A 43,780-nucleotide genomic window follows, 5' to 3' on the forward strand; every position below is an offset into this window, starting at 1 on the left:
GACATCGGCACCGACGTGGAGGCCGCCCGCCGGGCCGGCGCCCACGGCATCCTCGTCCCCACCGGGCAGACCCGCCCCGAGGAGACCGCGGCCGCCGACCACGTCGCCCCCGACCTGCTGACCGCCGTCCGCGCGGTACTGGACGGGCCGCCGCAGGGCCAGGTCCTCGCCGACGAACGCCCCATCAAGGAGGCCTACACGACCGGCTCGGGTCAGGGGAGGGGCACGTGAAGGCACTCGTCACCCGCCTCGACAGCTTCGGCGACGTCCTGCTCGCCGGGCCCGCCGTCCGCGCGGTCGCCGCCCGCGCCGACACCGTCACCCTGCTGTGCGGACCGCGCGGCGCGCCCGCCGCCGGGCTGCTGCCGGGCGTCGACGAGATCCTCGTGTGGGACGCACCCTGGGTGGGCTTCACACCCCCGCCCGTCGGCCGTGGAGAGGTCGAGCAGCTCATCGACACCATCGACGCCGACACCGCCCTGATCCTCACCTCCTTCCACCAGTCGCCGCTGCCCGCCGCCCTGCTGCTGCGCCTCGCCGGCGTCGGCTTCATCGCCGCCGACAGCGAGGACTACCCCGGCTCCCTCCTCGACGTACGTCACCACCGCCCCCCGCACGCCCACGAGGTCGAGGCCGCGCTGGACCTGGCGGAGGCCGCCGGGTTCCCGCCGGCCGACGACGGCCGGCCGCGGGTGCTCCCGCCGCCCGCCACCGCCGGGCTCACCGGCCCGGGACCGTACGTCGTCCTGCACCCCGGTGCCAGCGTCCCAGCCCGCGCCTGGAGCCCCGAGCGCTGCGCCGAGGCGGTGCGCGAACTGGCCGCCGCCGGCCACCGCGTGGTGGTGACCGGCGGCGCGGGGGAGAGGGACCTCACCGCGTACGTCGCGGGCTCGCACGCCCTCGACCTCGGCGGCCGCACCGGGGCCGCGGAACTGAGCGGCGTCCTCGCGGGCGCCGCCGCCGTCGTCACCGGCAACACCGGCCCCGCCCACCTCGCCGCCGCCGTCGGCACCCCCGTCGTGTCCCTCTTCGCGCCGGTCGTCCCGGCCGAGCGCTGGCGGCCGTACGGCGTCCCGTACGTGCTGCTCGGCGACCAGGACGCGCCGTGCGCGGGCAGCAGGGCCAGGGAGTGTCCCGTGCCCGGCCATCCCTGCCTGGACACCGTCACCCCGCACGACGTGGTGACCGCCGCCGAGAAGCTGATGGGGGAGGCATGAGGATCCTCATCTGGCACGTGCACGGCTCGTGGACCACGGCCTTCGTGCAGGGCCCGCACACCTACGTCGTCCCCGTCACGCCCGACCGCGGCCCCGACGGCCTCGGCCGCGCCCGCACCTGGGTCTGGCCCGACTCCGTCGTCGAGGTGCCGCCGGAACGGCTGCGCGAGGAGGACATCGACGTCGTCGTCCTGCAGCGCCCCCACGAACTCGCCCTGGTCGACGAGTGGCTGGGCCGCCGCCCGCCGCTGGTCTACCTGGAACACAACGCCCCGCACGGCGACGTACCCGACACCCGGCACCCCGCGGCCGACATCCCCGGCGCCACCCTCGTCCACGTCACCCACTTCAACCGGCTGATGTGGGACGCCGGTTCCGCGCCGAGCACCGTCATCGAGCACGGCATCATCGACCCCGGGCCACTGTGGACCGGGGAGCTGGAACGCGCGGCGGTCGCCGTCAACGAGCCGCTGCGGCGCGGCCGTACCACCGGCACCGACCTGCTGCCCGCCTTCGCCGAGGCGGCCCCGCTGGACGTCTTCGGCATGGGCACCGAGGGCCTCGCGGACCGGCTCGGCCTCCCCGCCGACCGCTGCCACTCCCACGAACTCACCCAGTCCGGACTCCACACGGCGATGGCCCGCCGACGCGTCTACGTCCACCCCGTGCGCTGGACCTCTCTCGGCCTGTCCCTGCTGGAGGCGATGCACCTCGGCATGCCCGTGGTCGCGCTCGCCACCACCGAGGTCACCGAGGCCGTACCGCCCGGCGCCGGAGTGGTCTCCAACCGGATCGACGAACTCACCGACGCCGTAAGGAACTTCATGGCCGACCCGCTGCACGCGCGCATGGTCGGCGAAGGCGCACGGGCGGCGGTGCTCGCCCGCTACGGGCTGTCCCGCTTCCTGGACGACTGGGAACGGCTGCTGAAGGAGGTGGCCCGATGAGGATCGCCATGGTCTCCGAGCACGCGAGCCCGCTCGCCGCGCTCGGCGGTGTCGACGCCGGCGGTCAGAACGTGTACGTGGCCCGCCTGAGCGAGGAACTGGCCCGGCGCGGCCACGACGTGACCGTCTACACCCGCCGCGACGCGGTCGGCCTGCCGGACCGGGTGCCGCTGCCCGGCGGCGCCGTCGTCGAACACGTCCCGGCCGGGCCCGCACAGGCCGTCCCCAAGGACGAACTCCTCCCGTACATGCCCGCCTTCGGCGCCTGGCTGGAACACGCCTGGGCACGCGAACGGCCCGACGTGGTGCACGCCCACTTCTGGATGTCCGGCATGGCCTCCCGGATCGGCGCCCACCCGCACGGCGTGCCCGTCGTGCAGACCTTCCACGCCCTCGGCACCGTCAAGCGCCGCCACCAGGGCCGGCTCGACACCAGCCCGCCCGAACGCGTCGGCATCGAACGGCAGATCGGCCGCGGCTGCGCCCGGGTCCTCGCCACCTGCACCGACGAGGTGCAGGAGCTGGCCGAGCTGGGCGTGCCGCCGCGGCACGTGTCCGTGGTGCCCTGCGGGGTGGACGCCGGGCAGTTCCGGCCCGGCGTACCGCCCGAGGGCGTCCCGGCACGCCGGAAGCGGCACCGTCTCCTCGCCTGCGGCCGGCTCGTCCCGCGCAAGGGCTACGACCAGGCCATTCAGGCCCTCGCCGGCATCCCGGACGCCGAACTGCTCATCGCGGGCGGACCCGAGGCCGGACTGCTCGCCGACGATCCCGAGGCACGGCGGCTGCGACGGCTCGCCCGCCGTATCGGCGTGGGGGGCCCGGGCCGTCGCCGACGGCATCACGGGCCGGCTCGTCCCGCCGCGGGATCCCGAATCGGTCGCCGCCGCGGTGCGCGGACTCCTCACCGACGACGCACTGCGCCGCCGTCACGGCACGGCCGGACGGGAACGCGTCCTCACCCACTACACCTGGCGGCGCGTCGCCGACGGCGTGGAGCGAGTCCACCGCCAGGTCCTCGCCGGACACGCACAGCAGAAGGAGGTGGCGTGATGACCGTGCACCCGCCCGTCACCGGTCACTGCGACGAACTCCAGGACGCCCTGACCGCGTTCCGCGCCTCGGCGCACATCACGCAGCGGTGGGGCGAGCGCCTGGCCGCCGTGCTCACCGGCGGCGGCCGGCTGCTGGCCGCGGGCAACGGCGGCAGTGCCGCCCAGGCGCAGCACCTGACCGCCGAACTCGTCGGCCGGTACCGCGACGACCGGCCGCCGTTCTCCGCGCTCGCCCTGCACGCCGACACCTCCAGCACCACCGCCATCGCCAACGACTACGGCGTGGACGAGGTGTTCGCCCGCCAGGTCCGCGCCCACGGCCGCCCCGGCGACATCCTGATGCTGCTGTCCACCTCCGGCGCCAGCGCCAACCTGCTGTCCGCCGCGTACGCCGCCCGGGCGGCCGGCGTACGCGTGTGGGCCCTCACCGGCTGCGCCCCCAACCCGCTGATGGCGGGCAGCGACGAGTACCTGTGCGTCGAGGCGCCGACGGCGGCGACCGTGCAGGAACTGCACCTGGTGGCCGTGCACATGGTGTGCGCGGCGTTCGACGCGGCGGTGGAACGCGGCAGTCGGCGCGACGGCGAGCGCGGGAGGTGACATGAACGGCAAGGCACCGCTGGTCGTGGTCGGTGACGCCCTGCTGGACCGGGACCTGAACGGCCGGGCCGAACGGCTCGCACCCGACGCGCCCGTGCCCGTCGTCGACGACTGCGGGGAGCGGACCCGGCCCGGCGGCGCCGCCCTCGCCGCGTACCTCGCGGCCCGCGACGGCCGGGACGTCACGCTGGTCGCCGGGGTGGGCGACGACCCGGCGAGCCAGGCCCTGCGCCGCCTGCTGGAACCCTGGCTCACCCTCGTCCCGCTGCCCCTGACCGGCCCTCTCTCCGAGAAGACGCGGGTCCTCGCGCAGGACCGCCCGGTGGTCCGCCTGGACCGGGGCGCCGGACGCACCCGCGAGGCCACGGACGCCGCCCGCGAGGCCGTGCGCACCGCGCCCGCCGTACTGGTCTCCGACTACGGCCGCGGCACCGTCGACGCCCTGCGCGACGAACTCGCCGCCCGCCCGCCGCTGGTCTGGGACCCGCACCCGCGCGGCGGAACGCCGGTGCCGGGCACCCGGCTCGTGACCCCGGCCGAGAAGGAGGCCCACGGCCTCGCACCGCGGGACGGCACCCCGCGCCGTGACCTGCGCGCCGCCGCCCACAGCGCCGCCGCCCTGGTGGGGCACTGGCGGGTGGCCGCCGTCGCGGTGACCCTCGGCGCCCGCGGCGCCCTGCTGTCCTACGGCGAGCACCCACTCCTGGTCCCCGCTCCCGCCGCACACCACGGCGACAGCTGCGGGGCCGGGGACCGGTTCGCCGCCACGGCGGCCGGACTGCTCGCCGACGGGGTCCTGGTCGCCGAGGCCGTCGAGGGTGCCGTCGCGGCGGCGACCGGTTTCGTCGAGGCGGGCGGCGCCTCCGCCGTCCCGAACGCGGACGACGCACCGGCGCCGCCGCCCGACGACGACCCGAGCGCCCTGGCCGCCCGGGTCCGGGCCGCCCACGGCACCGTCGTCGCCGCCGGCGGCTGCTTCGACCTGCTGCACGCCGGCCATGTCGGCCTGCTCCAGGCCGCGCGGCGGCTCGGCGACTGCCTGGTCGTCTGCGTCAACTCGGACGCCTCGGTGCGGCGCCGCAAGGGCGAGGGCCGACCGGTCACCCCGCTCGCCGACCGCGTCCGGGTCCTTCGGGCCCTGGCCTGCGTCGACGCGGTCGCCGTCTTCGACGAGGACACCCCCGAACGCCTCCTGGCCGACCTGCGCCCCGACGTCTGGGTCAAGGGCGGCGACTACGCGGCGGCCGACCTCCCCGAAGCCGCCCTCCTCCAGCGGTGGGGCGGCCAGGCGGTCCTGCTGCCCTACCTCGACGGCCGATCCTCGACGGCCCTGATGGAACGGGCGGCGGAAGGAGCACGATGACACGCCCGACGAGGCGGCCCGCGCGGGCAGTCCCGGAGGGCACGGGGAAGGCTGCGGGCATGGAACCGGGCATGACCCCGGACGCGACACCGGGCATGGCTCCGGACGCGACACCGGGCATGGCTCCGGACGTGACCCCGGGCATGGCCCCGGACGTGACACCGGACGCGACACCGGGCGTGCCCCCGGGCATGGCCCCGGACATGGCCCCGGGCGTGACACCGGGCGCGCCTCCGGGCATGACCCCGGACATGGTCCCGGGCGTGACACCGGGCGTGACACCGGGCGTGACACAGGGCGCGCCTCCGGGCATGACCCCGGACATGGTCCCGGGCGTGACACCGGGCGTGACCCCGGACGCGCCTCCGGGCATGACCCCGGACATGGTCCCGGGCGTGACCCCGGACGCGCCCCCGGATGCGACACCGGGCGTGCCCCCGGCCACGACCCCCGAACCGACGTCACCCCGGCTGCTCGTCCTGCGCGCCCTCGGCCTCGGTGACCTTCTCGCCGCCGTGCCCGCCCTGCGCGCCCTGCGGCGGGCTCACCCCGGGCACGAGATCGTGCTGGCGGCGCCCGCCGAGCTCGAACCGGTCGCGGCGGCGACGGGGACCGTGGACCGGCTGCTGCCCGCCTCCGCGCCCGGGCGGGCGGTGCCGCCCTCACTCGACTGGAGCGGGCCGCCGCCGGACATCGCCGTCGACCTGCACGGCAACGGACCACCGAGCCACCGGCTGCTCACGGATCTGCGCCCGCTGAAGCTGCTCGCCTTCGCCCACCCGGACATGCCCGAGATCGCCGGCCCACCCTGGTACGCGGAGGAACACGAACGCGAACGCTGGTGCCGGCTGCTCCGGGCGTACGGCATCGAGGCAGACCCGGGTGACGTGCGCCTGCCCAGGCCGCGCACCGCCTCCCCGGCGCCCGGTGCGGTCGTGCTGCACCCCGGCGCCGGGTCGCCCGCCCGCTGCTGGCCCGTCGAGCGGTACGCGGCCGTCGCGACCGCACTGCGGGCCCGGGGCCTGCGGGTCGTCGTCACCGGCGGGGCGGACGAGGGTGATCTGGTGGCCCGGCTCGCCAAGCGGGCGGGGCTGCCCGACACCGATGTGTTCGGCGGCGGCCTGCCCTTCGGCCGGCTGGCCGCCCTCGTCGCCGACGCGCACTGCGTGATCAGCGGTGACACCGGCGTCGCCCACCTCGCGGTCGCCCACGCCACGCGCTCCGTCACCCTCTTCGGCCCGGTCGCACCGAGCCGCTGGGGCCCACCGGACAGCCCACGCCACCGCGCGCTCTGGTACGGCCCGGAGGGCGACCCGCACGGCCGCCACCCCGACCCGGCGCTGCTGCGCATCACCCCGCAGGACGTCCTGCGCGCCGTCGACGAACTCCCCGGCATCCGACACCCATGAGGGGGCACGCCACCAGATGACCATCCCGCGCCAGGTTCCGCCGAGCCCCGTCGGCATCGTCATCGCCACCCGCAACCGATCGGCCGCCCTCGCCGAGACCCTGCGCCACCTCCTCGCCCTTCCCGAACGCCCGGAGATCCTCGTCGCGGACAACGCCTCCACCGACGGCACCCGCGCCATGCTCGCCCACGACTTCCCCCAGGTCCGCGTCCTGGCCCTGCCGTTCAACCACGGTGCCCTGGCGCGCACTTACGGTGCCCGCGCCCTGGACACCCCGTACCTGGCGTTCAGCGACGACGACTCCTGGTGGTCACCCGGAGCCCTGAGCACGGCGGCCCGCCTCTTCGAGGATCACCCGCGGCTCGGCCTCATCGCCGCCCGCACCCTCGTGGGCCGCACCGCCGACCCCGACCCGCTCAACGACGTGCTCGCCGGCTCGCCCCTCGGCCGGGTCGGCGACCTCCCCGGCACCCAGGTCCTCGGCTTCCTCGCCTGCGCCTCCGTGGTCCGCCGCCACGCCTACCTCGACGCGGGCGGATTCCACCGGCTGCTGTTCTTCGGCGGGGAGGAGACCCTCCTCGCCTACGACCTGGCCGCCCGCGGCTGGGGCGTCACCCACTGCCCCGACGTCGTCGCCCACCACCACCCGGCGCCCACGCCCCGCACCGGCCGCCCGGCCGTCCAGCGCCGCAACGAGCTCCTCACCGCCTGGCTGCGCCGCCCGGTGCCCTACGTGCTCGCCCGCACCCGAGACCTCGCCGCCGAGGCCCGGCACGACGACCACGCACGGTGGGCCCTGCGCGGGACCCTGGCCCGCCTGCCCGCCGCCCTCCGGGACCGCAGGCCCCTGCCGCCGCACGTGGAGCGGGCCGCCCGCCTGCTGGAGGAAGCCGCATGAGCCACGGCAGCACGACCGACAGCCGTACGACCGTGGTCGTCATCACCCACAACCGGCGCGCGGAGCTGCTGCGCACCCTGGACCACCTCGCCGGACTGCCGGAGAACCCGCCGGTCGTCGTCACCGACAACGGCTCCACGGACGGCACCGCCGACGCCGTCGCCCGCCGCCACCCCTGGGTCCGGCTGCTGCGGCCCGGCCGCAACCTCGGCGCCGTCGGCCGCAACCTGGCGATCCGGCAGGTCGACACGCCCTACGTCGCCTTCTGCGACGACGACTCCTGGTGGGCGCCCGGATCGCTGACGGGCGCCGCCGACCTGCTCGACCGGCATCCGGCGCTGGGCTCGGTCACGGCCCGGATCGTCGTCGAACCGGACGGCACCGACGACCCCATCGTCGAGGAACTGCGCGACTCGCCGGTGCCGGGGCCGGCCTGGCTACCCGGACCGGCCCTCGGCTCGTTCCTGGCCGCCGCGACCGTGCTGCGCACCGGCGCCTTCCGGGCGGCGGGCGGTTTCCACCCGCGGCTGTGGCTGGGCGGCGAGGAGGAACTGCTCGCCGCGGACCTGGCGGCCGACGGCTGGTGGCTGACGTACGCCGACCACCTCGCGGTGCACCACCACCCGTCCGTGGTGCGGGACGCCACCCTGCGCCGCACCCACGGCATCCGCAACACCCTGTGGTTCACCTGGCTGCGCCGCCCGGCCCGTTCCGCCCTGCGCCGCACCGTCGACCTGGCCCGTACGGTCCCGCGGGACACCGCCTCCCTGCGCGCCTTCGCCGAGGCCGCCGCCGCACTGCCGTGGGTCCTGCGGGAACGCCGTGTCCTGCCCCACGAGGTCGAGTGCCGCCTGCGCACGCTGGAACCGGCCCAACGCGCCTCCAAGGCACGCCGCTACACGGGCTGAACCGCATCCCCCCGGGACTTGGGGGGCAGACCTCAACCTCCGCACCACCGGCACAGCAGCCGGAACACGGCGAACAGCGTCAGCGGCCACAGGGCCGCGAACGCCCAGATCACGCCGGGCGCCGAGGTGACGATCCCGGTCACCATCAGCCCGATCGACATCGCGAGCAGGACCGCCACGGTCCAGACACGGGGGCGGTAGGAGCCCAGGCGGGCGAGGACGCGGGCGGGGTCGGGGAGGCGGCTCAGCCGCAGGGTGCGCAGTCGGCGGTCGAGGCGGCGGTCGCGGCGCAGGGCGCGTTCCATCTCGTCGAGGATGCGCTGCTCGTGATCGGGGAGTCGGCCGATGGACACGCGGTTCTCCTTCCGGGCGGCCGGACCGTCTCTCCTCACGGGGGACGTGCGGCAGGACAGGAAGCGGGGACTGACAAGCGGGTGCCCCGTGAGGTCCCGGAGCTAACCGGGGCGCTGCTGTGTCGGCGCGTCGGCGAGCGGGCCTGCGCTCAGGGGGGCCGGGTGCGGGCGGTGTCGGTGCCTCGGCAAGGGGTCGGCGTCGCCGCAGTGCTGTCCGGGCACGGTCCGCGTCGGCGGGCCCGTCGGTCCGCGCTGTCCGGCAGGGGTCAACCGGGCACGGACCGTGCCAGGGTCTCGACCAGCCGGTCCGCGCTGTCCGGCACGGTGCCCTCACGGAACCCGTCGCGGATCTGCCGGGCGGTCACCCGGCCGCCGGTCAGGCACCAGTCCCACCAGCGGTCCAGCTGCCGCACGTCCAGCCGTTCCGCGGGCACCAGCGCCGGCCAGCCGCAGGCGCGGGCCTGTGCGGTCACCTTCGCGCCGCCCGAGACCGGGTCCACGGCCAGCACGGGGGTGCCGACCCGCAGCCCGATGACCAGTCCGTGCAGCCGGTCGGTGACGACCAGGTCCAACCGGGCCAGCACGGACTGGAGCTGCGCGGGTGTGGCGCTCAGATGCCAGTCGTGGGTGTCGAGCCGCGTCTCCAGTTCCAGCCGTCCGCAGTCCTTCCCGGCCAGCCAGCGGGTCACCTCCTCGGCGACCTGCCCGTGCCGCCGCTGCTGCCCGTACTCCTGCTGCCCGTGCGTGAGGATCACCCCGACGACCGGCCGGGCGGGCACCTCCGGGGCGCGGGCCGCCAGGTCCTCCACCGGCTCGCTGTCCGGGGCGTCCCTCGGCAGTACCCGGTGGAAGCCGGTCACGGCCGGGCTGTCGGGATCGATCACCGAGGTGCCGACGGCGATCCGGACACAGTGTGCGAACCGCCGGTGCAGCTCCTCGATCTGCGGCCCGTGCAGCGGGCCGCACACGAACACCAGGTGGGAGTAGTCCTCGGGCCACAGCCGGTCCAGATGCAGGGCCTCCGGGCGGAAGCCGGGACTCCATGCGACGTCGTAGGGGATGCCCGTGCCGAGCAGTACGTCCTCGACCCGGCGCAGGGCCAGCACGTCCCCGGCGGTCGCCTCCCCGTCCCGGAAGCTGAACCACCCGGCCAGCAGAACCCTGCGCGGTCGCATGCCGTCTTGTGAGTGCACATGCCCTGAGTGCCCGCCCACCCGGCGAGCAATCAGGGCATTACGGGCTTTTACCTCACGGTCACTGGGCGTAGAAGGTGGCGTCCGCCCGGTCGGTGGCCGTGCTCACCACCTGTACGTTCAGCAGGTACTCCCAGTGGCGGACGTATCGCCCCGGGTAGTTGTACGACTCGTACGACACGCCTGCCGCGTCGGCGAGACCGGCCCGCCGGTGGAAGCTGGCGTCGGCCGCGAACCGCGCGCTGCCGTCGTTCCTCTCCAGCCACACCTCGAAGTTCTTCTGCCGCAGGTAGTAGCCGGGGAAGTTGGCCGACTCCAGCGAGACCGTGCCGCTGCCGGTCAGGCCGGTCACGACCCGGAACTGTGAGTCCGCGAGCGGCGACACGTTCGCCTCGATGCGGGCACGGAAGCTCCAGTGCCGGACGAACCGGTCGGCGAAGTTGTACGACGACAAGCGCTGCGGCGTGACCCCGTCGGCCACCGGGATGCCGAAGTCGGGCGTGCCGTCGGCCTTCCAGTAGACCTTCTGCACGCGGGTGCGGCGGTTGGGGTCGCCCAGCGGGTCGCCGCTGATGTCCTTGTAGCTGCGGTCGTGGTACACGAGGATGTCGCTCTTGCCGTCCTCGGAGACGGTGAACGAGTTGTGCCCCGGTCCGTACTGGCTGGTCGCCGCGCTGCTGGCGAAGACGGGGGTGGGGTTCTTGCTCCAGGACGCCTGGCTGAGCAGGTTTGCGCTCGCGGAGGCGGTGAGCATGCCCAGACAGTAGTTGCTGTCGGTGGCGCTCGCGGAGTACGTCATGAACACCTTGCCGCCGCGCTGGATGACGGCCGGGCCCTCGTTGACCTTGTAGCCGACGGTCTCCCAGGTGTAGGTGGGCCGCGACAGCATCACCGGAGTGCCGGTGATCGTCCAGGGGTTGGCCATCCTCGCGAGGTAGATGTCGGTGTTGTTGTTCACGGACGGGTCGCGCTGCGCCCACGCCAGGTAGCGCACGCCGCCCACGACGAAGGTGGTGGCGTCCAGGGAGAAACTCTCCCACTGGGTCTTGATCTGTCCCTTCTCCGTCCAGGCGGCGGTGAGCGGGTTGGCGCCGGTGCCCTCCAGGACGTACATCCGGATCGCCCACACGTCGTTCGTGGCGCCGGCGGCGAAGTACACGTACCACTTGCCGTCGATGAAGTGGATCTCCGGGGCCCAGATGTGGGCTCCCATCACGCCGCTGGCGTGCTTGGTCCAGATGGTGGTCTCGGGGGCCGACTTCAGCCCCTGGATGGTGGTGGCCCGGCGCAGCACGATGCGGTCGTACTCGGGGACGGTCGCGGTGAAGTAGTAGTAGCCGTCGGTGTGTTTGAAGATGTGCGGGTCGGCCCGCTTCTCCGCGAGCGGGTTGGTGTACGTGACGGCGGGGGAGTCGGGCGGGGCGGCATGCGCGGGGGCGCCCGTGAGGCAGGTCGCGAGGGCGACGAGGACGGCCATCAGAAGCCGTACGGCTGTGCGTCTCAAGGAAGTTCTCCCAAAGAGGGATCAGGGGGTGGGGACGAGGCGCCACTGCTGGCAGTTGTCGCTGAGCCAGGACGGTGTCCAGCACCTTGCCGGTGGCCGCGTTGATCAGCCTGCTGGTGTCGTCGCCGAGGTCCTCGATCCTCCACTTCTGGTTGGCGCCGCCGCTGCAGTACGAGCCGCCTCTGTCGATCCTCTGTCCGTGATTTCGAACGAAGTTCGTGAATTCGGCCATGAACTCGGTCAGAAGATAAGGGGGGCTCTTACCGTCGTCAACGGTTCGGACGGGTGTGACGCAGGAGGCGGGCTGTCCGCGCCGTCAGCGGAAGAAGCGGGCCGTCCCGGTCAGGACGCGTACGTCGAGGTCGTCGACGGCGTCCGCCGTGAGCCGGGCGGTGAACTCGGCGCGCACCCGCTCGACGGCGGCCGGTGACAGCCCGTCGAGCATCCCGCGTGTACCGCTGCCGGTGGCCAGGACCCAGGCCGAGTCGGGCGACAGCGGGGCGTCGAACCGCCGCCGCACGACGCGTGGTTCGCTCCCGCCCAGGTCCTCGAGCCAGGCCGCGAGGGTGCCGGCCGTGTCGATCCGGGCCAGCTGCTCCATCTGCGGCGGACGGGGCAGGTCCCGCTCCGTCAGGACGGCGGCGCGGAACGCCGACTGCCAGCCGGCGAGCGCACCCTTCTCCCAGACCGTCACCACGAACCTGCCACCGGGGCGCACCTTCCGGGTCAGCGCGGCGGAGTCACGATCCATGTCCGGGAAGAAGAACACGCCGAGCGCGCACTGCACGACGTCGTAGCCGGCGCCGGTCACGGGCCATGAGGTGACGTCGTGGTGGTGGAAGCGGATGTTCTCCAACCCCTGCTCCCGCGCCCGGCGTTCACCGATCGCCAGCAGCCCGTCCGCGAGGTCCACGGCGTCCACCCGACCCCCGGGCCCGACGGCTCGCGCGGCCGGCAGCGCCGACGCGCCCGCCCCGCAGCAGGCGTCCAGCACCGACTCGCCGCCGGCCGGCACGGCCGCGTCCGCCGTGGCCTCGCCCACCGGGTCCCACAGCCTGCCCGACCAGCGGTGGAACTCCTCGGCTCCCGCGCTGAAGACCTCTCCGACGGTGTTCTGCCCAGTGGTCATACGCGGCCGTCCCCCCTCGTTTCCGGCCGAGTCTATGTCCGAGGCGCGCACCGGCGCACAGCGATTTCCGTCAGGCCGACGGCAGTTCGGGGACCCGGGGCGACGTGTGCCGCGGGAGGCGGGGCGGTGGTGGCCCGGGGGATCACGCGGGTCGGCGGCACGACGTGCCGCTCGCGGCCCGCACCGGGATGGTCGATGAGCGACGGGGCCGGAACGCCGGCCTCCCGGCCGGTGCGCGCGGGCGACTGGGCCACGGTCGTCAGGTCGAACCACTGGGCCACCGGCCGGCCCTCGAAGCCGACGACCGACACCTGCCCGGGCACCGCCCGGCCCGCACGGCGCTGCTCGGGCCAGGAGCCCGGACCGTGCTGCCCGTCCGGGGGCTCCACGGCTGCCTGGGCGCGCGATCGTGACGGCATGACCAACGCGAGCGACACCCCTTCCAACACCCGGTTCTACGCCCGGCTCGTCGTCTCCGACGGGCCCCGGGCGATCGACTTCTACCGGTCGGCGCTCGGCGCCGAGGAGATCGAGCGGTACACCGACCCCGAGGGGCGGATCGTGCACGCCATGCTGCGCCTCGGCGGCACGGTCGTCGCGGTCAAGGACGCCGACGACGGCGACCCGGCGCCGCCCGCCCTCGGCGGCAGCCCCGTGATCATGGCCCTGGACGTCTCCGACGCCGACGCCGTCGCCGAGGCCATGCTGCGGCACGGGGCGACCGTGGTGTACCCCGTCGCCGACCAGCACTACGGACAGCGCGGCGGTCGGCTCGCCGACCCGTTCGGCCACCTCTGGATGATCTCGCAGACGATCGAGGACCTCACGCCGGACGAGATCCAGGAGCGTACGAACGAGCTTCTCAGGTCATGACCGGATGACCGAAACATCAGAAACCCCACCAGGAGACGGGCCGGAAGGCCGTCGCCATACCCGCCAGTAGGTTCAACCGGCAACCCCTCGTTCGTGTGAGGCAGGACTCTCCAGCCGTGTGAAGACGACCGCCCGCGGATCCCGTATCGACAGTGCAAGATTCGGGCACCGATGGATGGACGGGCACTCGACGACGGCAGCCGGCGAGCGACAGACGAGGAGAGAGGCACACGATGGTCCCAGCGGAACCGGAACCCCAGCGGATCGGCGTACCCGCCGAGTCCACTGCGGGCGAGACCAGGGTGGCGGCCACGCCGGCCACCGTGGGGAGACTCGTCGCACTCGGATACGACGTGGTGGTCGAACCGGGGGCGGGAGCCTCGTCCCGCTTCTCCGACGCGGCCTACCAGGAAGCGGGCGCCCGGCTCGGCGACCCCTGGACGGCGGATGTCGTCCTGAAGGTCAACGGCCCCTCGACCGAGGAGATCGGACGGCTGCGGGACGGAGCGACACTGATCGCGCTCATCAGCCCCGCGCTCAACCCGGAGCTCGTCGACGAACTGGCCCGGCGGCCGATCACCGTGCTCGCCATGGACGCCGTCCCGCGCATCTCGCGCGCCCAGTCCCTGGACGTGCTCAGCTCGATGGCGAACATCGCCGGATACCGGGCCGTCGTCGAGGCCGCGCACGCCTTCGGCCGCTTCTTCACCGGCCAGGTGACCGCCGCCGGCAAGGTACCGCCCGCCAAGGTGCTGGTCGCCGGAGCCGGTGTCGCCGGGCTCGCGGCCATCGGCGCGGCCCGCAGCCTCGGCGCCGTGGTCCGCGCCACCGACCCCCGGCCCGAGGTCGCCGAGCAGGTGCGCTCACTCGGCGGGGAGTTCCTGACGGTGACCGCCGAGCAGGAGGTGAGCAGCGACGGCTACGCCAAGGCCACCTCGGACGACTACAACCGGCTCGCCGCGCAGATGTACGCCGAGCAGGCCGCCGACGTCGACATCATCATCACCACCGCGCTGATCCCCGGCCGGCCCGCGCCGCGGCTGATCACCGCCGAGGACGTCGCGCGCATGAAGCCCGGCAGCGTGATCGTCGACATGGCCGCCGCCCAGGGCGGCAACGTCGAGGGCACGGTCGCCGGCAAGGCGGTCGTCACCGACAACGACGTGACGATCATCGGCTACACCGACCTGCCCGGCCGGCTCCCCGCCCAGGCCTCGCAGCTCTACGGCACCAACCTCGTCAACCTGATGAAGCTGCTCACCCCGGGCAAGGACGGCCGGCTCGTCCTCGACTTCGACGACGTGGTGCAGCGGTCGATCACCGTGGTCCGTGACGGAGAGAAGACCTGGCCCCCGCCCCCGGTCCAGGTCTCCGCCGCGCCCGCCCCCGGCGGAGCCCCGGAACCCGCGGCCGCGCCCGCCTCCGAGACACCGGCGAAGCCCGCGCGGCCCGCGTGGTCGTCGTACGCCCTCGTCGGCGCCGGAGCGCTCGCGCTGTTCCTGGTGACCGCGTTCTCACCGAGCGAGCTCATCGGCCACTTCACGGTCTTCGTCCTGGCGATCGTCATCGGCTTCTACGTCATCGGCAATGTGCACCACGCGCTGCACACCCCGCTGATGTCGGTCACCAACGCCATCTCCGGGATCGTCGTGGTGGGCGCGCTGCTGCAGATCGGGCACGGGAACACCGCCGTCACCGTGCTGTCGTTCGCCGCGATCCTGCTGGCGAGCATCAACATCTTCGGCGGATTCGCCGTCACCCGCCGCATGCTCGGCATGTTCTCGAAGGGCTGATCAGGATGAGCACAGTCACGGCCGCACAGGCCGCCTACGTCGTCGCGGCGCTGCTGTTCATCCTCAGCCTCGCCGGGCTCTCGCAGCACCGGACCTCCCGCTCGGGAGTCGTCTGGGGCATCGCGGGCATGGTCGTCGCGCTGGCCGCCACCATCGGGCTCGCCTCCGAGAGCATCACCGTCACCGGTCTCGCGCTGATCGTCGTCGCCACGGCCGTCGGCGCGGGCATCGGGCTGTGGCGGGCCCGGGTCGTCGAGATGACCGGCATGCCCGAGCTGATCGCCATCATGCACAGCCTGGTCGGCCTCGCCGCCGCGTTCGTCGGCTGGAACGGCTACCTCGACGTCGACGCCGAGCTCAGCGGTTCGCTGCTGGGCATCCACCACGCCGAGGTGTTCATCGGGGTGTTCATCGGCGCCGTCACCTTCACGGGGTCCGTCGTCGCCTACCTGAAACTCTCGGCGCGCATCGACTCCCGCCCGCTCACGCTGCCCGGCAAGCACGTCCTCAACATCGGCGCCCTGGTCGCCTTCGCCGGGCTCACCGTCGCGTTCGTGGCCCGACCGAACATCGGCCTGCTCATCGCCGTCACCGTGATCGCGCTCGCCCTGGGCGCACACCTGGTCGCCTCCATCGGCGGCGGTGACATGCCGGTGGTCGTCTCCATGCTCAACAGCTACTCCGGCTGGGCGGCGGCGGCCTCGGGCTTCCTGCTCTCCAACAACCTGCTCATCGTCACCGGCGCGCTCGTCGGCTCCTCCGGTGCCTACCTGTCGTACATCATGTGCAAGGCGATGAACCGCTCCTTCATCTCGGTGATCGCCGGCGGATTCGGCACCCCGGCAGCGGCGGCCGACGAGGGCGAGCAGGGCGAGCACCGGGAGATCAGCGCCGAGGAGACCGCGGAGCTCCTCCGCGACGCCTCCTCGGTGATCATCACTCCGGGCTACGGCATGGCGGTCGCGCAGGCCCAGTACCCGGTCGCCGAACTGGCGCGCAAGCTGCGCGAGCGGGGCGTCGAGGTGCGCTTCGGCATCCACCCGGTCGCCGGCCGGCTGCCCGGGCACATGAACGTGCTGCTCGCCGAGGCCAACGTGCCGTACGACATCGTGCTCGAGATGGACGAGATCAACGACGACTTCGCCGCCACCTCGGTCGTCCTCGTCATCGGCGCCAACGACACCGTCAACCCGGCCGCCACCGACAACCCGGCCAGCCCCATCGCCGGCATGCCCGTGCTGCACGTGTGGGAGGCGGCCGACGTGGTCGTCTTCAAGCGGTCCATGGCCGCCGGATACGCGGGGGTGCAGAACCCGCTGTTCTTCCGGGAGAACAGCCAGATGCTCTTCGGCGACGCCAAGCAGCGCGTCGAGGACATCCTGCGCGCCCTGGACAGCCTCGACGCGCCGGTCCCGGAGATGGCCGGCAGCTCGCGCTGAACCCTGGTCAGCCGAAAAGGCCGGCTCGGCGGTGCCGAGCCGGCCTTCGCCGGTTGCTGTGCCCTTCTCGAGGCACGGCGACCGATCAGTCCGTGCCGGACTCCATCGCCGCGCGGTCCAGCCACGCGTCCTCCTCCGAGACCTCGCCGCGGGAGGCGATGGCCTCGGCGCCGCCCTGCGGCAGCTCCGGCATGGTGCCGATCAGGCCGGTCGCGGCGGCCTGCGAGGCGCCGATGGTGGGGCTGCCGGTGCCGATCAGGCCGATGCCGGCGTACTGCTCCAGCTTGGCGCGGGAGTCGGCGATGTCGAGGTTGCGCATGGTGAGCTGGCCGATCCGGTCCACCGGGCCGAACGCGGAGTCCTCGGTGCGCTCCATGGACAGCTTGTCCGGGTGGTAGCTGAACGCCGGGCCCGTGGTGTCGAGGATCGAGTAGTCCTCACCGCGCCGCAGCCGCAGCGTCACCTCTCCGGTGACGGCGGCGCCGACCCAGCGCTGCAGCGACTCGCGGATCATCAGCGCCTGCGGGTCCAGCCAGCGGCCCTCGTACATCAGCCGCCCGAGGCGACGGCCCTCGGTGTGGTACTGGGCGAGGGTGTCCTCGTTGTGGATCGCGTTGACCAGCCGCTCGTAGGCGGCGTGCAGCAGGGCCATGCCCGGGGCCTCGTAGATGCCGCGGCTCTTGGCCTCGATGATCCGGTTCTCGATCTGGTCCGACATGCCCAGGCCGTGCCGCCCGCCGATGGCGTTGGCCTCCATGACCAGGTCGACGGGGGAGGCGAACTCCTTGCCGTTGACCGACACCGGGCGGCCTTCGGCGAAGCCGATCGTCACGTCCTCGGTGGCGATCTCGACCTCGGGGTCCCAGAACTTCACGCCCATGATCGGGTCGACGGTCTCGACGCCGGTGTCCAGGTGCTCCAGGGTCTTGGCCTCGTGCGTGGCGCCCCAGATGTTGGCGTCGGTGGAGTACGCCTTCTCCGTGCTGTCGCGGTAGGGCAGCCCGTGCGCGAGCAGCCACTCGGACATCTCCTTGCGGCCGCCGAGCTCGGTGACGAACGCCGCGTCCAGCCAGGGCTTGTAGATCCTGAGGTGCGGGTTCGCGAGCAGGCCGTAGCGGTAGAACCGCTCGATGTCGTTGCCCTTGAAGGTGGAGCCGTCGCCCCAGATCTGGACGTTGTCCTCGAGCATCGCCCGCACCAGCAGCGTGCCCGTGACGGCCCGGCCGAGCGGCGTGGTGTTGAAGTACGCCCGTCCGCCCGAGCGGATGTGGAACGCGCCGCAGGTCAGCGCGGCCAGGCCCTCCTCGACCAGCGCCGCGCGGCAGTCGACCAGACGCGCGATCTCGGCACCGTAGGTCTTCGCGCGGCCGGGCACCGAGGCGATGTCGGGCTCGTCGTACTGGCCGATGTCGGCGGTGTAGGTGCACGGGACGGCGCCCTTGTCGCGCATCCACGCGACCGCGACGGACGTGTCGAGACCGCCCGAGAAGGCGATGCCGACGCGCTTGCCGGCGGGCAGGGAGGTGAGGACCTTGGACATAGGAAGAGTATGTATGGCGACGCATAATCATGCAAGTCGTTGCGCGTGAATCCGCCGCATCCAGGAAAACAGCGCCGTGATCAGGAAGCGTCGGGCTCGGAACCCCCGAGCGCCCCCAGGATCCGCTCGGCGGCCAGGGTCGGAGTCAACTCGCCCTCCCTGACCCGCTGTTCCAGAACAGGCGCGAGCGCCCGTACCGCCGGGTCGGCGTGCAGGCGGCCGAGGAGTTCCTCGCGGACCATCGTCCAGGTCCAGTCGACCTGCTGGTCGCGGCGCTTGGCGGCGAGACGGCCGGTCGAGTCCAGCAGCGTGCGGTGCTGTTCGAGGCGCTCCCACACGGTGTCCAGACCGCTCGACTCGCGGGCGCTGCAGCTGAGCACGGGCGGCGTCCAGACCGCGTCCTTGCCGTGCATCAGCCGCAGCGCGCCCGCCAGTTCACGCGCGGCGGCGCGGGCGTCGGGCTCGTGCGGGCCGTCCGCCTTGTTCACGGCGATCACGTCGGCCAGTTCCAGGACGCCCTTCTTGATGCCCTGCAGCTGGTCGCCGGTGCGGGCGAGGGTGAGCAGCAGGAAGGAGTCGACCATGTTCGCGACCGCGGTCTCGGACTGGCCGACACCGACCGTCTCCACCAGGATCACGTCGTAGCCGGCCGCCTCCATCACCACGATGGACTCGCGGGTCGCCTTGGCGACCCCGCCCAGCGTTCCGGCCGTGGGGGAGGGGCGGACGAAGGCCGCCGGGTCGACGGCCAGACGCTCCATACGGGTCTTGTCGCCGAGGATCGAACCGCCGGTACGGCTGGATGACGGGTCCACGGCCAGCACGGCCACCCGGTGCCCGAGGCCCGTCAGCATCGAGCCGAACGCGTCGATGAACGTCGACTTGCCGACCCCCGGTACCCCGCTGACGCCGATCCGCCGCGCCCGACCGCTGTGCGGCAGCAGCTCGGTCAGCAACCGCTGGGCCAGCGCCCGGTGCTGGGGCCGGGTGGACTCGACGAGCGTGATGGCGCGGGCGACGATCGCCCGCTTCCCGTCGAGTACGCCCTTCACATACGCGTCGACATCGATCACAGGTCGTGCCCGAGGCCGTCCGACAACCGCTTGACCAGGTCGTATGCCGCGTCCGGGATCACCGTCCCGGGCGGGAAGACCGCTGCCGCGCCCATCTGTAGCAGCGTCGGCACGTCCTGCGGCGGGATCACCCCGCCGACCACGATCATGATGTCCTCGCGCCCCTCCTCGGCGAGCTGTTCCCGCAGCGCCGGGACGAGGGTGAGGTGGCCGGCCGCCAGCGAGGACACCCCGACGATGTGCACGTCCGCCTCGACGGCCTGCCGGGCCACCTCCGCGGGGGTCTGGAACAGCGGGCCGACGTCCACGTCGAAGCCCAGGTCGGCGAAGGCGGTGGCGATCACCTTCTGGCCGCGGTCGTGGCCGTCCTGGCCCATCTTGGCGACCAGGATGCGCGGGCGGCGGCCCTCGGCCTCCTCGAAGTCGGAGACCAGCGCTCGGGTGCGGTCCACGGACGGGGACTCCCCTGCTTCGTTGCGGTACACGCCGGAGATGGTACGGATCTGGCTCGCGTGCCGGCCGTACACCTTCTCCAGGGCATCGGAGATCTCCCCGACGGTCGCCTTCGCGCGGGCCGCGTTCACCGCCAGTTCCAGCAGGTTGCCGTCACCCCCGGCGGCCCGGGTCAGCGCGTCCAGCGCGTCCCGGCAGGCCGTCTCGTCCCGCTCCGCCCGCAGCCGCCGCAGCTTCTCGATCTGCTGGGCGCGTACCGAGGAGTTGTCGACCTTCAGGACCTCGATCTGCTCGTCGGAGTCGACCCGGTACTTGTTGACGCCGATGACCGGCTGGCGACCGGAGTCGATCCGGGCCTGGGTGCGGGCCGCGGCCTCCTCGATGCGCAGCTTGGGGATGCCCGCGTCGATGGCCTTGGCCATGCCGCCCGCGGCCTCGACCTCCTCGATGTGCTGCCAGGCCCGCCGGGCCAGGTCGTACGTCAGCCGCTCCACGTACGCGCTGCCGCCCCACGGGTCGATGACCCGCGTCGTGCCGGACTCCTGCTGGAGCAGCAGCTGCGTGTTGCGGGCGATCCGCGCCGAGAAGTCGGTCGGCAGGGCCAGCGCCTCGTCGAGGGCATTGGTGTGCAGCGACTGCGTGTGCCCCTGCGTCGCCGCCATCGCCTCGACACAGGTGCGCGTCACGTTGTTGAACACGTCCTGCGCGGTCAGCGACCAGCCCGAGGTCTGCGAATGGGTGCGCAGCGACAGCGACTTGGCGTTCTTCGGGTCGAACTGCTTCACCAGCTTCGCCCACAGCAGGCGAGCCGCCCGCAGCTTGGCGACCTCCATGAAGAAATTCATGCCGATCGCCCAGAAGAACGACAGCCGCGGCGCGAACGCGTCCACGTCCAGGCCCGCTTCACGGCCCGCCCGGATGTACTCCACCCCGTCCGCGAGGGTGTACGCCAGCTCCAGGTCGGCCGTCGCCCCCGCCTCCTGGATGTGATACCCGGAGATGGAGATGGAGTTGTAGCGCGGCATCCGCTGCGAGGTGAAGGCGAAGATGTCGGAGATGATCCGCATCGACGGCTTCGGCGGATAGATGTAGGTGTTGCGGACCATGAACTCCTTGAGGATGTCGTTCTGGATGGTCCCCGCCAGCTTCTCCGGCGGTACGCCCTGCTCCTCCGCCGCCACGATGTACAGCGCCAGCACCGGCAGCACGGCGCCGTTCATCGTCATCGACACGGTCATCCTGTCGAGGGGAATCCCGTCGAACAGCTGCCGCATGTCGTAGATCGAGTCGATGGCCACGCCCGCCATGCCGACGTCACCGGTCACGCGCGGGTGGTCGCTGTCGTAACCCCGGTGCGTGGGCAGGTCGAAGGCGACCGACAGGCCCTTCTGCCCGGCCGCGAGATTGCGCCGGTAGAAGGCGTTCGACTCCTCGGCCGTGGAGAAACCGGCGTACTGGCGGATCGTCCAGGGCTGGTTGACGTACATCGTCGGGTACGGGCCGCGCAGAAACGGTGCCGCGCCCGGGTACGTCTCCAGGAAGTCCAGGCCCTCCAGGTCACGACCGGTGTACAGCGGCTTGACCGCGATGCCCTCCGGGGTCTCCCACAGCAGGTCGTCACCGCCGGAGGCGTTCTTGACCACCGTGCGCCACTCGTCGGGGCCGCCGTCGGCCGCCGGGGTCCCCAGCTCGATCCCGGAGAAGTCGGGGATTCCCATCAGGACACTCCCATGCGGTCGAGGGTGGCGGACAGCACGGCGACGGCGTCACAGCCCGCGAAGACGTAAGAGTCGACACCGGGGTGGTTCCCGGGCCGCCCGGCGAGGAACACATGCGCGGCACCGGCGGCCTTCAGTCGCGCGGTCACCGCCTCGGCCTGCTCCTCGTACAGGGCGTCACTGGAGCACAGGCACGCCTCGGTGGCGCCGCTCTCCTCGAAGGTGCCCTCCGTGACGGGCTCGATGCCGCCCGCCTGGAAGAGGTTGGAGGCGAAGGTGAGGCGTGCGGTGTGGGCGGCGGCCGGGCCGAGCGCGGCGAGGAAGATCCGGGGCCGGGAGCCGGTCGCGGCCAGGTGGGCGTCGGAGCGGGCGCGCAGCGCCTCGAACGCCTCGTCGCGCCGCACGCGCGGCAGCCCGCCGGACGGCGGCTCGGGCGCGCTGTCGCGCACGACCGGCTTCTCCGCGAGATACGGGAACTCGCTGACGCCCGTGACGGGTTCGCGCCGCTTGGCCAGCTTTGCGCTGCGGGCCTGCCAGGTGTCGGCCAGGTCCTGCGCCAGGTCTCCGGACCGCAGGGCCGCCGCCTGGCCGCCGAGCCGCTCGATCCGCTGGAAGAACTCCCAGCCCGCGTGGGCCAGTTCGTCGGTCAGCCGCTCCACGTACCAGGAGCCGCCCGCCGGGTCGATCACCCGGGACAGGTGCGACTCCTCGATGAGGATGGTGGAGGTGTTGCGGGCGATCCGCCGCGCGAACGCGTCCGGCAGGCCGAGCGCGTGGTCGAAGGGCAGCACGGTGACCGCGTCGGCTCCGCCCGCCCCGGCGGCCAGCGTGGCGATGGTCGTGCGCAGCATGTTCACCCACGGGTCGCGCCGCGTCATCATCACCGGTGACGTCACGACGTGCTGGAGCTGTGTCCCGGCACGCGGCGCCCCGCACGCCTCGGCCACCCGCGCCCACAATCGGCGCGCGGCCCGCAGCTTGGCGATCGTCAGGAACTGGTCGGCCGTCGCCGCGTACCGGAACTCCAGTTGCCGGCAGGCCTGTTCGACACTCAGTCCCGCCCCGGCCAGCTCCCGCAGGTACGCCACCGCCGTGGCCAGTGAGCAGCCCAGCTCCTGGGCGGCGGAACCACCGGCCTCGTGGTACGGCAGCGCGTCCACGGTCAGCGCCCGCAGGCCGGGATACTCCCCGGAGCACAGCCGCGCGAGGTCCGCCGCCGGAGCGAACTCGCCCCGCTGACCACTCCGGGCCTCCAGGCCCAGCGGATCGGCGCCCAGATTGCCCCGCGCCGTGTCCCGGGCGATACCGCGCTCCTCGTACAACCGCAGCAACTCCCGCGCGGCGGGCCCGGTGTCGCGCCCGGCGTCCAGCACGACGGGGGCCAGATCGAGGTAGACACCGTCGAGGACCCGCCCGAGCTCCGGCACCGGGATGCCGTCGTCGCCCACGCCCAGCCACAGGGAGGTGGCGCCGTTCTCCAGGTCCCCGAGCACCCCGTCCCGGTCGGCCACCGTGTGCCGCTGCCGTACGTCCCAGCCGCCGAGCGTGTTCCCCTCGGCGCGGCCGCCGCGTACGAAAGGTGCGAACCCGGGGAAACCCGGCTCGGGCGCGGAGTCGCGGGCGGTGTAGAGGGGCCGGGTGCGCAGCCCGTCCTCGAGTGCGGTGGACAGGGCTTCCTCGGCCTCGGCGCCCTCCACGTCCTTGCCCGACTTGCGCAGTACACCCGCCACCAGGCGCTGCCACTGCTCGTGGGGCACATCAGGGAACTCGCCGGCCAGCTCAAGCCCGTCGTCAGGCAGGACCGTCATGCTCGGATGCTAGGTCATCGACTCGAAGGAGCAGCAGGGGGCGAGGCTGTGACCTTTCCCTCCCGATGGCTGTGGCCCTGATCTCCATCGGCCGCCCTTGAATCAGGGCTGGTCACGCCCTATGGCACCAGCAATCCGGGCACCCGTCCGGCCGGGATCGTCACCCATGCCGACACCGGGCGTCAATCGTCAGGGTGGACATCGGCCTGATCGACCTGAGTGTCCGTTACGCCCTGTCCCCGTGAGCGCCCCAGTGTTGCCTTTCTCTCTCATCCATTGCAACGCTACGTTGCATTCAATCTAGCTCATTGCATCAGTTTGACGCCGATGAACTGCATAAATGGCTCTTGCTCAATTGACGAAAGTGGCAATGCAACGTAGCTTTCGGTCGACGTGAAACATGCGATATCGCGAGACGAGGATGGTCATGAGTGAGTCCGTGCACACCGTCACCACGCTGCCGACAGCGCGTCCGGCCGACTGCCCCTTCGACCCGCCCGCAGAGCTGCTCGACGCCCGACGGCACGGGCCCATCAGCCGCTACACCCACCCCGGCGGAAAACCAGGCTGGCTGATCACCGGATACGACCTGGTCCGGTCGGTTCTGGCCGACTCGCGGTTCAGTTCGCGCAGGGAGCTGCTGAACGTGGTCGACTTCGAGGTTCCTCCGGCGCCGCCCGGCGAGTTCCTCCTCATGGACGACCCACAGCACCGCCGCTACCGCAAGCCGCTGGCAGGCAGGTTCACGGTGCGGCGGATGCGCCTTCTCACCGAGCGCATCGAGCAGATCACCGCCGAGTGCCTGGACGCCATGGAGAACGCAGGACCGCCGGCAGACCTGGTGACCGCGTTCGCCAAGCCCATCCCCACCATCGTCATCTGTGAGCTGCTGGGCGTGCCCTACGAGGACCGGGGCTCCTTCCAGGAGCAGATCGACACGTTCATGGGAGGGGAGGCGAGCGATGAGGAGCTCACAGCCGCCTACACCGCGACCCAGGAGTACCTCGCGGAGCTGGTGGCCGCCAAGCGGGCGAACCCCACCGACGACGTGCTCAGCGAACTCACCGACAGCGATCTGACCGATGAGGAGCTGAAGGGGATCAGCCTGATTCTGCTGGCCGCCGGGTTCGACACCACGGCGAACATGCTGTCCCTCGGCACCTACGCGCTGCTGCGGAATCCGGCGCAGATGGCCGCGCTGCGCGCCGACCCCGCGCTCACCGACGGGGCCGTGGAGGAGCTGCTGCGGTATCTGAGCGTCGCCAAGTCGTTCATGCGGACGGCACTCGAGGACGTCGAGCTGGGCGGCCAGACCATCGAGGCCGGCACGACGGTCGTCCTGTCGTACAACACCGCGAACCGTGACCCCGAGCGCTTCGCCGACCCCCACGTGCTCGATGTCCGGAGGCAGGACGTGGCCGGGCACCTGGCCTTCAGCCACGGCATCCACCAGTGCCTGGGCCAGCAACTGGCCCGCGTCGAGATGCGGGTGGCGTTCCGCGCGCTGGTCGACCGGTTCCCCACGCTGCGCCTGGCCGTACCGGCGGAAGAGGTCGGCCTGCGCCCGGAGACCGCGGACATCTACGGCGTCAAGAGCCTCCCGGTCACCTGGGGCGAGGAGGAGTCATGAGGACGACGCGTCTGCGCGTCGACCGCGAGCGCTGCATCAGTGCCGGGATGTGCGCCCTGACCGCCCCCGATGTCTTCGACCAGGACCCCGACGACGGCCGGGTGCTCCTGTCTCACGCCGAGCCGCCCGCCGCCCGTCGCGCGGCCGCACGGATGGCCGTCGGCGTCTGCCCCTCCGGGGCGATCACTCTCGACGAGCCGGAATCCGGCGACTCCTGACGCCCGGCGACCGCACCCGCGCCGAGAGCCCCCCGCCGCGCCGGCGGGGGGTTCTCGCGCGCGAACCGGACCGATGCCACCACAGCCGGTACCCCTGAAGCAGCTCTGAAACAGCGATGAACGCTGAGTGGACCACGCTCTGCGGCACGACGACGACAGCCCCGCGAGGGGCAGTGGCCCAGGAGGGGATCACCATGAACGGCCTGCGACTGATGCGCCGTCACGGGGCGGCCTTCGTGCGCTTCGCAGGGCTGGGCAGCGGCATCACCCTGGCGGCCTCGGCGACCCTGGTCCTGCTCTCGCAGTGGATCCCGTGGATGGCGGCGAACGTGCTGACCACCATCGCCTCCACCGGGGCCGCCACCGAGCTGCATGCCCGCGTCTCGTTCGGCCACGGACGGCCCGGCCTGGCCGGTCACCTGAAGAGCGCGGCCACCATGGCCGCCGGATTGCTGGTCACGTCCGCCGCTGTCGGCGCGCTGGCCGCGCTCCGCCCGGGTGCCGGACTCGTCCTGCAGCAGACGGTGTACCTGTCGGCCACCGCGCTCGTCGGAGTCGGCCGCTATCTCGTGCTGCGTCTGTCCGTGTTCACGGAGCGTGCCCCGCGCACACGGACGGACGGCGGCGTCCGGTCCCGGGCCACGTACGACGCGGCGGCGTGAGGACCAGCGGGGAAAGCCCATTTCACCGCTTCGCCGGTTGGCGATGGTGAGTGAAACCGCGCTGAAAGGCCGCTGAACGCGGTGCCCCGCAGACTCCGGGACATGACGACAACGACCCTCGCACCGGCCATCGCGGCCACGGGACTGCGGAAGTCCTTCGGGGACAAGCTGGTCCTCGACGGTATCGACCTGCACGTGCCCGCGGGCACGATCTTTTCCCTGCTCGGCCCGAACGGCGCCGGCAAGACCACCGCCGTCAAGATCCTCTCCACCCTCATCACCGCCGACGCCGGCGACATCCGTGTCGGCGGTCACGACCTCGCCGGCGACCCGCAGGCGGTACGCGCCGCCATCGGGGTCACCGGGCAGTTCTCCGCGGTCGACGGCCTGATCACGGGCGAGGAGAACATGCTCCTGATGGCGGACCTGCACCACCTGTCCAAGCGTGAGGGACGGCGCGTGGCCGCCGGGTTGCTGGAGCGGTTCGACCTCACCGACGCCGCGAAGAAGCCCGCCTCCACCTACTCCGGCGGCATGAAGCGCCGCCTCGACATCGCCATGACGCTGGTCGGCGACCCGCGGATCATCTTCCTCGACGAGCCGACCACCGGCCTCGACCCCCGCTCCCGCCACAACATGTGGCAGATCATCAGGGAGCTCGTCACGGGCGGCGTCACCGTCTTCCTCACCACGCAGTACGACCGTGCACACCCCCGACCTCGACGACGTGTTCTTCGCCCTCACCGCCCCGGCCGACATCCCCAACCAGCCCAAGGAGAACGCCCGATGAGCACCCTTGCCCTGGCCGTCCGCGACTCGAACACGATGCTGCGCCGCAACCTCCTGCACGCCTGGCGCTATCCGTCCGCAACCCTGAACCTGCTGCTCACGCCGATCATGATGCTGCTGCTCTTCGTCTACGTCTTCGGCGACGTGATGAGCGCGGGCATCGGTGGCGGCGGCGCCGATCGCTCCGACTACATCGCCTATATCGTCCCCGGCATCCTGCTGATGACCATCGGCAGCACCGTGATCGGGGCCGCGGTGTACGTGTCCATGGACATGACCGAGGGCCTCATCGCCCGCTTCCGCACGATGGCCATCTACCGACCTTCTCTGCTCGTCGGGCATGTCGCCGGCGGCGTGCTGCAGTGCGTGATGAGCGTGCTCCTCGTCGGTGCCGTCGGCGTGGCCATCGGCTTCCGGTCCACGGACGCCACGGCCCTGGAGTGGCTGGCGGCGTTCGGGCTGATCGCGCTGTTCGCCCTGGCGCTCACCTGGATCGCGGTAGGGATGGGCATGGCCAGCCCGAACCCGGAGGCGGCCAGCAACATGGCCATGCCGCTGATCCTCCTCCCGCTCGTCTCCAGCGCCTTCATCCCGGCCGACACGATGCCGGGCTGGTTCCAGCCGATCGCCGAGTACCAGCCGTTCACCCCGGCCATCGAGACCCTGCGCGGCCTGCTGCTCGGCACCGAGATCGGCAACAACGGGTGGATCGCGATCGCCTGGTGCGTCGGCCTGACCGCGCTCGGCTACCGCTGGTCCACGGCGCAGTTCAACCGCGACCCGAAATGAGCGCGCGGGCCGCCTCCCGCAGCCCCTCCCGCTCCAGGGCGGCATACTCCGACACCGCGTCGGCGTACGCCGCCCCGTCGGCCTCCTCGGCGGCCCGACGGGCGCGGTGGGCGGACATCGCGGGGAAGGTCTGCGGCACATGCATCCGCCCGGCCAGCGCCAGCAGCCGCACCGCCGAGGCGTCGCCCGCGGCGAGCCGGGCCAGGCCGAGGGCCAGCACATCGGTGCCGGACACCGGGATCTCCCCGGCCGGGCGGGAGCCGTCGGCGAGCAGCGTCCGCAACCGGCCCTCCACCTCGGCCACCAGGCCGGCGACCGGCTCCAGTCGCCCGGCGTACGCGTGCGCGGCCACCGCATAGGCTTCGATCGCCCGGGCCCACGGATCCACGGTGGGGTCGGCGGGCGGCGAGTCGTCTCCGCGCAGCCGCTCCACGGCCATCCGCCACCGCTTCAGCCCCAGCTCGGTCAGACCCCGGGCCAGCGCGATCTCGGCCCAGGCCGCCAGGTCGATCAAGACGGTCGAGGTGCGCTCCGTCGGCCGGCTCCGCTCCACACGCCGCAGCCAGTCCTCGGCCTCGTCCACCTCACCACGCTGCAGGCAGGCCAGCGCCAGACCCCGGCGCAGGCCCGTCGTGGGCGACTGGTCACTCAGGTGCTCCAAGGCCTCCAGCGCGGCCACCAGATGCCGGTACGCCTCCTCGCCCAGACCGGCGTCCGCGCACAACTCGCCGCAGCGGGAGTGGCCGAGCAGCTTGAGCGACGGGTTGGGCACGGCGTCGACCGCGGCCAGCAGCCGGCGGGCGGAGGACAGCGCACGCTCCGGCTGGTGCTCGTACTCCCAGAGATAGCTGGCCACGCACTCGGCGATGCCCGCCAGCAAGGGCGCGTCGCTCGCGCACAGTTCCAGCAGCGCCTCATAGCCGGGCGGGCGCGTGTCCGGAAGAGCGCACAGCACGACGGCGAGCGCCCGCAGCAGGGTGTCCGGCTCCGCGGGAGGCAGCCGGCGCAGGGTGACGAGATGGCGCGTGTGCAGCGGGCCGTATCCGATGAACGGGGCGGCGGTGCAGATGGCGCTGAGGGTGCGGGTGACCTCGATGTGCCGGGCGTCGGGGCGGTAGTGCGACAGCGGCGCCGCGGTGTCGGCGGCCAGGACCAGCACCCGGTGGAAGCTCGTCGAGTCGGTCAGCCAGGTGCCGGCCAGCACCGCGCCGGCCGCGGCTGTGGTGGCGTGGTCCTGGCGGGCCAGGGCGTACCGCAGGGCGAGCACGAGGTTGTCCTGCTCCGCGCGCAGCCGAGCCCAGTGCCGCAGCGGCTCAGGGCCGGCCATCGCATCGTGGTTGGCCAGTCCGAAGTCCCGTGCCCAGTCCAGGAACCGGCCGGTGACCGCCTCCGCCTCCCCGGCGGCGGTCCGCCGGGCGGCGCTGAACTCCCGCACCGTCTCCAGCATGTGGAAGCGGATCCCGGCCGCGGTGTCGGAGGCCTTCAGCAGCGACTGGTCGACCAGTTGCTCCAGCAGGTCCAGCGCGTCACCGCTGTCCCCCAGCACCTGCCGCGCCGCCTCTTCGGTGAAGCCGCCGGGGAAGACGGACAGCGCCCGCAGCGCCGCCCGCGCGTCTTCCTCCAGCAGATTCCAGCTCCACTCGACGACCGCGTGCAGCGTGCGGTGCCGCTCGGGTGCGTCCCGGGCCCCGCCGCGCAACAGCGCGAACCGGTCGCCGAGGCGGCGGGCGATCTCGGGTACGGACAGCACCCGCACCCGCGCCGCCGCCAACTCCACGGCGAGCGGCAGCCCGTCCAGATGCCGGCACAACTCCGCAACCGCCCCGGGCGGCAGCTCGACGCCGGGCCGCGCGGCCCGGGCCCGCTGTCCGAACAGCTCGATCGAGGTCGCCGGGCTCAGCTGCGGCAGCTGGTACAGCGCTTCCGAGCTGAGCCCCAGCGGCGCTCGGCTCGTGACCAGCACCCGCAGGTCCTTGGACCGCGCCACCAGCTCCCGCACCAGGTCGGCGGCGCCCCGGACCACCTGCTCGCAGTTGTCCAGCACCAGCAGCGCGGGGCCGGCACCGAGGGCGGCGACGATTCCGCCGGGTACATCCGCCCCGCCGCCGTACGCTCCGACTCCACCGCGTGGCGCCTCCCCACCGCCGAGCGCCGACGCCACCTCGCCGGCCACGTCGTCGTCCGCACCGACTCCGGCCAGCGAGACGAAGTGCACCACCCGCTGCTCCGCCCGGCGGCTGACGGCGTGCGCGAGCCGCGTCTTGCCGAGCCCGCCGGGGCCGACGATCGAGACCAGCCGCGAGAGGTGCAACAGCCCGGCCACCGCCGCGAGATCCTCGTCCCGCCCCAGCAGCGGATTCGGATCGTGCGGCACCCCGTACCGGACCACGGGCGCCTCGACCCGCAGCAACTCCTGATGCACGGCCTTCAGCCCGGCCCCCGGGTCGGTGCCGAGACCGTCGCGGAGCTCGCGCCGGTACGCGTCGTAGCGGGCGAGCGCCGCCGACGGCCCGGCCGTGGCCGCCTCGGCGCGCAGCAGCTCCGCCAGGACCTCCTCGTCGTGCGGCGCCCCGGCGAAGACCCCGGTCAGCGGCGCCATGGCCTCGGCCCGTCGCCCCAGCCGGGCGAGCGCGAGCGCACGGGAGCGCACGAGCACGTCGTAGAGCGGCGCCCGCTCGGCCCGCAGCTCCGCCACCGGGTCGCCCGGCGCGGCGTCGGCGTGCGGGGCCGCGTCCCAGAAGGCGAGGCCCTCCTCCGCACGCGCCAGGGCGGCGGCATGATCTCCGGCCCGGGCATGCCGGGCGCTCGCCTCGGCGCACCGCACCACCGCGGAACTGTCGACCTGCTCCTCACCCAGCGCCAGCCGGTAGCCGCTCGGGGTGCTGACGACGACGTCGGCCCCGAGCTGGGAGCGGGTACGGGAGACCAGGATCCGCAGCGCGTTGGCCGGGTTGGCCGGCAGCTCGTCCTGCCACAGCCCGTCCACCAGCCGCGCGGTACTGCAACCGGAGCGCAACTCGCCCGCGAGCAGTGCGAGCAGTCCGCGCAGCCGGGGCGCGGTGATCTCCCGGCCGCGGTAGGCCACACGCGAAAGGAGGGTCAGGTCGGTCGTCACTCGGTCAGGTTATCGATTGCGGGTTCCTGGGCAGCTGCTATCACCAACCGGAGCCAGGTCGAACTCCACGGACGGGGAGCGGAGTTGGTGTCGGCCGGAGGGGCGGGGGAGGAGACGCGGCGAAACTCGCCGGCCGCCGCGGAGCGGCCGACCTGTCCTGCTCGGCGGGATGGGCGCGTCGCCGGGGTGGGCGAGTGGAGAACGCGTCCGGAGTCGCGGCCAGAACCTGTCCGCGAGCCCCGCTAGCGTGCCTCATATGACGAACACCAAGCGGAGCGTCACCGGCACGGTGCCCCACCTCGGCACCCGTGCCCTCAACCGCGCCACCCTCGACCGGCAGCTTCTCCTGCGCCTGGCCCGGGTCTCCGCCGCCGCGGCCGTCGGGCACCTGGCCGGCCTCCAGGCGCAGAACGTGAAGCCGCCGTACTACGCGCTCGCCGCCCGCCTCGACGGTTTCGCCCCCGAGGCGTTGTCCCGGCTCATGGCCGACCGTGAGGTCGTCCGGATCGTCACGATGCGCTCCACCCTCCACACCCACACCGCTCAGGACTGCCTCACCCTGCGGCCGCTGACGCAGCCGGCCATGGAGCGGGAGCTGTCGAATTTCCGCAAGGGACTCGCCGGTGTGGACCTCGACCGGCTCTCCCGCCTCGCCCGCGATCTCGTCGAGGCCGAACCCCGCACCATGAGGCAACTGCGCGAGGCCCTGGCGACGGAGTGGCCCGAGGCCGACCCGCAGTCCCTGGCCGTCGCCGCCCGGTGCCGCCTCCCGCTCGTGCAGGTGACGCCGCGCGGACTGTGGGGCAGGAGCGGACAGGTCCGTCTGACCACCGCCGAGCACTGGCTCGGCCGTCCCGCCGGACCGGCCGCCACACCCGACGCGGCCGTCCCGCGCTACCTCGCCGCCTTCGGCCCGGCCTCCGTGCGGGACATGCAGACCTGGGCCGGACTGACCCGCCTGGGCGATGCCTTCGAGCGCCTCCGCCCGGAACTCGTCACCTTCCGGGACGACAAGGGCGTTGAACTCTTCGACCTCCCGGACGCCCCGCGCCCCGACCCGGACACCCCGGCCCCGCCGCGCTTCCTGCCCGAGTTCGACAATCTCCTGCTCTCCCACGCCGACCGCACCCGCGTCGTCCGGCCCGAGCACCGGGGCCGCTCCTGGCAGGGGAACATCGCCTACCCCACGCTTCTCGTCGACGGCTTCCTCGCCGGGCTGTGGCGGCTCGAGGAGGACGCGCTCGTGATCGAGCCCTTCGACCGGCTCACCAGGACCCAGCGGGACGAGGTCACCGCCGAGGGCGAGCGGATGCTGAGGGTGATGCACCCGGAGACGTCGTACGACATCCGCTTCGGCGTCGTACGCAAGTGATCGCGGTTGCGGCCGCGGGCCGCCGAAGCGGTCAGCCCCCACAGCGTGTCCGTGACGAGACCGATCGAGATCGGTACCAGGCCCAGCACCAGCATCTGCACGGTGACATGGCCCGCGGAGTGGTCCACGCGCAGCCGGGCCCTCCGGACCCAGGGGGAGACATGGAGAGGGGGCGTTGCGGGCCGCTCGTGGAGGCCCGCAACGCCCCCCGGCTTTTACCTGAGGGGTGCTCAGGAGCTGTCGGAGGTCATGAGTTGACCTGCGTCGAGACCAGGTTGGAGAAGGTGGTCAGCCGGGTGTAGACGCCCGGGTAACCGGCCTGGGCGCAGCCTTCGCCCCAGGAGGTGATGCCTGCCAGGACGCCCCCGATGAGCAGGGGACCGCCGCTGTCGCCCTGGCAGGTGTCCACGCCGCCGGAGGTCTTTCCGGCGCACACCATGTCGCTCTGCACGAAGTCGGAGCCGTAGGAGCTCGCGCAGCCGGCGTCGGACACGGTCGGTACGGTCGCGGTGCGGAGCTGGTTGGAGGAGCTGCCGCCCGAGGAGGTGGTGCCCCAGCCGAGGATGCGGGCGGTGGTGCCGGCCGCGTACACGGAGGTCTGGGAGGAGGAGACGTACTTCGCCGGGGTGTACGGCATCGACGTCGACAGCGTCAGCACCGCCACGTCGTCGCCCTTGGTGACGTTGGTGTAGCTCGGGTGGATCCAGATCTTGCTGACGCGGCTGACGGTGCCGTTGGTGCCGTTGAGATAGGTGCGGCCACCGACCACACGCACGCTGCTGGTGGTCTCGCCGACCATGCAGTGGGCGGCGGTGACGACCTTGGTGGGCGAGACCAGCGTGCCGCCGCAGAACTGGTTCTGCGAGGCGTCCGTGATCTGCATGACGAACGGGTACGCGGACGTGGTGGTCGTGGTTCCGCCGACGATCGGCTGGGGCGCGGCGACGGCGGCGGGAGCGGTCAGCAGCGCGGTCGTGGCGGCGGCGGCGGTCGCCGCGGCGACGGCGGCGGCCTTCTTGGCACGGTCGAGCCCGAACATGGGTCTCCTCAGGAGTTGCCGGTGGGGAGTCGCGCGGGTAGTCGTGCACGGAGACCCCGACGCCGTTGTTCGGATCTCCGTGTGCCCGGCGAGCGGCACGCCCCAAAGCTAGGGCTCGGAAGGCAGAGCTCCCAATGAGGGAACCCCCTAAGGGAGTTGGGCAGGGAAAACCCTCGATGGGGACCCGTAAACCCAGGTCGGGTCAGGTCGTGCGGCGGCCCGCCGCCAGCCGCACGATGTCCACCCGCGAGCGGATCCCCAGCTTCCGGTAGACCCGGGTGAGCGTCGCCTCGACGGTCTTCACGCTGATGAACAGACGGGCCGCGATCTCCCGGTTGGTCGCTCCCTCCATCACCAGTGAGGCGACCTGACGCTCCATCGAGGCGAGGCCCTCCAGCGCGTCGAGGGCGACGGGCGGCGCCACGGAGGCCGGCTCCACCGCGGCGGGACCGGCCGCGACGGCCGCGTCGACCTGCCGCAGCCAGGGCAGCGCCCGGCACCGCCGGAACAGCCGGGCGGCCTCGTCGTAGGACGCCGGACCCGGCAGGCGGGTCCCGCCGGCGCGGGGGAAGGCGGCGGTCTGGGTGCGCAGGCGGGCCAGCGCGAAGGCAGCCCGGGCCTCCTCCAGGCCGTATCCGAGCCTGCCGAGCCGGTCCTGCACGGACGTCAACCGGACCAGGGCGGCCTCGTGTTCGCCATGGGCGGCCCGTACCAGCGCCTCGGCCCGGTCGAGCACGGCCAGCACGCTCTGCCGGCCCAGCCGCAGCGCGTGCACCCGTGCCGTGTCGATCACGTCCTGCGCCTCGCCCGGTTCACCGATGCGGACCAGGGCCTCTGCGAGGTCGCCGTGCCAGCGGCCGCGCGCCGGGTCGTTGATGCCGAGGCTCTGCTCCAGCTCCCGCACCCGGCGCAGCGAACGGACCGCGCCCGTCGGGTCCCCGGCCACCAACTGGGCGTAGCCCAGCGCCGCCAGCGCCCGGGACAGGTACATCTGGTCGCCGTCGACCTCGGCGTGGTCGGCCGCCTCACGGGCGAGGGCCATCGCCTGGTCGACATCCCCGGCCGAGGCCTCCGCGAGGGAGGTGAGCATGGCCGAGGCGCCCTCACCGATGCCGGAGTCCCGGGCGAGCCGCAGGCTCTCACGGGCCAGGTCGAGGGCCCGGCCGCAGTGCCCGGTGCGCAGCTCCGTCTCGGCGAGGAAGCGCAGGAAGTGCACCTCGCTCTCGACCATGCCGCGCCGCCGCACCTCACGCAGCAGCGCGGTGATGGTGGTCCGTGCCTCGGGCAGCTGGTCGCTCATGATGAGCCAGCGGAACCGGGCCGAGCCGGCACCGTTGTGGTGGCAGGCCACATAGGGGTCCTGGGGTTCCCTCAGCGCCCGTTTGACCGTGGCGGGGGCGTCCGGGTGGCCCATCAGGGTCTCGGTGGAGGCCTGGAAGGACAGCGCCATCAGCTCGGTGCGGCGGTCCCCGCCCCGGGCGGCCAGCTCCGCCGCGTGCGCGGCCTCCTGCCGGGCCTCGGCGAAGTCGCCCTCGACGACCAGTCCCCGCCAGGCCAGCTGGTAGTGGACCAGGGCGAGCAGGCCGGGGTCGTCCCCCGCGTCGGCCAGCACCTGCGGGAACACGGCGTCGACCTCACCGAGCGCCTGCCCGGCGGCCTCGATGACCACCATCCAGGCGCGTACCCGCTCCGCGGGCACGGTGGCACGCGTCAGTACGTCGCGGGCGATGTCCCGGGCGAGATCGGCCTCGCCGGCGGTGATCGCGTCCTCGGCGGCCTGCAGACGGCGCTCGTCCGGGCCGGGCGTACTGTCCGCGGGGGTGTGCCGGGCCGCGAGCAGCCCGAGCGACGCGGCCACGGACGGTGCCCCGCGGTCCCGGGCCAGCGCGCCGGCGTCGGCGAGCCGGGCCGCCACCTCCGGGTCGGTGCCGGTGGTCGCCAGGGCCAGGTGCCGGGCCCGCTCGATCGGGTCGGAGGCCGCGGTGGACAGCGCGGCGTGCACGGCCCGCCGTTCCCGCGCCGGGGCCTCCGCGTACAGAGCGGCCGAGATCAGCGGGTGCGCGAACCGTACGGCGGGGCCCTCCGCCTCCGTCGCCAGCAGCCCGAGCGCCGCCGCCTGGGCGGTCTCGGCCTCTGCCTGTTCCCGGCCGGCCGCGTGCAGCAGCGCCAGCGTGGGGCGGGCACCGGCGCTGGCCACGAGGAGGGTGCGGCGCGCCTCGTCCGACAGCATCTCCAGCCGGTTCAGCACCAGGGCCCGCAGTGAGGTGGGCACGGGCAGCGGCTCGCCGGGCCGGGGCCGGGCCGGGCTCTCGGCCAGGGCGCGGCCCAGCTCCAGGGCGAAGAGGGGGTTGCCACCGCTGGTGCGGTGGATGTCGCGGATCGTGGAGCGGGACAGGGGCGCGTAGCCGCGGTGGTCCAGCAGAGCCGAGACCTGCGTACGGGACAGCGGGCCCAGCCGGACGGCGAGGGTGTCGGGCGGGGACGCGCGTAGATGGCGGTCGTACTCCTGGCCCTCGGTCCGCACCGCGCACAGCATCTGCACGGGCGTGTCGCCCAGCCGGCGGGCGGCGAAGCCGAGCAGCTCGGCACTGGCGGCATCCAGCCACTGGAGGTCGTCGGCGACGACGAGCACCGGGCCCTTCGCGGCCAGCGCACGCAGCGCCGACAGCACGGCGAGGCGCAGCGCGAGCCCGTCCCGCTGGAGGGTGGACTCGCCGCGGCCGGTGAGCGCCGACTCCAGCGCGGTGCGCTGGGCCGCGGGCAGCCGGCCGGAGATCTCGTCCAGCACCAGGCCGAACAGGTCGGCCAGCGCCAGGAAGGGCAGATGGGATTCGGACTCGGTGGCCGAGCAGCGCAACACGGTCCGGGCCGCACCGGCGTCATCCGCGGCCAGCGCCCGCAGCACCGTCGACTTTCCGATTCCGGCGGGGCCGTGGAGCAGCACACTGCCGCCCCGGCCGAGCTGCTCACGCGCGGACGTGAACGCGTCCTCCCGGCCGATGACCAGGTCGGGGCGGCTCCTGGGAGGCTCCTGGAAGTCCCGTCGCACGGTCACGGATCCCCTCCCTGTGTCGTGTCCTGGCCAATATTAGGCAACAGTTCTTTGACTTTCGGAGGGACGGCGTGGTGAGGGAAATAACAGCACGCGTCGGCGGACGAAATTCACCGGCCTCCCGAATGCGGCGGAACACGACGGCGGCGCCCGGCCGGGTACCCGCCGGCACGGGGAACAGACGGACGTCACACAAAACACCCCGAACCTACGGCAACCATCCCGCCCGGCGCGCCGCGACCACGGCCTCGCCACGGGTCCGGGCACCCAGCTTCCGCATGGCCGACCGCAGATACCCCTTGACGGTCTCGGGCGTCACGCCCAGCCGCTCCGCTGCGACCGCGTTTGTTGCCCCGGCCGCGACACAGGCCAGCACGTCCACCTCGCGCGGCGCCAGCCGCACCCGGGGCGGCGGTGAACTCCCCGCCGTCAGCAACGCACACGCGTCGAGCAGCTCGGCGCGCAGCCGCTCGTCCGCGATCTTCGGAGCCAGCGCCCGCAGGGCCGCGTGCGCCTCCCGCACCTGCTCCCGGCCCGCGCCCGCCGCCCCGGCCTCGGCGGCGAGCGTCCGGGCCTCGTCCCGCACGACCAGGGCCCGCTCCACGTCCCGGGCCGCCTCCACGGCCGCGTCCAGGATGCGCCCGCCCAGAGGCCGGGCCGCGCGCAGCGCCCCGTACAGCACCCCGCGCACCCGATGCCGTACCACCACCGGCACGGCCAGCACCGAGCGCAGCCCCTCCACGGCGACCGGGGCGTCGTACTCGTGGCTGATCCGCCGCGACACCGAGTAGTCCGTCACCACGCACGGCCGGGTGAGCGCCACCGCCTTGCCGCCCAGACCGTTCCCGGACGTCACCACGAGCGACCGCAGTGCGTGCGTCGCCGTCCCGCTGAGTTCGCTGATGCGCATCTGATGCCCGGCCTCCATGAGGCCGCCGAAGGCGACCGGAAGGCCGGTGGTGCGGCGCAGACGCAGCAGCGCGTTCCGTATGTCGACCGCGTCGGACGCGTCCCCTGTCACCTGTTCGCCCCTTCACTACGACTGCCGTGCGGGCGCACCCCCCGTTCGGGGGTAGTGAGACCTGCGTCACGGATTACACGATGAAGGAGAGCCGCCCGGCAATGGTCCGGCACCCAGGAGGACAGATGACATCGGCGACGGAGCTGTTCCGCGACGCGCGGGACTTCCTGCTGGAACACCGCGAGGACTACGCGACGGCGTACGAGGGCTTCCGCTGGCCCCGCCCCGAGTACTTCAACTGGGCGCTCGACTGGTTCGACCGGATCGCTGACGGCAACACCCGCACCGCGCTGCACATCGTCGAGGAGGACGGCCACGAGACGCGGCTGTCCTTCGAAGAGATGTCCGCACGGTCGTCGCAGTGCGCGAACTGGCTGCGCGCCCGGGGCGTGCGCGCCGAGGACCGGATCCTCGTCATGCTCGGCAACCAGGCCGAACTGTGGATCACCGCGCTCGCGGCGATGAAACTGCGCGCCGTGGTCATCCCGGCCACCCCGCTGCTCGGCCCCGCCGACCTGCGCGACCGAGTCGACCGGGGGCGCGTCCGGCACGTCATCGTGCGCGCGGAGGACACCGGCAAGTTCACCGAGGTGCCCGGCGACTACACACGCATCGCGACCGGAGCCGCCCCGGACGGTTGGCTGCCGCTGGAGGACGCCCACAGCGCCCCGGCCGGCTTCACCCCCGACGGCCCGACCCGCGCCGACGACCCGCTGATGCTGTACTTCACCTCGGGCACCACCGCCCGGCCCAAACTCGTCGAGCACACCCACACGTCCTACCCCGTCGGGCACCTGGCGACCATGTACTGGATCGGCCTGAAGCCGGGTGACGTGCACCTGAACATCTCCTCACCTGGCTGGGCCAAGCACGCCTGGTCCAACCTCTTCGCCCCCTGGAACGCCGAGGCGACCGTCTTCCTCCACAACTACACGCGCTTCGACGCCGCCCGCCTGATGGCCGAGATGGACCGCGCGGGTGTCACCACCTTCTGCGCCCCGCCCACCGTCTGGCGCATGCTCATCCAGGCCGACCTGACCCAGCTCCGCACCCCGCCGCGCGAGGTCGTCGCCGCCGGTGAGCCGCTCAACCCGGAGGTCATCGAGCAGGTCCGCCGGGCCTGGGGCATCACCGTCCGGGACGGCTTCGGCCAGACCGAGACGGCCGTGCAGGTCGCCAACAGCCCCGGGCAGCCGCTCAAGACCGGCTCGATGGGCCGGCCGAGCCCCGGCTACCGCGTGGAGCTGCTGGACCCCGTCTCGGGCGCGCCGGGCGCGGCCGAGGGCGAGATCGCGCTCGACCTGTCGGCCCGCCCCGTCGGCCTGATGACCGGCTACCACGGCGACGCGGACCGCACGGCGGAGGCGATGGCCGGGGGCTACTACCGGACCGGAGACGTCGCTTCCAGGGACGAAGACGGATATCTGACGTATTTCGGTCGAAGTGACGACGTCTTCAAGGCCTCGGACTACAAGATCTCGCCCTTCGAGCTGGAGAGCGCGCTGCTGGAGCACGAGGCGGTGGCCGAGGCGGCCGTCGTGCCCGCGCCGGACGAACTGCGCCTCGCGGTCCCCAAGGCCTACGTCGTCCTGGCGGACGGCTGGCAGCCGGGCCCGGACACCGCGAAGGTACTGTTCGAGCACTCCCGTGAGGTGCTGGCCCCCTACAAGCGCATCCGGCGCCTGGAGTTCGGCGCCCTGCCCAAGACCGTCTCCGGCAAGATCCGCCGCATCGAGCTGCGCGAGGCCACGGCGGCCGGGTCGGACGCCGAGTACCGCGAGGAGGACTTCCGGTGAACTCCTACAGCCACGGCACCAGCGATACGCCCCTGCTCGGCGAGACCATCGGGGCCAACCTGGACCGGACGGTGGCCACCTGGCCGGACCGCGAGGCGCTGGTCGACGTGCCGTCCGGACGGCGCTGGACGTACCGCCAGTTCGGCGCGGCCGTCGACGAGCTGGCGTCGGCCCTGCTCGCGTCCGGAGTCACCAAGGGCGACCGGGTGGGCATCTGGGCCGTCAACTGTCCCGAGTGGGTGCTGGTCCAGTACGCCACGGCCCGCATCGGCGCGATCATGGTCAACATCAACCCGGCCTACCGCACCCACGAGGTCGAGTACGTCCTCAACCAGTCCGGCATCTCCCTCCTGTTCGCCTCCCTCAGCCACAAGACGAGCGACTACCGGGCGATGGTCGAACAAGTGCGGGGCAGATGCGGTGAGTTGCGCGAGGTCGTGTACTTCGGCGACCCGAGCTGGGAGGCGATGCTCGGGAGGGCGACTCCCGGTGCCCGGTTCGAGGACGGCCTGTCCTGCGACGACCCGATCAACATCCAGTACACGTCGGGCACGACCGGCTTCCCCAAGGGAGCCACCCTCTCCCACCACAACATCCTCAACAACGGTTACTTCGTGGGCGAGATGATCGCCTACAGCGAGCAGGACCGGGTGTGCGTCCCCGTGCCCTTCTACCACTGCTTCGGCATGGTCATGGGCAATCTGGCCGCCACGTCCCATGGCGCCTGTGTGGTGATCCCGGCCCCGTCCTTCGACCCGAAGGCCACGCTGGAGGCGGTCCAGCAGGAGCGCTGCACCTCCCTCTACGGCGTCCCCACCATGTTCATCGCGGAGCTCGGCCTCCCCGGCTTCGCCTCCTACGACCTCTCCTCCCTGCGCACCGGCATCATGGCGGGCTCGCCCTGCCCGGTGGAGGTGATGAAGCGGGTCGTCACGGAGATGCACATGGCCGAGGTGTCGATCTGCTACGGCATGACGGAGACCTCGCCCGTCTCCACCCAGACCCGGCGCGACGACGACCTGGAACACCGCACCGGCACGGTCGGCCGGGTCCTGCCGCACATCGAGGTCAAGGTCGTCGACCCCGCGACGGGCGTCACCCGACCCCGGGGTTCGGCGGGCGAGTTGTGCACCCGCGGCTACAGCGTGATGCTCGGCTACTGGAACGAGCCGGAGAAGACCGCAGAGGCCGTCGACGCGGGCCGCTGGATGCACACCGGCGACCTCGCGGTGATGCGCGAGGACGGCTACGTCGAGATCGTCGGCCGCATCAAGGACATGATCATCCGGGGCGGCGAGAACATCTACCCCCGTGAGATCGAGGAGTTCCTCTACACCCACCTCAAGATCCAGGACGTCCAGGTCGTGGGCGTCCCGCACGACCGGTACGGCGAGGAGGTCCTGGCCTGCGTCATCCCCGCCGACCCCGCCGACCCGCCCACCCTGGAGGAACTGCGGGCGTTCTGCGACGGCAAGCTGGCCCACTACAAGATCCCGAGCAGGCTGCGGATCCTCGACTCCTTCCCGATGACGGTGTCCGGCAAGGTACGCAAGGTGGAGCTGCGGGCGACGTACGAGGCGGACTGAGCGACGGCGACGGCGCCCGCGCCCCGGCCTCCTCAGCCGGCCGAGGCGGTTCCCGAAAGCCGGCCGAGACAGTCCCCGAAAGCCGGCCGAGTCAGTTCTGGAAAGCCGGCCGAGTCAGTTCTGGAACCGGCGCGTTCTCCTCCGCTTGCCTGACTGACCGGCGCGTACCGATCGGTGCGCGCCGGTGTCGTAGGCGGTCTCCGCGTCGCTCGAGCGGCTTACGCGCTCCGCTGTCCGGGGGATTTGAGCGTCGCGGTTCTGGCGTGGCGGAACCGGGCGGGAGCGTACTGGTGCTACTCACCGGGGCCGCGTGTCTCCCCGGCGAGGGACGACGGTCAGTGGTGCACGGCATCCCTCACCGCCCGTCGCTCCCCCGGAAGTCGGGGGGCGAGAAGCGGCCCCTTCCACCCGGATTCCTCGTGAAGGGCCGAACCATGCCTGGAACCGTAACGTTAGTCAGCGTCTCACCGAACCCCTCGGTCGTAGGCCAGCCGGTGACGCTGACCGCGACCATCATCCCACTCGGGCCGGGGACCCCGACCGGGACCGTCACCTTCACCGTCAGCGGCGGACCGACCGTGACGGCGCCCGTCGTGGGCGGTACCGCGACAGCGACGGTCAGCAACCTGCCCGTCGGAAGCCTCCCGGTCACGGCCACCTACAGCGGTGACGCCAACTTCACCTCGTCGACGGGCGCTACGACCGCGGTGGTCCTCAAGGCGTCCACCACCACGACGGTGACCTCGACACCTGATCCGTCGACCTTCGGTCAGACGGTGACGATCACGGCGACGGTGGCACCCGTCGCGCCGGGAACGGGCACCCCGACAGGCACGGTCACCTTCGTCATCAGCGGAGGGCCGACCCTGACGGCGCCGCTGGCAGGGGGAACGGCGACGGTCACCACCAACACGCTGAGCGTCGGCCCGCACTCGATCACCGCGATCTACTCCGGAGACGCCAAGTACCTGCCGTCGACGGGTTCGGACACGCACACGGTGCAGGGCAAGGCGGCCACCACGACGACGGTGACCTCGTCGCCGGATCCCTCGGTGGTGGGTCAGCAGGTGAGCTTCACCGCCACCGTGGCGCCGGTGCCCCCGGGGTCGGGCACGCCCACCGGAACGGTGACCTTCACCTTCGGGGACGGGTCGCCCACGGTGACGGTTCCCCTGGTGGGAGGTGCCGCGACGGTCAACCACACCTACACCAGCACCAGCGGCAGCCCGTACACCGTCACCGCGACCTACAGCGGGAACGCCAACTTCAACCCCTCGACGGGCGTCGACACCCAGACCGTGCTGCCGGCGGCGACGACCACGACGGTGGTGTCCTCGCCGGATCCTTCGGTGGTGGGGCAGCCGGTGACGTTCACGGCGACGGTCGTTCCGGTGGCTCCGGGCGCGGGTACGCCGTCGGGCACGGTCACCTTCACCTTCGGCGACGGATCACCGCCGGTGACGGTGCCGCTGTCCGGAGGCACCGCCACCACCACGCACGCCTACACCAGCACCACAGGCAGCCCGTTCACGGTGACGGCCACCTACAGCGGCACCGGGAACTTCACACCGTCGTCCGGCACGGACACCCAGACCGTGCTGCAGGCGGCGACCACCACGACAGTGGTGTCCTCGCCGGATCCTTCGGTGGTGGGGCAGCCGGTGACCTTCACCGCGACGGTCGCTCCGGTGGCTCCGGGTGCGGGCACGCCGACCGGGACGGTGACCTTCGACTTCGGCGACGGTTCGCCGACGGTCACCGGCACCCTGGCGGGCGGTACGGCGACGGCGACCCACACCTACACCACGACGACCGGCAGCCCGTTCACCGTCACCGCCACCTACGGCGGGAGCAGCAACTTCGCCGGGTCCTCGGACACCGACACACACACCGTCAACCAGTCGGCGACGACCACGACGGTCACGTCCACGCCGGATCCCTCGACAGTCGGCCAGCCGGTGACCATCACCACGACGGTCGCGCCGGCCGCACCGGGGGCCGGCACGCCCACGGGGAACGTCACCATCAACTTCGGTGACGGCAGCCCGTCCACGACGGTGCCCCTGGTGGCCGGCGTCGCGACGGTGACCCACACCTACACCACGACGACCGGCAGCCCGTTCACCATCACCGCCTCCTACGGCGGCGACAGCAACTTCGGCTCCTCCACCGGCACGGACACGCAGACGGTGAACGCGGCGTCGACGACCACGACCGTGACCTCGTCGCCGGATCCGTCGGTGGTGGGGGAGTCGGTGACGTTCACGCCGGCAGCCCGTTCACCGTCACCGCTGCCTACGGCGGGGACGGTGACTTCTCCGGTTCGACCGGCACCGACACCCAGACCGTGCTCGCGGCGGCGACGACCACGACGGTGGTGTCTGCGCCGGATCCTTCGGTGGTGGGCGAGTCGGTGACGTTCACGGCGACGGTCGTTCCGGTGGCTCCGGGCGCGGGTACGCCGACGGGCACGGTCACCTTCACCTTCGGCGACGCAAGCCCGCCGGTCACTTCACCGTCACCGCCTCCTACAGCGGGGACGGCAACTTCTCCTCCTCCACCGGCACCGACACCCAGACGGTGAACGCGGCGGCGACGACCACGACGGTGGTGTCTGCGCCGGATCCGTCGGTGGTGGGTGAGCAGGTGACGTTCACGGCGACGGTCGTTCCGGTGGCTCCGGGCTGGTGGGCGGCACGGCGACGGCCACCCACGCCTACACCTCCACGACCGGCAGCCCGTTCACGGTCACCGCCTCCTACGGCGGGGACGGCAACTTCTCCTCCTCCACCGACACGGACACGCAGACCGTGCTCGCGGCGGCGACGACCACGACGGTGGTGTCTGCGCCGGATCCGTCGGTGGTGGGTGAGTCGGTGACGTTCACGGCGACGGTGGCTCCGGTGGCTCCGGGTGACGACGGTGGTGTCTGCGCCGGATCCGTCGGTGGTGGGTGAGCAGGTGACGTTCACGGCGACGGTCGTTCCGGTGGCTCCGGGGCAAGCCCGCCGGTCACGGTGCCGGTCGCAGGTGGCACGGCGACGGCCACCCACGCCTACACCACGACGACGGGCAGCCCGTTCATCGTGACGGCGTCCTATGGCGGTGACGGTGACTTCTCTTCCTCCACCGGCACCGACACGCAGACGGTGAACGTGGCGTCGACGACCACGACCGTGACCTCGTCACCGGATCCGTCGGTGGTGGGTGAGTCGGTGACGTTCACGGCGACGGTGGCTCCGGTGGCTCCGGGTGCGGGTACGCCGACGGGGACGGTCACGTTCGACGCCGGTGACGGTGACTTCTCCGCCTCGACCGGCACGGACACGCAGACCGTGCTGCCGGCGGCGACGACCACGACGGTGGTGTCTGCGCCGGATCCGTCGGTGGTGGGTGAGTCGGTGACGTTCACGGCGACGGTGGCTCCGGTGGCTCCGGGTG

Annotated in this window: 35 protein-coding genes and 4 pseudogenes (1 of these 39 only partly in view); 22 read left to right on the forward strand and 17 right to left on the reverse strand. The window is 72.7% G+C overall.

Translation table 11 applies throughout. The annotated features are described in order from the left end of the window. From IE97_RS0118260 to IE97_RS0118300, 9 genes and pseudogenes are all read left to right on the forward strand, one after another. Positions 1 to 231, forward strand: the 3' portion of a protein-coding gene (locus IE97_RS0118260) for a D-glycero-alpha-D-manno-heptose-1,7-bisphosphate 7-phosphatase (RefSeq protein ID WP_030240917.1). The gene continues 369 nt to the left of window position 1, outside the view; 231 of the gene's 600 nt are visible here — the last part of the coding sequence; the start codon falls outside the window, past its left edge; it ends in the stop codon at positions 229 to 231. Beyond that, the gene (locus IE97_RS0118265) at positions 228 to 1,217 is read left to right on the forward strand and encodes a glycosyltransferase family 9 protein (protein WP_030240920.1); all 990 of its coding nucleotides are present in this window, start codon (positions 228 to 230) and stop codon (positions 1,215 to 1,217) included. Before IE97_RS0118260 ends, IE97_RS0118265 begins: the two co-directional genes overlap by 4 nt. Next, positions 1,214 to 2,164 (forward strand): glycosyltransferase, encoded by a 951-nt coding sequence (locus tag IE97_RS0118270; protein WP_030240924.1) that lies wholly within the window; start codon positions 1,214 to 1,216, stop codon positions 2,162 to 2,164. The genes IE97_RS0118265 and IE97_RS0118270 overlap by 4 nt, the downstream gene beginning before the upstream one ends. Beyond that, a pseudogene (locus IE97_RS38545) lies at positions 2,161 to 3,214 on the forward strand (glycosyltransferase). Before IE97_RS0118270 ends, IE97_RS38545 begins: the two are co-directional and overlap by 4 nt. Then, positions 3,214 to 3,816 (forward strand): D-sedoheptulose-7-phosphate isomerase, encoded by a 603-nt coding sequence (locus tag IE97_RS0118280; protein ID WP_030240934.1) that lies wholly within the window; start codon positions 3,214 to 3,216, stop codon positions 3,814 to 3,816. Before IE97_RS38545 ends, IE97_RS0118280 begins: the two are co-directional and overlap by 1 nt. Before the next feature lies 1 nt (position 3,817). Continuing rightward, positions 3,818 to 5,179, forward strand: a complete 1,362-nt coding sequence (gene rfaE2 / locus IE97_RS0118285) for a D-glycero-beta-D-manno-heptose 1-phosphate adenylyltransferase (RefSeq protein ID WP_030240938.1) — start codon at positions 3,818 to 3,820, stop codon at positions 5,177 to 5,179. Between the two features lie 431 nt (positions 5,180 to 5,610). After that, positions 5,611 to 6,588 (forward strand): glycosyltransferase family 9 protein, encoded by a 978-nt coding sequence (locus IE97_RS0118290; RefSeq protein WP_030240943.1) that lies wholly within the window; start codon positions 5,611 to 5,613, stop codon positions 6,586 to 6,588. Between the two features lie 16 nt (positions 6,589 to 6,604). Continuing rightward, positions 6,605 to 7,486, forward strand: coding sequence for a glycosyltransferase family 2 protein (locus tag IE97_RS0118295; RefSeq protein ID WP_030240948.1), 882 nt, complete (start codon positions 6,605 to 6,607; stop codon positions 7,484 to 7,486). Beyond that, entirely contained in the window at positions 7,483 to 8,394 is a 912-nt protein-coding gene (locus IE97_RS0118300) for a glycosyltransferase family 2 protein (RefSeq protein WP_030240957.1), read from the forward strand. The genes IE97_RS0118295 and IE97_RS0118300 overlap by 4 nt, the downstream gene beginning before the upstream one ends. 32 nt (positions 8,395 to 8,426) lie before the next feature. On the opposite strand, the gene IE97_RS0118305 is transcribed toward IE97_RS0118300, so the two are convergent. From IE97_RS0118305 to IE97_RS0118330, 6 genes and pseudogenes are all read right to left on the reverse strand, one after another. Continuing rightward, positions 8,427 to 8,747, reverse strand: a complete 321-nt coding sequence (locus IE97_RS0118305) for a DUF3040 domain-containing protein (protein WP_030240976.1) — start codon at positions 8,745 to 8,747, stop codon at positions 8,427 to 8,429. Between the two features lie 266 nt (positions 8,748 to 9,013). Further along, positions 9,014 to 9,922 (reverse strand): polysaccharide pyruvyl transferase family protein, encoded by a 909-nt coding sequence (locus IE97_RS0118310; protein ID WP_037835679.1) that lies wholly within the window; start codon positions 9,920 to 9,922, stop codon positions 9,014 to 9,016. A gap of 79 nt (positions 9,923 to 10,001) precedes the next feature. After that, on the reverse strand, positions 10,002 to 11,417 hold the full coding sequence (locus IE97_RS0118315) for a family 43 glycosylhydrolase (RefSeq protein ID WP_030240985.1): 1,416 nt from the start codon (positions 11,415 to 11,417) through the stop codon (positions 10,002 to 10,004). Positions 11,418 to 11,517: 100 nt separating this feature from the next. After that, positions 11,518 to 11,613 (reverse strand): annotated as a pseudogene (locus IE97_RS43055) (RICIN domain-containing protein); the annotation flags it as partial. A gap of 147 nt (positions 11,614 to 11,760) precedes the next feature. After that, positions 11,761 to 12,573 (reverse strand): class I SAM-dependent methyltransferase, encoded by an 813-nt coding sequence (locus IE97_RS38550; RefSeq protein WP_030900196.1) that lies wholly within the window; start codon positions 12,571 to 12,573, stop codon positions 11,761 to 11,763. 32 nt (positions 12,574 to 12,605) lie between these two features. Then, positions 12,606 to 12,992, reverse strand: coding sequence for a substrate-binding domain-containing protein (locus IE97_RS0118330; RefSeq protein WP_078603289.1), 387 nt, complete (start codon positions 12,990 to 12,992; stop codon positions 12,606 to 12,608). On the opposite strand from IE97_RS0118330, the gene IE97_RS0118335 reads away from it, so the two are divergent. The 3 genes from IE97_RS0118335 (at position 12,991) to pntB (ending at position 16,678) form a co-directional block, all read left to right on the forward strand. Continuing rightward, entirely contained in the window at positions 12,991 to 13,446 is a 456-nt protein-coding gene (locus IE97_RS0118335; RefSeq protein WP_030240998.1) for a VOC family protein, read from the forward strand. The two genes, IE97_RS0118330 and IE97_RS0118335, sit on opposite strands and share 2 nt — an antisense overlap. Before the next feature lie 233 nt (positions 13,447 to 13,679). Continuing rightward, positions 13,680 to 15,239 carry a Re/Si-specific NAD(P)(+) transhydrogenase subunit alpha gene (locus IE97_RS0118340; RefSeq protein WP_030241002.1) on the forward strand — a complete coding sequence of 520 codons (1,560 nt, stop codon included), beginning with the start codon at positions 13,680 to 13,682 and terminating at the stop codon, positions 15,237 to 15,239. 5 nt (positions 15,240 to 15,244) lie between these two features. After that, a complete protein-coding gene (pntB, locus tag IE97_RS0118345) occupies positions 15,245 to 16,678 on the forward strand; it encodes a Re/Si-specific NAD(P)(+) transhydrogenase subunit beta (protein WP_030241004.1) in 1,434 nt (477 codons plus the stop codon). A gap of 85 nt (positions 16,679 to 16,763) precedes the next feature. Here the strand turns inward: pntB and argG are convergent, their stop codons facing one another. From argG to IE97_RS0118365, 4 genes are all read right to left on the reverse strand, one after another. Next, positions 16,764 to 18,218: an argininosuccinate synthase gene (argG, locus tag IE97_RS0118350; protein WP_030241007.1), complete on the reverse strand. Its 1,455-nt coding sequence runs from the start codon at positions 18,216 to 18,218 to the stop codon at positions 16,764 to 16,766. An 80-nt stretch (positions 18,219 to 18,298) separates the two neighbouring features. Further along, on the reverse strand, positions 18,299 to 19,291 hold the full coding sequence (gene meaB, locus IE97_RS0118355) for a methylmalonyl Co-A mutase-associated GTPase MeaB (protein ID WP_030241010.1): 993 nt from the start codon (positions 19,289 to 19,291) through the stop codon (positions 18,299 to 18,301). Beyond that, positions 19,288 to 21,462 (reverse strand): methylmalonyl-CoA mutase, encoded by a 2,175-nt coding sequence (scpA, locus tag IE97_RS0118360; RefSeq protein WP_030241013.1) that lies wholly within the window; start codon positions 21,460 to 21,462, stop codon positions 19,288 to 19,290. Before scpA ends, meaB begins: the two co-directional genes overlap by 4 nt. Beyond that, positions 21,462 to 23,270, reverse strand: a complete 1,809-nt coding sequence (locus IE97_RS0118365; RefSeq protein ID WP_030241015.1) for a methylmalonyl-CoA mutase family protein — start codon at positions 23,268 to 23,270, stop codon at positions 21,462 to 21,464. Before IE97_RS0118365 ends, scpA begins: the two co-directional genes overlap by 1 nt. Before the next feature lie 427 nt (positions 23,271 to 23,697). On the opposite strand from IE97_RS0118365, the gene IE97_RS0118370 reads away from it, so the two are divergent. The 5 genes and pseudogenes from IE97_RS0118370 to IE97_RS0118385 all read left to right on the forward strand — a co-directional run bounded on the left by IE97_RS0118370 (position 23,698) and on the right by IE97_RS0118385 (position 27,358). Further along, a complete protein-coding gene (locus IE97_RS0118370) occupies positions 23,698 to 24,900 on the forward strand; it encodes a cytochrome P450 (RefSeq protein WP_030241019.1) in 1,203 nt (400 codons plus the stop codon). Beyond that, positions 24,897 to 25,118 carry a ferredoxin gene (locus IE97_RS0118375; protein ID WP_030241024.1) on the forward strand — a complete coding sequence of 74 codons (222 nt, stop codon included), beginning with the start codon at positions 24,897 to 24,899 and terminating at the stop codon, positions 25,116 to 25,118. The genes IE97_RS0118370 and IE97_RS0118375 overlap by 4 nt, the downstream gene beginning before the upstream one ends. Before the next feature lie 194 nt (positions 25,119 to 25,312). Continuing rightward, positions 25,313 to 25,780 carry a hypothetical protein gene (locus tag IE97_RS0118380; RefSeq protein ID WP_030241040.1) on the forward strand — a complete coding sequence of 156 codons (468 nt, stop codon included), beginning with the start codon at positions 25,313 to 25,315 and terminating at the stop codon, positions 25,778 to 25,780. A 102-nt stretch (positions 25,781 to 25,882) separates the two neighbouring features. Continuing rightward, positions 25,883 to 26,416 (forward strand): annotated as a pseudogene (locus IE97_RS40465) (ABC transporter ATP-binding protein); the annotation flags it as partial. Between the two features lie 150 nt (positions 26,417 to 26,566). Further along, entirely contained in the window at positions 26,567 to 27,358 is a 792-nt protein-coding gene (locus IE97_RS0118385) for an ABC transporter permease (protein WP_030241044.1), read from the forward strand. Here IE97_RS0118385 and IE97_RS0118390 read toward each other — a convergent pair. Further along, complete coding sequence (locus tag IE97_RS0118390) at positions 27,339 to 30,473, reverse strand: ATP-binding protein (RefSeq protein ID WP_030241050.1); 3,135 nt, start codon at positions 30,471 to 30,473, stop codon at positions 27,339 to 27,341. The two genes, IE97_RS0118385 and IE97_RS0118390, sit on opposite strands and share 20 nt — an antisense overlap. A gap of 256 nt (positions 30,474 to 30,729) precedes the next feature. On the opposite strand from IE97_RS0118390, the gene IE97_RS0118395 reads away from it, so the two are divergent. Next, positions 30,730 to 31,845, forward strand: a complete 1,116-nt coding sequence (locus IE97_RS0118395; protein WP_030241053.1) for a winged helix DNA-binding domain-containing protein — start codon at positions 30,730 to 30,732, stop codon at positions 31,843 to 31,845. A 14-nt stretch (positions 31,846 to 31,859) separates the two neighbouring features. Here IE97_RS0118395 and IE97_RS43060 read toward each other — a convergent pair. From IE97_RS43060 to IE97_RS0118410, 4 genes and pseudogenes are all read right to left on the reverse strand, one after another. Next, positions 31,860 to 31,973: pseudogene (locus tag IE97_RS43060) on the reverse strand (LysE family translocator); the annotation flags it as partial. 119 nt (positions 31,974 to 32,092) lie between these two features. Further along, complete coding sequence (locus IE97_RS0118400) at positions 32,093 to 32,884, reverse strand: S1 family peptidase (RefSeq protein WP_030241055.1); 792 nt, start codon at positions 32,882 to 32,884, stop codon at positions 32,093 to 32,095. 202 nt (positions 32,885 to 33,086) lie between these two features. After that, positions 33,087 to 35,939, reverse strand: coding sequence for an AAA family ATPase (locus IE97_RS0118405; protein ID WP_030241057.1), 2,853 nt, complete (start codon positions 35,937 to 35,939; stop codon positions 33,087 to 33,089). A 205-nt stretch (positions 35,940 to 36,144) separates the two neighbouring features. Then, complete coding sequence (locus IE97_RS0118410) at positions 36,145 to 36,957, reverse strand: helix-turn-helix transcriptional regulator (RefSeq protein WP_030241059.1); 813 nt, start codon at positions 36,955 to 36,957, stop codon at positions 36,145 to 36,147. Between the two features lie 125 nt (positions 36,958 to 37,082). On the opposite strand from IE97_RS0118410, the gene IE97_RS0118415 reads away from it, so the two are divergent. The 3 genes from IE97_RS0118415 (at position 37,083) to IE97_RS42155 (ending at position 42,756) form a co-directional block, all read left to right on the forward strand. Next, the gene (locus IE97_RS0118415) at positions 37,083 to 38,753 is read left to right on the forward strand and encodes an AMP-binding protein (protein ID WP_030241061.1); all 1,671 of its coding nucleotides are present in this window, start codon (positions 37,083 to 37,085) and stop codon (positions 38,751 to 38,753) included. Then, complete coding sequence (locus IE97_RS0118420) at positions 38,750 to 40,339, forward strand: AMP-binding protein (RefSeq protein ID WP_030241065.1); 1,590 nt, start codon at positions 38,750 to 38,752, stop codon at positions 40,337 to 40,339. Before IE97_RS0118415 ends, IE97_RS0118420 begins: the two co-directional genes overlap by 4 nt. A 434-nt stretch (positions 40,340 to 40,773) precedes the next feature. Then, the gene (locus tag IE97_RS42155; RefSeq protein ID WP_158708312.1) at positions 40,774 to 42,756 is read left to right on the forward strand and encodes a beta strand repeat-containing protein; all 1,983 of its coding nucleotides are present in this window, start codon (positions 40,774 to 40,776) and stop codon (positions 42,754 to 42,756) included. 111 nt (positions 42,757 to 42,867) lie between these two features. Here the strand turns inward: IE97_RS42155 and IE97_RS43465 are convergent, their stop codons facing one another. Continuing rightward, entirely contained in the window at positions 42,868 to 42,996 is a 129-nt protein-coding gene (locus IE97_RS43465) for a hypothetical protein (protein ID WP_267881781.1), read from the reverse strand. A 30-nt stretch (positions 42,997 to 43,026) separates the two neighbouring features. Between IE97_RS43465 and IE97_RS43065 the strand changes: the two genes are divergently transcribed. Further along, positions 43,027 to 43,296, forward strand: a complete 270-nt coding sequence (locus IE97_RS43065) for a hypothetical protein (RefSeq protein ID WP_030241069.1) — start codon at positions 43,027 to 43,029, stop codon at positions 43,294 to 43,296. A 140-nt stretch (positions 43,297 to 43,436) separates the two neighbouring features. On the opposite strand, the gene IE97_RS0118445 is transcribed toward IE97_RS43065, so the two are convergent. After that, a partial coding sequence (locus tag IE97_RS0118445) for a hypothetical protein (protein ID WP_030241073.1) occupies positions 43,437 to 43,780 on the reverse strand: 344 nt, incomplete at its 5' end.

The organism is Streptomyces sp. NRRL S-455 (genome assembly GCF_000717875.1).
In the GTDB taxonomy this organism is placed as follows: domain Bacteria; phylum Actinomycetota; class Actinomycetes; order Streptomycetales; family Streptomycetaceae; genus Streptomyces.

What these genes read in the sequence shown, in the direction of transcription:
- IE97_RS0118270 (WP_030240924.1), top strand. Translation starts at nt 1,214, where the DNA reads ATGAGGATCCTCATCTGGCACGTGCACGGCTCGTGGACCACGGCCTTC.
- IE97_RS0118280 (WP_030240934.1), top strand. Translation starts at nt 3,214, where the DNA reads ATGACCGTGCACCCGCCCGTCACCGGTCACTGCGACGAACTCCAGGAC.
- rfaE2 (WP_030240938.1), top strand. Translation starts at nt 3,818, where the DNA reads ATGAACGGCAAGGCACCGCTGGTCGTGGTCGGTGACGCCCTGCTGGAC.
- IE97_RS0118295 (WP_030240948.1), top strand. Translation starts at nt 6,605, where the DNA reads ATGACCATCCCGCGCCAGGTTCCGCCGAGCCCCGTCGGCATCGTCATC.
- IE97_RS0118300 (WP_030240957.1), top strand. Translation starts at nt 7,483, where the DNA reads ATGAGCCACGGCAGCACGACCGACAGCCGTACGACCGTGGTCGTCATC.
- IE97_RS0118310 (WP_037835679.1), bottom strand. Translation starts at nt 9,922, where the DNA reads ATGCGACCGCGCAGGGTTCTGCTGGCCGGGTGGTTCAGCTTCCGGGAC.
- IE97_RS0118315 (WP_030240985.1), bottom strand. Translation starts at nt 11,417, where the DNA reads ATGGCCGTCCTCGTCGCCCTCGCGACCTGCCTCACGGGCGCCCCCGCG.
- IE97_RS38550 (WP_030900196.1), bottom strand. Translation starts at nt 12,573, where the DNA reads ATGACCACTGGGCAGAACACCGTCGGAGAGGTCTTCAGCGCGGGAGCC.
- IE97_RS0118335 (WP_030240998.1), top strand. Translation starts at nt 12,991, where the DNA reads ATGACCAACGCGAGCGACACCCCTTCCAACACCCGGTTCTACGCCCGG.
- IE97_RS0118330 (WP_078603289.1), bottom strand. Translation starts at nt 12,992, where the DNA reads ATGCCGTCACGATCGCGCGCCCAGGCAGCCGTGGAGCCCCCGGACGGG.
- IE97_RS0118340 (WP_030241002.1), top strand. Translation starts at nt 13,680, where the DNA reads ATGGTCCCAGCGGAACCGGAACCCCAGCGGATCGGCGTACCCGCCGAG.
- pntB (WP_030241004.1), top strand. Translation starts at nt 15,245, where the DNA reads ATGAGCACAGTCACGGCCGCACAGGCCGCCTACGTCGTCGCGGCGCTG.
- argG (WP_030241007.1), bottom strand. Translation starts at nt 18,218, where the DNA reads ATGTCCAAGGTCCTCACCTCCCTGCCCGCCGGCAAGCGCGTCGGCATC.
- scpA (WP_030241013.1), bottom strand. Translation starts at nt 21,462, where the DNA reads ATGGGAATCCCCGACTTCTCCGGGATCGAGCTGGGGACCCCGGCGGCC.
- IE97_RS0118365 (WP_030241015.1), bottom strand. Translation starts at nt 23,270, where the DNA reads ATGACGGTCCTGCCTGACGACGGGCTTGAGCTGGCCGGCGAGTTCCCT.
- IE97_RS0118370 (WP_030241019.1), top strand. Translation starts at nt 23,698, where the DNA reads ATGAGTGAGTCCGTGCACACCGTCACCACGCTGCCGACAGCGCGTCCG.
- IE97_RS0118375 (WP_030241024.1), top strand. Translation starts at nt 24,897, where the DNA reads ATGAGGACGACGCGTCTGCGCGTCGACCGCGAGCGCTGCATCAGTGCC.
- IE97_RS0118380 (WP_030241040.1), top strand. Translation starts at nt 25,313, where the DNA reads ATGAACGGCCTGCGACTGATGCGCCGTCACGGGGCGGCCTTCGTGCGC.
- IE97_RS0118385 (WP_030241044.1), top strand. Translation starts at nt 26,567, where the DNA reads ATGAGCACCCTTGCCCTGGCCGTCCGCGACTCGAACACGATGCTGCGC.
- IE97_RS0118395 (WP_030241053.1), top strand. Translation starts at nt 30,730, where the DNA reads ATGACGAACACCAAGCGGAGCGTCACCGGCACGGTGCCCCACCTCGGC.
- IE97_RS0118400 (WP_030241055.1), bottom strand. Translation starts at nt 32,884, where the DNA reads ATGTTCGGGCTCGACCGTGCCAAGAAGGCCGCCGCCGTCGCCGCGGCG.
- IE97_RS0118415 (WP_030241061.1), top strand. Translation starts at nt 37,083, where the DNA reads ATGACATCGGCGACGGAGCTGTTCCGCGACGCGCGGGACTTCCTGCTG.
- IE97_RS42155 (WP_158708312.1), top strand. Translation starts at nt 40,774, where the DNA reads ATGCCTGGAACCGTAACGTTAGTCAGCGTCTCACCGAACCCCTCGGTC.